Source organism: Salinivibrio sp. SS3 (genome assembly GCF_001722105.1).
Lineage (GTDB): Bacteria > Pseudomonadota > Gammaproteobacteria > Enterobacterales > Vibrionaceae > Salinivibrio > Salinivibrio kushneri.
Genome location: NZ_MEBQ01000007.1, coordinates 57672 through 115342, shown reverse-complemented (window position 1 = coordinate 115342; position 57671 = coordinate 57672). Strand labels below are relative to the sequence as shown.

Sequence of the window (57671 nt, the reverse complement as noted above, 5' to 3'; positions counted from 1 at the left end):
CTGTGAATATACCATGCTATCCAACGTCTGATAATGCGCGTCTGACTCGTGTTTAAATGACAAAACCGGGATCGAATAACATGCTCAAACAACCGGAGTTGAAAGGCTCAACCTTTACCCTTTCCGTCCTCCACCTCGTTGACGATAATTTTGCTGCCGCTGCCAATGTTTTGACAGAGAAAGTCACCCAAGCACCGGCCTTTTTTCAAGGCGCTCCTGTTGTCGCTGACATTAGCCGTCTATCACAATGCCCTGATATCGGTGCCTTAAAGCAGTGCTTACAAGCCACAGGCATGATTCTCGTTGGGCTGACCGGCGTCACCCACAATGATACACGTGAGCTTGCGCTGGATGCGCAATTAGCCGTGCTCAAGTCGAGCAAGCAATCCCGTGTTGCCGATCCGATTCAGCCGCCTGCAAAAGTGGTCACCGCCCCTGTGCGTTCAGGTCAGCAAATCTATGCAAAAAACGCCGACTTGGTGATCCTCAATCATGTTAGTGCCGGCGCGGAAGTGATTGCCGATGGCAGTATTCATATCTATGGCGTTTTGCGTGGCCGAGCCATTGCCGGTGCAAGTGGACAAAAACAAGCGCGTATTTATTGTCAGAACCTTCAGTCAGAATTATTGTCGGTAGCAGGAAGCTATTGGCTCAGTGATAAAATTCCATCAGAACATATAGAGCGGCCTTCTATGGTCTCGCTTAATCAAGAAAGCTTACACATTGACCCCCTCACGCTATAAGAGAATAAGGAAGAGGAATGGCACGAATCATTGTAATTACCTCCGGTAAAGGCGGTGTTGGTAAAACAACATCGAGCGCGGCATTGGCGACCGGGTTGGCCATGACAGGCAAAAAAACCGCCGTGGTTGATTTTGATATTGGCCTACGTAACCTCGATTTGGTGATGGGCTGTGAGCGCCGCGTGGTCTACGATTTTGTTAACGTCATTAACGGCGAAGCCAATCTGCATCAAGCACTCATTAAAGACAAACGCGTAGAAAATTTGTTTATTCTGCCCGCCTCTCAGACACGCGACAAAGATGCGTTAACGAAAGAAGGTGTCGAGCGCGTTTTAAAAGACATGGATGAACTTGGCTTTGAATACATTATTTGTGATTCACCCGCAGGCATTGAAGCCGGCGCATTAATGGCGCTGTATTTTGCTGACGAAGCGATTGTGACCACCAATCCAGAAGTGTCATCCGTGCGCGACTCTGATCGTATTCTTGGTATTCTCGATTCTAAGTCACGCCGCGCAGAAAACGGCGAGGATCCGGTAAAACATCACTTATTACTCACTCGCTATAACCCCGCGCGTGTGACCAACGGTGAAATGCTCAGTGTTGAGGATGTAGAAGATATCCTGCGTATTCCACTGTTAGGGGTCATCCCTGAAAGTCAGTCTGTATTGCACGCTTCTAACAAAGGTGAGCCAGTGGTACTGGATCAAGAGTCTGATGCCGGCCAAGCCTATGAAGATGCTATTGCGCGCCTGCTGGGTGAAGAGCGCCCCTTCCGCTTTATTGAGGAAGAGCGCAAAGGTTTCCTAAAACGCTTATTCGGAGGCTAATGTGGCACTGCTTGAATTCTTCCGCCCATCAAAGAAAAAGTCGGCCAATATTGCCAAAGAGCGTTTACAAATCATTGTTGCCGAGCGTCGCAGTGCGGATAGCCCTGCGCCGACTTATTTGCCCCAGCTCAAGCAAGATATTCTAGATGTGATCCGAAAATACGTGGATATCGCACCGGACCAGGTGTCTGTCAGCCTCGAACAAGGCGATGATGATCTGTCCGTCTTGGAGCTGAACGTCACCTTGCCCGAAGAGGGAAAAGAGAGCTAGCGCTCAACCACAACGGGCGAATACAGAAAGCGGTGGCTCAAGGCCACCGCTTTTGTTTATGCGCGAGATGATGACGATGCCCCTGGGGCGTTAGGGATCATCGTCAGCAATGTTTCTCCCACTAATCGAAAGCGCCACCCCGAGGCTAAGTCAGGGCGTTTATCTTCTTGACACTCCTCTCGCCATACCCAAGTAATCAATTGATTAAGCTGCTTTTTGGAGCCAATAAACTCAGGCGCTAAGCCTGATCTATCGGCCTGGGCTTGCACCTGCTCCTTCATCGCTTTAATCACCGACTTATACCCGGGTTCATCAACTAAACGTGTGATGGCCGGCGGGCATTTGGCTAACGGGGTTTTATCCGCTTGGGTGGCCAACTTTATCAAGGTTTGCGCGTGATAGCGTACTTCAAATTTGTCGAACCCATGCTCGTTCATTTGCTCAACGGTACGAATACCATAACGCGCCATTTTCCAGAGGTTTTGCTCTTTAACGATAAAGTTAAGAGCCATATTCCGGCGACGCGCTTCCTTCGCTCGCCACTTGGCAAGGGTTTGCAATACCGCTAACTGTTGAGGCTTAAGCTGCCACGCATACTTAATATCGAGATAAGCCGCTTCATCCGGCTTAACCCACTGCTTTTTACGGCACAACAGACCACACTCTTCTACCATGGCGTCATGCCACTGCGTATCGGATAGGGCTTGCGTCAGCGCTTGATAAAGCGGCAGCAAGTAATAGACATCAGCCGCCGCATACTGTTGTTGCTTTTCGGTTAAGGGACGCGCACACCAATCAGTGCGCGATTCTCCTTTATCTAAGCTCACGCCGACATAACGCTCCACTAAGCTTGCGAAGCCCTCGGAGACGCCATGACCTAAAAAAGCGGCGACGATTTGGGTGTCTATCATGGGAGTTGGCAATACGCCCGCGTAGTGCTGAAAAACCTCTAAGTCTTCGCTACTCGCATGTAACACCTTGGTGACCTGGGTGTCAGTCAACAGCGCCCATAACGGGGAAAGATCATCAATGGCTAGCGGGTCAACCAGCACCAGTTGCTCGCCATCATAAATCTGAACCAGCCCCAGTTGTGCATAAAAGGTACGCGTACGGACAAACTCGGTATCAAGCATCACAACGGCTTGGTCACGGAAGTGTGTGCAGATATCGACCAGCTGTTGATCGGTGGTGATTTGTTGATAGTTCACAAAAAAGCCCATAAAGAAAATGCCGGCGAGGCCGGCATTTCGTGATTCGTTATCGACAGTTTACCCTTTTCTGGATCGGTTCGCATTAAGCTGACGCTTTTTGCTCGGTGGCTTGTGGTTCATCGCGTAGCTCTCGACGCAGAATTTTACCCACATTGGTTTTAGGCAGTTCATCTCTAAATTCCACCACCCGTGGCACCTTGTATCCAGTGAGGTGTTTGCGACAGTGCGCCACAAGATCATCTCGCGTAAGCGACGGATCTTTTTTGACCACACAAATTTTAACCACTTCCCCAGAATTCTCATCTGGCTGGCCAATGGCGGCAACTTCTAGCACCTTGTCATGCAACGCAACGACATCTTCCACTTCATTAGGATACACATTAAAACCAGAGACAAGGATCATGTCCTTTTTGCGATCGACAATATGTAAGAAACCATCATCATCGAACTGCACCACATCACCAGTGGCTAACCAACCTTGTTCGTCGATACTTTCTCGTGTCGCCTCTGGACGATTCCAATACCCTTGCATCACTTGCGGGCCACGCACTAACAACTCACCCGGCTGGTTGTCCGCCACATCGTCACCCTGATCATCGACGATGCGCACCTCGGTCGATGGCACGGGCAATCCAATGGAGCCGTTGTAGTCACGTAAATCATAAGGATAGGCCGCTACCAGTGGCGAACATTCCGTTAACCCGTATCCTTCAAGCAGATGCTTGCCAGTCAGCTTTTTCCAATTTTCCGCGACCGCCCTTTGCACGGCCATGCCACCACCGACGGTCAAGCGCAAGTTAGAAAAGTCCAACTCATGGAAGTCTTCGTTATGGAGCAGCGCATTAAACAGCGTGTTCACACCTGTAATGGCTGTAAACGGATACTTTTGTAGCTCTTTGACAAAACCTGGAATATCGCGTGGATTGGTGATCAGTAGATTTTGTCCACCCATTTCAATAAACAATAGGCAATTCACCGTGAGCGCGAAGACGTGATAAAGCGGCAATGCGGTGACCACTAACTCCTCACCTGCATTAAGTACCGGCTGATACGTCCCTTTAGCTTGATAAACGTTAGCTAACATATTTCTATGCGTGAGCACGGCGCCTTTCGCTAACCCCGTGGTGCCACCGGTATATTGTAAAAACGCAATGTCTTCGCCTTTCAAAAAAGGCTTCACATATTGCATACGTCGGCCTCGGCGCAGCGCTTGGCGCATGGAGGTGGCATGCGGCAAATGATACTTGGGCACCATTTTTTTGACGTATTTGACCACGAAGTTAACCAGGGTCCCTTTGGCACGTGGCAACTGTTCGCCCAAACTGGTCAGTACCACGTGTTTAACCGGCGTATTGTCGACCACTTTCTCTAGCGTGTGAGCAAAGTTACTCACAATCACAATCGCTTTTGCTCCGGCATCCGTTAATTGGTGCTCAAGCTCACGAGGGGTGTATAACGGGTTCACGTTCACGGCCACACAACCGGCTCGTAAAATACCAAACAAGGCAATCGGATATTGCAGCAAGTTCGGCATCATAATGGCAACGCGATCGCCTTTTTTCAATTTCAGCTCGTTTTGTAGATAGGCAGCAAACGCACGGCTGCGCTCTTCCAGTTTACGAAATGTCATGACCTGCCCCATATTCATGAAGGCAGTTTGATCCGCGTACTGCTGGACAGAATGTTCAAACATCTCGACCAGAGAGCGATGGGCATCTGGATCTATTTCCGCCGGCACGTCCGACGGGTAACGATTAAGCCATACCTTTTCCACTGGCTTTCTCCTATGTGTTAACTTGCAGGCTATTTTGCCTGCTTCGATCGACGCGAGGCATAATTCAAACAGGTGTTTAACCTGCCCACCATAGCGTTAACATTATTTTTACACGAGCATTTTAAGTGCGCGTTTGAATTTTGGTCACAAAATCCGTTATTAACGACACAGTTTGTTGCGGTTGCTGAAGGTGACAATGGTGTGTCCCGGGGATCTCAATGAGTGTCAATTGCTTAAACCACGTGGCTCGTTGCGCGGCATCGGCAGAGCGAAGCGCAGGATACCCATCTGTCGCGCGAATCGCCAGCACAGGGCACTCAATCGCTCGAATAATCGACTCTCCATGGCCGGGCGCCATGCGATACAGGGACTCACCACCAAGTTTGGGATCATGACGCCAACGCACACCATGGCTGCATGTCTCAATCCCGCGAGCAACCAGTGGCATCAATAACTGACCGGCGACTTTATTAATGGATGCGCGCAATTGTAGCGCCTTCATCGCAGAATCAAAGAGACGTGGTGTTTTTTGCACTGAATTTAAGCGCTGATTAAGACTTTTCGCCATGCGTTCGGTGATTTTATGTTCAGGTTCAACAATGGGCCCCAACGCTTCTATCGAGACAACCCCCGCGATCGACTCAGGAAAACTGGCCGCGTAACAGCTAGCCACTAACCCTCCCAATGAGTGCCCCACCAATATGACGGGCCCTGTTTTCTCCGATTGCGAATTCTCCGATTGCGAACAAGGTGTCTGGTGAAGGATTTGATGCAAACTGTCGAGATAATCGAAAAACGGGTAATGATAATCCCCGGCTTTATGCTCAGACAAACCATGCCCAGGCCAATCAAACATCAGTAACCCGTATTCTTGGGGCAGCATGGGGATCAGCGAATGAAAACTCGCCAGGTTGTCTTGCCAACCATGTAAAAAAACCAATGTTGGCGCTAAGCCGGTCGCCGGGCGTATTGCCGCTGCCACTGTCACATCATTAAGTCGCATCGAGGTCGGCGTTAAGCCAGACGATAACCCGAGTGCTGCCGGATCAGACGCCAATAATGCCTCGAATGTCTCCGTCAATGGCGGTGTCATCATCACGATCCCATTTGAGGGCTAATAAGGTAAACTAATCACGCTTTGCACCCGTCCCGTGCCAACGCCAATGCGCACTCGGGAGCAGTACAAGCCGTAGCAATAAGGTCTGTCATCATCAACCACATGCTGTTCAATATCCCAAAGCTGATGCCCTTTTACCCTAAGCACGGGGTAATCATAGGAGTAATCCCCCACTTTTCCCGCCTGACGGCCCTGAAAGTCGCCCAACACCGTTATTGGCCGGCCTTTGGCATAATCAGCCGGTTCAATAAAGCCAGTAAAAATCGCTTTGAAGCGCCCCAGTGAAGAGGCATCGATATCAGGCCGACCCGCTGTCGACGTGGGCAAGGCCACGATTTCAACCACGGAGTCCTGCTCACGATTATTCACCCCGACAATCAAGCCCCCAAGGCGTACCTCTTCTCCTTGATTTGCTTGGGTCATTTTCGCGACCACCGGGTATTCGGTCACGGGCTGGTCCATCCGGCCTTTTAATGACTCAGGCAAACTGGTACAGCCACTCAGTAATAGCACGCCGCATAAGGCAAACAAGTAAGATTTCATATCAGGCTCCTTTCACGCCACATCATACATAGATATCGACGCCCACTAAGTTGATCAGTTCCTCTCGCCTGGCTTGATTTAACACCGCGAAATAGGAAGCCATCGCTTGACGGCCGCGACCGTCCGGCAAATCATATTGCACGTACTCTTGCTTCGCCTGCTCGGCTTGCGCAATCGCGGCGGGATCGACACGTTGGCGCACCGCCTTAGCCACCTGTGTCGTCTTGGGCGTTTGCTTGCGCGTGGTTTGCGGCTTTTTGCCTGTGCGCTGGGGGTGGTTAGGCCGGTTTGTCTGTGGGGAGGATACACCGTTAATCGATACCATATTCACGTCCTATGCTGCCGGCCTCATGGGGGTTATTCGCGCCCGGGTAACTTTTTCCAAGTGACTTTGTCCCGCAGATATGTGGGGCTAGCAAGTTCCGCTGCGACCATGTCCCCCGCATGATACGCATGCTTAGCAATCTCCAGCATATCTTGTGCTTGGGGGTATAACACCTCTGACGACGCCGTCTGCAATGCCAAGCGAGCGGCTAGATCAGGATAGGCTGCCCAACCGGTTCCTGCCAATGTCCACACTCCCTCAGTACAGTCAGGGGTGAGTGCTTCCGGGGCGACGACCCTCTCTTCACCGACACACTGCCATGCGCCAGTGTCAGTCCGCCGATATTGGCCGACATAGAGTTCACTCATACGCGCATCAATCGCCGCCAGTACTTGGGTCGCGTTGTGTAGCCGATAGCTTTGTGCTGCCATCGCCGCCAATGTTGAGACACCAATCATGGGTACATCCGCCCCAAACGCTAAACCTTGTGCAATACCAATGCCAATACGCACACCGGTGAAGCTTCCTGGCCCGCGGCCAAATGCCAGCGCATCTAACTGCCCCAGTTCAACCCCCGCTTCTGCCAATACTTCATCAACCATGGGGAGGATCTTGTTGGTATGCTCACGCGGTGCAATTTCGCTGCGCGTGATAATCTGGTCATCACAGCACAGTGCGACAGAGCAGTTTTCGGTCGCCGTATCTACGGCCAATATTCGTAGCGTCATTTAACCCTCTATCGGTTGATCGAATGAATACGAGTTCATTATGTTGCTGTTGGTGTCACTGCCCGACAAAAAATCGTCGATGTGGTGTAAGTCCCGCGTGCGAGGGATCGCCGGCAAACTGCGCAAAAAGGTTGCGCCGTATGCGCGGGTCACCAATCGGTTGTCACAAATAACCAGTGCACCAAAATCTTGTTGATCCCGAATAAGACGCCCCACCCCTTGTTTTAGGGTGATCACCGCTTCGGGGATCTGTACCTGAGCAAAGGGATCGCCCCCTTGCAATTTACAATCTTCTATTCGTGCTTTTAATAAAGGATCATCGGGGGAGGCAAATGGGAGTTTATCGATGATCACACAACTAAGTGCTTGCCCACGCACATCAATGCCCTCCCAAAAGGCGCCCGTCGCCACCAGCAACGCATTGCCCAACGACAAATATTCTTTCAATAGGCGCTGCTTGGGCATCTCTCCTTGCATGAGGACGGGCAATGACAGCTGCTCACGAAACAAGGCTGATAGCTCTCGTACCATTTGATGCGACGTGCATAGGAAAAAGCAACGCCCTTGGTTACGTTCGATCACCGGTCCCAATAATGCGGCCAGTTTGTTGGCTCGACGAAAACTATTGGTTTCCGGCACGTGTCGGGGCACGCAAAGCCTCGCCTGATTGGGATAATCAAAGGGGCTTTCCAGCGTCATTTGCTGCTTAGCGTCAATCCCTAGGCGGTGGTTAAAGTGCGCGAAGTCCCCTTCAACAGCCAAGGTTGCGGAGGTAAAAATCCAAGCGCCCCCCTGTTCGGCCATTTGCTCACGAAAACGATCCGCCACCGATAAGGGGGTAATATTGAGGCTAAAGTGATGCCGCGTACATTCGTACCAGTAGGAGTACCCGGTGATTGAGGTGTCTTTTAAGCGTGCAAGCCGCGCTTTAAATAAGGTAATCCGGTCAAACGCAGCGTCAAGCAATTGACTTCGGCCGAGTGATAGTTTTACCACGTCATGGGCAAGATCGAGCGCGTCAGCCAATCGTACCAACTCTTTCTCTACGCTGGGCGAAGCCTGAAGTTCACGCCAATTACCTCGATATCCGGGCTCGCCCATCACCAAGCGCATATCCATCGCCGCTTGCGAAAGACGATCAGCGACTTTTTCCAGTTGACGCGTATCCCGTAGCTCAGTGCGATAGGCGATATGAATGTCTTTGGCAACATCTTGCAATTGTCGACTAGATAGCGATTGACCAAAATACTGACTGGCGATATCGGGCAGCTGGTGCGCTTCATCAAACACCATCACGTCTGCTTCTGGGATCAACTCGCCAAACCCCGTTTCTTTGATAGCAACATCAGCCAAAAAGAGGTGATGGTTAACCACCACCACGTCGGCATCCATCGCACGACGCCGCGCTTTGACCACGTAGCAATCTTCGTAGCTCGGGCAATCTTTACCAAGGCAATTGTCATTGGTGGACGTCACCACAGGGATCAGGGGGCTGTCTTCAGCCAGTGCGTCACATTCACTTAGATCCCCCGACTCGGTATGGGACGACCACTCACGAATTTTAACCAGCTGACTCAATTGCCCAGGCTCGCTGTCGGGACGATGGCACTCACTAATTTGTCGCTCGAGTCGCTCTGGACACAGGTAATTAACGCGACCTTTCAATAAGGCGGTCGTCCCTGTGTAGCCCAAGGCTGACTTCATCAGCGGTAAATCACGGTGGTAAAGCTGCTCTTGCAGATTTTTCGAGCCAGTGCTGATGATGGCCTTTTTACCACTTAATAAAACGGGGGCGAGATAGGCATAGGTTTTCCCGGTTCCTGTGCCCGCTTCCACCACTAGCTGGCCTTGGTCACGAATGGCCGTATCAACAGCAATCGCCATATCTGTTTGCGGCTGGCGAGGCACAAAACCATCAATCGCTTTAGCCAGCGCACCGGTGTCTGAGAAAACCTTACGGATCATTGTATAAATACACAGGGGGAAAGCCGCTATTATGCCAAACCCCTCTACGGGATGAAACCACTCCCCTGAGAAACCCGTGACGCATCGTAAAATCACTTTGACCTTGCGGCTGAGACAGGGTACAACCGAGGGTTTAGTCATCAGCAGTACACGACCAACATGGAACGAAAAACACTTCTCACGGACTGTCCTGACGCCCAAGGGCTCATCGCGACCATCACCAACATTTGCTATAAACATCAGCTCAACATTATTCACAACCGAGAGTATGTTGATAATGTCACTGGGCAGTTTTATATGCGCACTGAGCTAGAGGGGATTTTTAACGATCATACCCTGCTTCTCGACCTTGACCATGCGCTACCGCCTGGCAGCCAGCGCCAGCTGATTAGCTCGCGCCGCAAACGCGTCGTCATCATGGTCACCAAAGAATCCCACTGCCTCGGCGACATTCTAATGAAAGCTTATGATGGCTCGCTCGAGATTGATATTGCCGCAGTGGTGGGTAATTACGACAAACTACAACATCTGACTGAGCGCTTTGATATTCCTTTTCATTATGTCAGCCATGAAGGTCTGAGTCGTGAAGAGCACGAGCAAGCGATGCTCAAAGCGATTCAATCCCATCAGCCTGACTACATTATTCTCGCGAAATACATGCGAGTTCTGACACCTGACTTTGTCGCCCAGTATCCGCATCGCATCATCAATATCCATCACAGCTTTTTGCCTGCGTTTATCGGGGCCCGTCCCTACCACCAAGCATTCGAGCGTGGGGTTAAAATCATTGGCGCGACGGCGCATTTTGTCACTAATGATTTAGATGAGGGACCGATTATTGGCCAAGACGTGATTCATGTTGATCACAGCTTTAGCGCACAAGATATGGCCAAAGCAGGTCGAGATGTAGAAAAGAGCGTATTGAGTCAGGCCATCGAGTCTGTCACCGAGGACCGTGTGTTTGTCCATGGCAATAAAACCGTGATCTTGTAAAACGACAACATTGGTTGAGCCAGTGCTTAAGCACTGGCTTCGCTGGTAATGATTGGCGCGAGTGCATAAGGATGAAAGGCCAGCACTTCTAGCAACTGATTGATTTTATCTGTAAAAGCTGCTTGATCTCGCATCAGGGGTGTCCAATTGCTGGCATCATGCACAGTGACCTCTCAAGGTTTTAAGGTGCTCGTTGTCTTCCAGTCGCGAAAGATATCAAGGATGGTGTTGAATAACTATTGCCAATGCCTGCTGTTTTATGGGTATCATTAGGGATAATCCGCGTCGATTGACGTCATGGTTCGCAACAATACAGCATCCCGCCAACACTGTGTTTGCACGCTTGGTTACGTGGCAGTGCAGTGTTGGCGGATTCTTGTATTAATAAGCTGGAAGCCCACAAAACGGGTCATTCATAATCAGCCCGGCTAGTAGTAAAGGTAAGCAAGTGAATATTCAAAGTCTTCTTAACGAAAAAGTGTCTGCCGCGATGGTTGCGGCGGGTGCGCCTGAGGGCACGCCAGCGGCAGTGCGTCAGTCTGCGAAGCCACAATTTGGTGACTATCAAGCCAATGGTGTGATGGGCGCAGCCAAAAAGCTCGGTACAAATCCCCGTGAATTTGCCCAGAAAGTGTTGGACGCCCTCGATTTAGGTGATGTGGCGAGTAAAACAGAAATCGCTGGTCCTGGCTTTATCAATATCTTTTTGAATGATCAGTGGTTGGCAAAGCAAGCGGATGCCGCCCTGTCGGACGCACGCCTCGGTGTCGACAAACAAGACACACAAAACATTGTGGTGGACTATTCAGCCCCCAACGTGGCAAAAGAAATGCACGTTGGCCACCTTCGCTCCACCATTATTGGTGATGCTGTCGTACGCACACTGGAGTTTTTGGGTCACAACGTCACCCGCGCCAACCACCTAGGTGACTGGGGAACCCAGTTCGGCATGCTCATTGCCAACTTAGAATTACACGAGTCACGCGGTGACGATATTTCCATGGAGCTTGGCGATATCGAAAACTTCTATCGTGAATCCAAAGCCCGTTACGATGAAGATGACACCTTTGCTGCAACAGCGCGCGATTACGTGGTTCGCCTGCAGCGCGGCGATGCCTATTGCAAAGAAAAGTGGGAAAAACTGGTGAAAGTGACGTTGGAGCAAAACCAACGTAACTATGATCGCCTGAATGTTTCATTGAGCAATAAAGACGTGATGGGTGAAAGTCTGTATAACGATATGCTGCCCGGTATTGTTGAAGACTTAAAAGCCAAAGGGATTGCCGTAGAAGACGATGGCGCGCAAGTTGTCTTCCTCGACGAGTACAAAAACAAAGACGGCGAGCCAATGGGTGTGATCATCCAAAAACGTGATGGTGGCTATTTGTATACCACCACGGATATTGCTTGCGCTAAATATCGCTACGAGCAGTTCAATGCCGACCGTGTGCTCTACTTTATTGACTCACGCCAGCACCAGCACCTGATGCAAGCGTGGACCATTGTACGCAAAGCAGGCTATGTGCCGGACTCGGTCAGCCTTGAGCACCACGCTTTTGGCATGATGCTCGGCAAAGACGGTAAACCCTTTAAGACACGCTCAGGTGGCACCGTTCGTCTTGCTGACTTACTCGATGAAGCAGAAACGCGTGCTAAAGCGCTGATCGCTGAGAAAAATCCTGAGATGGATGCTGAGACGCAGCGCGATATCTCAACCACGGTGGCGATGGCAGCCGTCAAATATGCCGATCTGTCAAAGCATCGTACCACGGACTATATCTTCGACTGGGATCACATGCTGGCCTTCGAGGGCAACACCGCCCCTTATATGCAGTATGCCTATACACGTGTGGCGTCAGTCTTTGCCAAGTCTGGGGTTGACCGTGATGCGCTCGACGGTGAAATGCTGATTGAGCATGAGAAAGAAAAAGCGCTGGTCGCCAAACTGCTTCAGTTTGAAGAAGCGGTTAAATCGGTAGCGCGCGAGGGTCAACCTCACCTGATGTGTAGCTATCTGTTTGAGCTGGCTGGTTTATTCTCCAGCTTCTACGAAGCGTGCCCTATCTTGCTTTCTGAAGGGGACACTCGCCAAAGCCGCCTCAGAATGGCGGCATTGACGGCCAAGACCATCAAGCAAGGCTTAGATCTGTTGGGGATCGACACGCTAGAGCGCATGTAACCAGGTTGGCTTATCTGTGTTGTTCGGATAAGCACAGAAGCGCTGCGCCCACTTATTGCAAGTGGGCGCTTTTTTATCCCTGACCAAAATGCTGATCCGTTTCGCTAAGCCATAACCGTTCCTCGGGGGTCGATAACCGTCCCATCACCGCATTGCGATGAGGAAATCGACCAAAGGTGGCGATGATGTCGTAATGTTGGCGTGCATAATCAAAGCATTGTTGGTACCAAGCCGTTGCCTCCCCACTCACTTGCTGACGCAGTTGATCAAACCGAAACAATGCTTCTTCTTGGTCTGTTTCTTCTTCAGCATGCTCTAAGGGGAGATAGAAGAACACCCGCTGAAGCGGCGTTAAGGCTTGGTCGTCGCCTTTCGCCAGCCCTGCCTTACATAGCGCCAACGCCAAGGCATCATATCGATAGGCGGCTGCCAACCCGCGATATAAGTTTCGCGGGAATTGATCGAGCAGAATAATCAATGCCAAACGCCCCTCTGGGATCTGGGCCCAGTCATTTAATGTACCCGCGCCAGCGGCACTGACCCAAGATTGGAATCGCTCGCGAATCGCATCATCAACGTCTTGGCGACCGCCAAACCATCGTGCCTGCGCGGCGGACGAAGGAACCGACTCACTACGCTCGTCGCCAAACCAAAAAGCTAGGACGTCTTGATAGTGCATGCCACCTCCTCTCGCATTCGTCGACACATTTAGCTTTCAACATTGTGTTAAGCGTACTTGCTTTTTGTTTCTTATGAGGCGAATCCGCCTATTCGGTGAGGAGTTTGTGACCCAAAGGCAAGTTGTGATGTAAGCTAAGCACTCGCATTGCAATCAGGAGTTTATATGTCCTTTGTTCTCCACTCACGATTAGCCGCCGATAGCGCGTATGTCGGTGATTTCCCACTTTGTCAGTTACGCCTTGCGCATGCCGATATTGGTCCATGGCTTTTGCTGATCCCACGTAAGCGGGACATCGAAGAAATTCACCACCTTGACGATACTGAGCAGCAATCGCTGTGGCAAGAGTCGGCCATAGTCGCGCGCTGTCTTGAGCGTTTATTTCACCCTGACAAGCTCAATATCGCCGCGATTGGCAACCTGGTTCCCCAGCTCCATCTCCACCATGTTGCTCGGTTTAAAACGGATCCGGTATGGCCAAATCCGATTTGGGGCCACCTACAAGTGGGGCATCGTCCTCGTGAACAAGCCCAGCCCCTCATCGACCAGCTGAGAGAGACCCTCGCCGCCAGTGGATTAGTCATCAAGGCGTAAGTGCACTTCGTCATTTTCGTCAAAACCAAAATAAAAACGGCATAAGTAATTTTTTATCAATAGGTTAGCCGAAGATCTGTCAAAATGAGATTGGCGGTTTCGTCATAACAATACCAGCTCACATTAGGGTATATTGACGCCACTGGTTAAGGGAGTACACATCTGACCAGCCCCTTTTTTACCAGGGCGGTTCCCCGCCCTCGGCAGCAAGCGAAGGTGTCGTTGACACCCGTGGCATGGCTCCCCGGTTATGCCACGTTTTCTTTTACACGTATTTCGTTACCTGAGGTCTCACACCGGCGCTAGTCATCGATATCTGCCACGGTCACATCAGTCGTCGTGCGTCGATAATGCGAGGGACTAACACCAAAGTAGCTTTTAAACCGTTGGCTAAAGTAGGCCGGATCGCGATAGCCACACGCTTCAGCCACATCCGCCACGGCATGGCCATGCTGCAAGCGCGTAGCGGCATCACTCAGCCGTTTCTGCGTCACATAGGCGGTCACTGTCACACCAAAATACTGTCGACACTTACGTTGCAAATTACGCTCTGACATCGCTAACGCGCCAGCTATCTGAGCCATTGAAAAGTCAGGATCTTGGTACCTAGCCGCGATAACATTCTCAAACTCGGCGGTCCATTGCTGATTGGCTTGGCCTGAATCCAGTGCCAGTGATGAGGGCGATTCACATCCAAGAGGATATGTGGCAGCTGAGATGTCATCCCGCGACCCAGATGTGGGCACGCTCGATGTGTCTATGTGCACCGCCGACAAGTGACGTTGTCTCAAGGCTAAGATGACAGCCGCAAGCACCAGGCTCACAAAGCAGGCCAGTACCATGCCATTGATAATGTGAGGCAATAGAGGCAGGGAGACAGAGATGTCTAACACAGTATGGGAGGCGCCATCACGCGGGATAGCAATACGTAATTGATAGTGCCCGCCCACCATATTGGCCAAGGAAATCGTATCACTACCGGTTTGCTGCCAAGCAGCCAATTTATCAGCCATTGGCTGCCCAGCGTGCTGATAAGGCACGAGCTGATAATGTACGCGTGTCACTTGTCGTTCGGGTGGCCAACTCCCCCACGCGAGATAGGCGGGGCTTTGCTCGAGTAATGTCACCGCCGTTTGCTGTCGAGGGCCAATACGCCAACGCTTACGTTGCTGCCAAACAGCGCCAATCACGACGTTTGGCGGTTTACGCAAAGAAAAAGCCAATTGGTCAGTATCTATCTGGTAGGTATAATCCCCTGCCAGCAGCGTGAGCTGATGGGCTTGGGTCGCGTAACAGGCTACTTTTTCCGCCTCAGAGGGGAGACGAAATGTGCGCACAAACCCTCGCGGAGCAATGTGTACCAATGCTTGGTTACTGTAGGCCCATATGCCATCGCGGTTACCCGTGACACAGTGGAATCGCTCACCGGGTAGTGACAAGTAAACCAATGACGCGGCGTCTGGCGCGCTAGGATCGTATTGGTATAAGCCATGGGCACTGGTGAGCCATAAACGACCTCGTTCGTCGGTATACATATCCTGCACAGGTAGCCGGTCTTTTGCCAAGGGGACCGACTTAAACTGCCCCTCTCGATACCGTGTTAACCCATACTGATCACGGATCCAAACATTGCCGCGGCCATCATCATAAAAGCCTAACACCTTACCCGCGTGATGAGGCTGCCATCGTGTGCCATAACTGACTAACGTCTTTGTGTCCGGCCAGTAGCGCATCACCTGATCGCCAACCGATAACCAGATTGTGCCCTCGGCATCAGTATACAAATGCTCAGCAGGCAGGGTTGCCAACCGATCGGGGATGACGATGCTTGCCCCTGTTAGCGTATTAATCCCTTGCGTACCTGACGGTGTTGACCACCAAAGGCGCTGAGCGTCTCGGGTAGCACTGAGGTATTTGTCGCTTGGTACGACCGAGGGCGACGGTAGGGTGCGATACCCACTTAAATCGCGCCAACTGTCCCCCTCTAGCGCCCAAGGGTTACTTTGCGCCATAAAACCATGAGTAAACACGCTGGGGAAGACGCGGTGTTGATGAGTGATCCAACGTTGCCCTGGTGCACGGTAACGTGTCGCCTGATCGGTTGAAAACCAGATCCCCCCCTCAAAATCTGCCCATAAAAAAGTAATGCTTTGGCCAGCAATCCGCTGATCGCCTGGCTGCCAAGCCGGCGTCGCGACGCCATCGAGGGAAAGTCGAAATAACCCATTGTGATTAGCGGCCCACAACCCGCCCGACCCGACCGTCATTCTATGGTAGTTCCCACGAGTATTCAGCACGTGCTGGGCTTGTACTTGATTGCCCGACAATGCCAGCAGATAAACACGCTTTTCGGTACTGACCCATGCTCTGTCTTGTTTCGCCGTGATCGCTGTAATCGGCGTAGATAAACGTGTCAGTTGGCGTATCCCCCCGTCGCTGAATTGATATAAGCTTGTCCCGACCGCAAACAGTCGATGGCCCGCCGTGAACCACACATTATTGGCACGCCACGGACCCGTTCGCCACACGTGAAATTCCTTATCTTCCCGTTGATAGACGCTTATCTGGCCGCTTTGAATGTGCCATAGCGTATTATTGATCGTCGCCAGTCGTGGCGATTGGCGGGGGTGAGGCGCAGAATCAGTGCGCGTCTGTGCAACGGCATCGGGCAATGGGAAAGCGGTAAGCGTATTGGTACTTGGCTGGAAACGATAAACATGTTCTCTCCCTGCCATCCAAAGCGCCTGGTGAGCATACGCAATGGTCAGTATCTTTTCATCAGGCAAGGTAAGGGCATCGTTGAGTGGATGACGCTGATGGCCATCAAAAAAATAAATGCGTCCTTGGCTATCCAGCAGCCACATACCGCCAGATGACTGCACCGCCACATCACGGACATCACCGAGGCCATTAAGACCGCCGTATGACTGAAACGATGAGAGCAACGCATCATGCGCCTGCAAAGGTAGGCAAGGAAAGATGAGAGCCAGCCATAACAAACAGAGACATTGGCGTTTCATGTACGAGAAGAGAGACAGGTTGCAGGATTCAGTGACGTAGTGTCGTGCGACCTGCCTCTAAATAAAACCCTGCAACCCTAAATGTGAGCTAGGCCTCACATAATTGACACTCATTACCCATTTAATCGCTGCGCCAACGCCTGATGGGTACGTTTAGCTTGACGCTGAAACGCCCTACGCTCGTCATTAGGAACCGGATGCGCTTCAGGCAGCGGCACCTTCATCGCATTGACTGGGTGGCCATATTTGAGCAATTCGAAATGAAGATGGGGCCCCGTTGAGCGACCGGTATTACCACTCAAACCAATTCTCTGCCCCATCGACACATGATCGCCCGGCTTCACTAAAATCCGGTTTAAATGTAAGTATCGGGTAGAATACTCACGCCCGTGTTTGATCACCACGTAATTACCCGCTAACCGATGTTTGCGTGCTTTAACGACAACACCATCACCGGCGGCCAATACTGAGGTACCGACTGGCGTCGCGAAGTCAGTGCCATTATGCGGTGAAATACGCCCGGTGATCGGGTGTTTACGATGTGGGTTGAACGATGAGCTAATACGATAGCGCTTTGCGGTGGGATAACGACGGAGCGCGCGATCCAGACTCTGCCCTTGCTGATCATAAAAGCGTCCATCATGATGACGATAGACAAAAATGTCTCGACCGCCCGACTTGTAGAGCATGGCCGTGACCTTACCCGATGACACGGGTTTATTGTCAATAAACTCTCTGTTTACTTGTACCGCAAACTGGTCGCCGCGACGCGATTGACGTCCGAAGTCAAACCGCCACTGTAGCGCCGAGACCAGATTTTGAATCTGATTAGGCGTGAGTCCCGATTGGCGCGCCTGCTGATAAAAGCTACTGTTCACCCGTCCAATCAAGGTCACACTTTCAAACTCGCCTTTGGTTTCCAAACGCTGATAGTCAACGGTACCTTGTCCGAACTGGTAGTCGTCACGATATTTAATCGATTGATAAACGGTGAACGTCAACAGTTGACCTTCCTCGTCAACTTGCCATTCCATTTTTTGGCCACGGCGAATATCGCCAGCTTTATCGTTCACATCCAGCATTTGGTAGAGCTGACCGATAGACAGACCATACTGTGAGAAGATCTCGCCGAGTGTATCCCCTGCCGCGACGGTGTGGTGATGAACACGGGGCGCCTCAGATGTGATGTCTTGCTCGAGTGCGTCTTCAGGCACACTCAAAGCAGGATCGTTCGCATCCATGCTTTGCTCAATCGGTTCACTGTGATCCACTGTCGCCGGCTCTTGGCGTTGATTGACCGCCGGCAGTGATTGCCGTTCTTTGGGAGAAAACGGGTGGGGCTGCCACACCAGGGCAGCACCAACCAAAAGAGATAATGAAGCAAGAGCCAGCTTGTGCTGGCGAGGCAGTCTGGCTGTCACAGCGAGCCAGTTAGTCAGTAGTTTCATGCTTTAAACAACGTGTGAAACGATTTCCTAAATCTTTTAAAAACACCTGATAGCTATCAGGCGCTACCGGAATGGATGTCGCCAATGGATCCAAGGCAAGCACATTGACGTCATTGTGTCGTGTCACAGCATCAATCAGTGCGGGATTAAACTGCGGCTCAGTGAAGATACAGGTCGCGTCATGATTAAGCAAACCTCGGCGAATCGTCACCAGGGTTTTCGCCCCAGGCTTTTGACTGGGATCAACCGTAAAATGGCCTGTTTTTTCGAGGCCAAAAGCATCCTCAAAGTAACCATAGGCATCATGGAAGACAAAATACCCTGATTGAATACGGCTGGCGAGATCTTGCTGAATATCGGCAACGGTTTGATCAAGCTGTTCATTAAAGCGAGTCAGGTTGGCCTGATATTGCTCTGCTTTATCAGGCGCGGCCTCAATCAGTGCGTCTGTAATGGCTTGCGCCGCGACTCGGGTCGTTTTTGGTCCCAACCAAAGGTGCGGGTCAATATTGTGCTCGCCATGATCGTGACCATGATGATGATGGTGCCCGCCATCAAAATGGCGCAAAGGCATATTCTCGACCTGCGTCAAGGTCAATACCGACGGTTTATCTTCCAACAATTTAGACAGAAAAAGCTCTAGCTCGGGTCCCACCCAAACCGTCACATCCGCTTGGTTTAAACCGCGTATGTCCGATGGCTTTAGGGCATAGCTATGCGGTGATGCCCCCGGCGGCAACAACACATCGACGGTATCGTCTTGTGTCACAAGCCCTGCCGCGATCAGCTGTAAAGGCTTAATCGATGTCATTACCGACGTGGCTTGCGCAGGCAATGCCAGTAGTAGTGCAATAAATACCCCAATAATACGCGCAGTCATCTTTCCTCTCATTCTTATGTTTTCTCACTGGCGATAAATGTTATAATATAACAATTCTAATTCACAATGCTTTTTTTCACTATGACTGACTCGCTAGTCTCGCTCGATGCGGTGACGGTGACCTTCAATGGCCGCCATGTGCTGGACAAGGTTTCAATGCAACTAAAGCGTGGGCAAATTACCACGCTAATTGGCCCCAATGGCGCAGGAAAATCAACGCTTGTTAAAGCACTGATCGGTTTAGTTAAGCCGAGCGCTGGCAAAGTACAGATAGCCCGAGACGTAAAAATCGGTTATGTGCCTCAGAAGTTGCAGTTGAATCAAACCCTGCCACTCACGGTTGATCGCTTTATTCGTCTAGGCACACGCTATACCAATGCGCAGATTAGCCACGCGCTACAAACGGTCAATGCCGAATCCTTGCAATATGCGAATATGCATACTCTCTCTGGCGGTGAAACCCAACGCGTGCTGCTCGCCCGCGCGATTTTAAAGCACCCTGATGTGCTCGTATTAGATGAACCAGTACAAGGGGTTGATGTCAGTGGTCAGTTGGAGATGTATAGCCTGATTAGCCAGTTGCGCGATAGCCTTGGGTGCGCAGTACTCATGGTCTCACATGACTTGCATTTAGTCATGGCCAAAACCGATGAAGTGATTTGTTTGCAGCATCATGTCTGCTGCTCCGGTGAGCCCGATGCTATCTCGCAGCACCCTTCTTATGTGGCAATGTTTGGTCGCCAAACCAGTGAGCAACTTGCGCTCTACCACCACCATCATCATCATAAACATGATCTTGCAGGGCAACCTGTAAGCTGCGAACACCAAGAGCATCATCATGATTGAGTTCTTACTTGCCCCTATCATGGGCGGCTTATTGATCGCCGCCATAGCCGGCCCTTTGGGCTCATTTGTGGTCTGGCGGCGGATGGCCTACTTTGGCGATACCCTCGCTCACGCCTCACTGCTCGGGTTAGCGTTAGGCTTTTTGCTACAAATCGACTTAAACCTCGCACTCGTGATCACCTGTTTACTCCTAGCGGTTTTATTGGTGGGACTACAGCGCCAACATCTGGTCTCTACTGATACCTTGCTCGGTATATTGGCTCACAGTGCCCTGTCACTGGGGCTGGTCTCGGTAAGTTTTTTAGACAATATGCGCGTCGATCTCATGGCTTATTTGTTTGGCGACCTGTTGGCGGTCTCGTTTGCTGATCTTACATGGTTAGCGATCGGTGCCTGCCTAACACTGGGGGTGTTGGCCTATTACTGGGAGCAATTGCTATCGATGACCGTCAGCGAAGAGCTTGCCAAAGTAGAAGGTATTGCGGTAGAAAAGCTGCGGCTGCTGTTAATGTTACTGATAGGCTTGGTCATCGCGCTGGCAATGAAATTTGTTGGGGCGTTGATTATTACCTCCATGTTGATCATTCCCGCGGCAACGGCACGGCGTATCGCCTCAACCCCAGAGCAAATGGCCTCGTTTGCTAGCCTCATTGGGATGGCTGCGGTGATGCTAGGCATGGCAGGCTCTTGGTTTTATGACACGCCTGCAGGCCCGTCTGTGGTGGTGGCAGCAGCCAGTGTCTTTATGTTGGCTCAACTACTACCCAGTCGTTCAAACTCATAACAACAAAGTTGATTGCATAACAAAGCCGCTCATCAGAGCGGCTTTAATTGATGCGATTATATTGTCTGGCTTACCAGCTTGTTTTCTCGCGCAATGCTTTACCAATATCAGCCAGGCTTTTAACCGTCGTAACGCCCGCTGCTTCAAGGGCAGCAAATTTATCGTCTGCGGTTCCTTTACCACCAGAAATAATTGCTCCCGCATGACCCATGCGCTTACCTGGAGGTGCCGTTACCCCAGCAATATAAGCCACAACGGGCTTGGTCACATTGGCCTTAATGTAAGCCGCCGCTTCCTCTTCTGCTGTCCCGCCAATCTCACCGATCATCACGATCGCCTCGGTCGCCGGATCCTTTTCAAACATTTCTAAAATGTCGATAAAGTTTGAGCCTGGGATAGGGTCCCCACCAATGCCGACACAGGTAGACTGGCCAAAGCCTTCGTCAGTGGTTTGTTTGACGGCTTCATAGGTCAATGTGCCTGAGCGTGACACAATACCCACTTTGCCAGACTGATGAATGTGGCCTGGCATAATGCCGATCTTAGACTCATCCGGGGTGATCACACCTGGACAGTTAGGGCCAATCATCCGCACGCCTGCTTGATCTAGCTTCACTTTTACTTCCAGCATATCCAGCGTTGGGATACCTTCGGTAATACATACAATCAGCTCGATACCGGCATCGATCGCTTCTAGGATCGCGTCTTTACAAAAAGGGGCAGGGACATAAATCACTGATGCGGTCGCACCTGTCGCCTCGACCGCATCGGCCACCGTGTTAAACACAGGCAAACCTAGGTGTGTCGTACCGCCTTTACCCGGTGAGACACCGCCGACCATTTGTGTTCCATACTCAATCGCTTGCTCTGAATGAAACGTACCTTGTCCACCTGTAAAACCTTGGCAGATTACCTTGGTATCTTTATTAATCAGCACTGACATTGTTATTTACCCTCCGCGGCAGCAACGACTTTTTGAGCGGCTTCGGTTAGCGATGTTGCCGCAATGATATTCAAACCACTATCGGCCAGTTTCTTGGCACCGACATCAGCATTATTTCCCTCGAGGCGAACCACCACAGGAACTTTAACGCCAACTTCTTCGACCGCACCAATGATGCCATCTGCGATAAGATCGCAGCGCACAATACCGCCGAAGATATTCACCAAGACAGCCTTGACGTTGCTGTCAGACAGAATGATTTTAAACGCTTCTGTTACACGCTCTTTGGTCGCGCCACCACCCACATCGAGGAAGTTAGCTGGGCTGCCACCGTGTAAATTAACAATGTCCATGGTGCCCATGGCCAAGCCCGCGCCGTTAACCATGCAGCCAATGTTGCCGTCGAGCGCAACATAGTTAAGCTCCCACTGTGCGGCGTGGGCCTCTCGCTCATCATCTTGGCTCGGGTCGTGCATTGCACGTACCTTTGGCTGGCGATAAACAGCGTTGCTATCAATGGCCAATTTCGCATCCAAGCAGTGCAAGTTACCTTGGTCAGTAATAACCAGAGGGTTAACCTCAACCAATGCGATATCTTTATCCAAAAATAGCTGACCGATACCCACAAAGATTTTGGTAAACTGCTTAATTTGTTCACCTTCTAGGCCCAATTTAAACGCCAGTTGACGGCCCTGGTATGGTTGGGGACCCACGAGCGGATCGATCGATGCTTTATGGATTAGCTCAGGAGTTTCTTCCGCCACCTTCTCGATTTCAACACCGCCTTCAGTCGATGCCATAAAGACAACACGACGAGAGCCGCGATCGACAACCGCACCCAGATAAAGCTCTTTGGCAATATCGGTGCATGACTCAACCAAAATTTTGCTTACGGGTTGACCGTTTTCGTCGGTTTGAAAGGTCACCAGGTTTTTACCTAGCCATTGTTGCGCAAATTCGCGGATTTCTTCTTTGGAGTTGGCCAGTTTTACGCCACCCGCTTTACCACGGCCACCGGCGTGGACTTGGCATTTTACTACCCATTTGTTTCCGCCAATTTTATCGGCTGCTTCGGCAGCTTCTTGTGGAGTATCGCAAGCATAGCCCTCTGAAACTGGTAGACCATATTCAGCGAACAGCTGCTTTGACTGATATTCGTGCAGATTCATGATGTTCTATCCGTGTTAGTGTCCATTATTGTGTCTTTTTGCTTTCCAAGTGAGGGGACCTCCGTCCCCTCAAAATGACGCCCCCGCCAACACGGGGAAACGCCATTAAACGTCCAGAAGCAGACGTGTTGGGTCTTCTAGAAGTTCTTTGATGGTCACCAAGAAGCCTACCGATTCACGACCGTCAATCAAACGGTGATCATAAGAAAGCGCGAGGTACATCATCGGCAAGATTTCGACCTTGCCATCCACCGCCATCGGGCGGTCTTGGATCTTGTGCATGCCAAGAATGGCTGCTTGAGGAGGGTTAATGATCGGCGTTGACATTAATGAGCCAAACACACCGCCATTAGTGAGGGTGAAGTTACCGCCTGTCAGTTCATCAACGGTGAGCTTGCCATCACGGCCTTTAATCGCCAAATCGCGAATGCCCTTTTCAATATCCGCAAAGCCCAGCTTGTCGCAATCGCGCAGCACTGGTGTGACCAAGCCACGTGGTGTGGATACCGCCATGCTGACATCAAAATAGTTATGATAAACGATATCATCACCATCGATGGACGCGTTGACTTCTGGGTAACGCTTCAAGGCCTCTACCACCGCTTTGACATAGAAAGACATAAAGCCGAGGCGAATATCGTGACGCTCTTCGAAGCTGTCACGGTATTGCTTACGCAGGTCCATGATTGGCTTCATGTTCACTTCGTTGAACGTGGTGAGCATCGCGGTACTGTTTTTCGCTTCTAACAAGCGCTCAGCGACACGCTTACGCAGACGCGTCATTGGCACACGCTTCTCGCCGCGTTCCGCCACAGGTGGCACGTCTTGGCTTTGTGCTTTTTGCTCACCCTGCTCTGGCTGGCTCTTAAGGTGTGCTTCAACATCTTCTCGCGTAATGCGTCCACCCACGCCTGTGCCTTTCACTGCGTCTGCTGAGAGATCATGCTCCGCGAGCAAACGACGTACCGCGGGACTTAACGCGTCGTTCGTCTCCTCCTCAAGAGAAGCCGTATGGCGCTTGTCAGGTGAAGACTCTGATTGTGCAGGAACGTCTTTGGTTGGCTCACCTGCGACGGCACCTTCTTTGATCTTAGCGATGGCCTGTTTCGCTAATACGGTTGACCCTTCATCTTCAATGATGGACTCCAACACCCCATCAGCAGGGGCAGGCACTTCCAGCACGACCTTATCTGTTTCAATATCAACCAGTACTTCGTCACGGGTTACCGAGTCACCTGGCTGTTTGTGCCATGTGGCAATGGTTGCGTCAGCCACAGATTCGGGTAAATCGGGAACCAGAATGTCGATTGTCATATCGTATTTATCCTTAATGTTCTAGTTCTTACTTTAGGGTCAGAGCGTCTTGAACTAACGCTTTTTGTTGTTTCTGGTGTACAGACATATAACCTACCGCAGGTGATGCCGATGCCGAGCGTCCGGCATAGGTTAACGTGGCATCTTTGGGTAAGGCTGCACGGAAGTTGTGCTGGCTGCTGTACCACGCCCCTTGGTTTTGTGGCTCTTCTTGACACCATACAAAGTCTTTCGCATTGCTATAAGGCGCAATCGCATTTTTTACCGCTTCTAGAGGGAATGGATAAAGCTGCTCAATACGGATAATGGCAACATCATCAATCTCTTGCTCTCGGCGTGCTTGTAGCAAATCATAATAGACTTTGCCCGAGCACATCACCACGCGTTTCACTTTGCTTGGCTCAAGGTCATCCATCTCGCCAATGGCAGGCATGAAGTCACCCTCGGTCAGATCTTCCAAGTTAGACACACACAGTGGGTGACGTAACAGCGATTTGGGTGACATCACGATCAAAGGACGACGCATGGGGCGCACCACTTGCCGACGCAACATATGGTAGACCTGCGCGGGGCTCGATGGCACAACGACTTGCATGTTTTGCTCAGCACACAGTTGCAAGTAACGCTCCAAACGTGCTGACGAGTGCTCAGGTCCCTGCCCTTCATAGCCATGAGGAAGCAGCATGGTCAGGCCACACATACGGCGCCATTTTTGTTCACCGGAACTGATGAACTGGTCAATCACTACTTGCGCACCATTGCCGAAATCACCAAACTGCGCTTCCCACACGGTTAAACCGCCTGGCTCTGCCGTTGCGTAACCGTACTCAAATGCCAGTACCGCTTCTTCCGATAACACGGAGTCGAAGATCTCGAATGGCCCTTGTTTGTCATGGATATTCGCAAGTGGCAAATACGTGCTGCCATCTTCTTGATTATGAAGCACCGCATGACGGTGGAAGAAGGTACCGCGGCCTGAGTCTTGACCCGTAATCCGGATACGTTTGCCATCATCGACCAAGGTGGCATAAGCAAGGGTCTCAGCCATCCCCCAATCAACCATCTTTTCGCCTTCTACCATCGCTTTGCGATCTTTGTAGAGCTTGGCAACACGGCTGTGGAGCTTATGACTGTCTGGCAGTTGGCAAATACGATGGCCCAGCTCTTTCAGGCGCTTAGCATCGAACTTATTGGCCCACTCTACCGTCCAATCGTGGCCTAGATAAGGCGTCCAGTCGACAGAATGCAACACCATGGGTCGCCACTCTTTCACCACGCACTCACCACTGTCGAGAAGATCACGATACTCATTGATCATCTCCGTGGCTTTTTCGAGGTTAGCGATACCTTGTTGATCCAATACATCAGCATACAGCTTACGCGGAGTGGGATGCTTTTTGATCTTTTGGTACATCATCGGCTGAGTCGCATTGGGCTCATCCGCTTCGTTGTGGCCGTGGCGACGGTAACAAACCAAATCAATGACCACATCACGCTTAAACTCATTGCGAAAATCGAGTGCCAAGCGCGAGACAAAAGCCACCGCTTCGGGATCGTCGGCATTGACGTGGAAAATAGGCGCCTGCACCATCTTAGCGATATCTGTACAGTATTGCGTCGAGCGTGAATCAGCCGGATTCGACGTGGTAAACCCAATTTGGTTATTGACCACGATGCGCACGGTGCCGCCAACTTGGAAGCCTCGCGCTTGCGACATGTTGAAGGTCTCTTGTACCACCCCTTGCCCAGCAATAGACGCATCACCGTGGATGGTGATCGGGAGGACACTCGACCCAGTATCGTCTTCTAATCGGTCTTGACGAGCACGCACAGACCCCATCACCACTGGATTGACAATTTCAAGGTGTGAAGGGTTAAACGCCAAGGCAAGGTGCACATCACCGCCCGGTGTCGCGAAGTCAGATGAAAAGCCCTGGTGATACTTCACATCGCCCGTGCCCCAGGTATCGTCTTGCTTACCCGCGAACTCGTCGAACAACTCAGAGGGCTTTTTGCCTAGCACATTCACCAGCACGTTGAGACGGCCACGGTGAGCCATACCGACCACGACTTCTCGTGCGCCCTCGCTACCTGCGTGGCGAATCAGCTCTTTCAGCATCGGGATCAGCGAATCACCGCCCTCAAGAGAGAACCGCTTAGCGCCGGGGAATTTGGCCCCCAGATAACGTTCGAGGCCTTCAGCTGCGGTGAGCTCTTCCAAAAAGGTCAGTTTCTCTTGCTCGGTAAACTGCGGCTGTCCAACCACAGACTCCAGGCGACCTTGGATCCAGCGCTTTTCTTCGGTATCGGTAATGTGCATGTATTCTGCACCGATCGACCCACAATAGGTCTTTTCAAGTGCATCATACAGCTCACCCAATTGCATATTGTCTTTACCAATCGCAAATGAGCCGACGTTGAAGGTTTCGTTGAAGTCCTGCTCATTAAGAGAGTGAAAAGCAGGCGACAGATCTGGTACAGGTTTACGTTTCCATAGTCCGAGAGGATCTAGGCTGGCCTGTTGGTGGCCGCGGAAACGGAAAGCATTAATCAGTTGGAGAACTTTAACTTGTTTCGCGTCTACGTCTGGATCATTGACTGAAGCACTTGCACGCGATGTATCGGTAGCTAAGCGTCGAAAGTAATCACGAACACGAGAGTGGGGTTGTTCTACCGCGGTGTCACTCACCACTGGTAGCTGGTCGAAGACCGCTCTCCATTCTTGATCAACTAACTCCGGGTCACTGAGGTACATTTCGTAGAGATCTTCTACGTACGTTGCATTGGCGCCAGCCAAATGAGAAGACTCTATCCAAGCCTTCATCACGCCATTTTGCATTGTTATCCCTTAACCACTAGTTATTTATCCAAACACCGGTCTGAGGCCGGGTTACCTGTTATTAAGCCCCGTCCAAGGACGGGGCATTTTTTATCTACGTTATTGGTTGTGCGTTTTAAACGCCGCGCTGAATCAGCATAGACTTGATATGCCCAATTGCCTTCGTTGGGTTCAGCCCCTTCGGACATACACTGACACAGTTCATGATCCCGTGGCAACGGAAGACACTAAAAGCGTCGTCTAGATCAGATAACCGCTCTTCGGTTGCTGTATCACGGCTATCCGCCAACCAGCGGTACGCAGCAAGCAAGCCCGCTGGCCCGACAAACTTGTCAGGGTTCCACCAAAATGAAGGGCAGGCGGTACTACAACAGGCACACATGATGCACTCATACAAACCGTCTAATTCAGCGCGATCTTCCGGCGCTTGCAAGTTCTCTCGCGACGGTGGCGTTTCATCGTTCATCAGATAAGGTTTGACGCGCTCATAGTTCTCATAGAACTGTCCCATATCAATGATGAGATCACGCACGACCGGTAGACCAGGTAGCGGGCGAATCACGATTTCCGACTTGTCCATCAGTGACGACAGCGGCGTGATACACGCGAGGCCATTTTTACCGTTCATATTGACGCCGTCAGAGCCACAGACACCTTCTCGGCACGAGCGGCGGAAAGCCAACGTAGGATCTTGCTCTTTCAGCTGGATGAGCGCATCCAGCAGCATCATGTCAGACCCTTCAGGCACATCCAGCGTGTAGTCTTTCATGTATGGCGCATTGTCCACATCTGGGTTGTAGCGATAGATAGAAAACTTAACATTCATCGTTCTCGACCCCCTTAGTAACTGCGGACTTTCGGTGGGAAAGCCTCACGGTGCACTGGCGCCATATTGACGTCGCGCTTCGACATAGCTTCGGTTTCTGGGTTATAGATGGAGTGGCATAGCCAGTTCTCATCATCGCGATCTTGATAATCGAAACGCGCATGTGCGCCACGGCTTTCAGTACGATAATGGGCTGACACCGCTGTTGAGTACGCGGTTTCCATCAAATTCTCCAGCTCCAAACATTCGACGCGCTGGGTGTTGAACTCGGTTGACGTGTCATCAAGACGCGCCGACTTGAGTCGCTCACGAATTTCCTTCAGCTCTTTCAGCCCTTTTTCCATGGCCTCGCCTTCTCGGAACACGGAGAAGTTTTCTTGCATACAAGCTTGCAAGTCTTTGCGGATCTCAACCGGATCTTCACCCTGTTGAGTGCTATTCCAACGATTAACACGCGCCAGGGACGCCTCGATGTCTGACTCACTCGCATCGCGCGCTTCTACTTGTGCGGCGAGTGTCTCCCCGAGATGAAGGCCGGTCGCGCGGCCAAAGACAACCAAGTCCAGCAGTGAGTTGCCGCCCAAGCGGTTCGCACCATGCACAGACACGCTGGCAATCTCACCACAGGCAAACAAACCTTGTACTTCAATGTCATTGCCGAGCGGGTCTTGTTTGATCGCTTGACCAGACACCTGCGTTGGAATACCTCCCATCATGTAATGACAGGTTGGGATTACCGGAATCGGCTCTTTGATAGGATCAACATGCGCAAAGGTGCGAGACAAGTCGAGAATGCCAGGAAGACGAGACTCAAGCACGTCTTTACCCAAGTGATCCAGCTTGAGCTTCAGGTGCGGTCCCCATGGCCCATCACAACCACGCCCTTCTCGAATTTCGATCATCATCGAGCGCGCCACAACGTCACGACCTGCGAGATCTTTAACATTAGGCGCATAACGTTCCATAAAACGCTCGCCATCTTTATTGAGCAAGTAACCGCCTTCACCGCGGCAACCTTCTGTCACCAATACACCCGCGCCTGCAATGCCGGTTGGGTGGAATTGCCACATTTCCATGTCTTGCATGGGCACGCCTGCGCGCAGCGCCATCCCTACGCCATCACCAGTATTAATGTGGGCATTGGTGGTTGACTGATAGATACGACCTGCTCCCCCTGTCGCCAGCACCGTTGCCTTGGACTTAAAGTAGCAAATCTCGCCCGTTTCCATACACATGGCGGTCGCACCAACAATCACACCGTCTTGGTTTTTCACCAAATCAAGCGCATACCATTCAGAGAAGATGGTGGTCTTGTTTTTAATGTTTTGCTGATACAAGGTGTGCAGCAGTGCGTGCCCGGTTCGGTCAGCTGCCGCCGCGGTGCGTGCAGCTTGCTCGCCACCAAACTCTTTAGACTGGCCACCAAACGGACGCTGATAAATGGACCCATTCTCAAACCGAGAAAAAGGTAACCCCATCTTCTCTAGCTCAATCACTGATTGCGGGCCCGTCTTACACATGTACTCAATGGCGTCTTGGTCACCAATGTAGTCTGACCCTTTTACCGTGTCGTACATGTGCCACTGCCAGTTATCTTTGTGGGAGTTACCCAGTGCTACCGTAATACCACCCTGCGCCGACACGGTGTGAGAGCGGGTTGGAAACACTTTAGATAACAGTGCACAGGTTAGGCCCTGCTCTGATATTTGCAGTGCGGCGCGCATACCTGCGCCGCCTGCGCCAATGACAATTGCGTCAAATTCGCGAACTGGAATACTCACTTACACACCCCACAATACAAAGAAACCGGCAAAAACGTAGATCAGTAGCACGGCCACAACGCCAAGTTGCAACATGCCACGCAGCAAGGCTGGCTTAATATAGTCAGTCAATACTTGCCACATTCCGATCCAGCCGTGAATCAGCACGGAGACCAGGGCTAACATGGTAAAGACTTTGGTACTGGTCTGGCCGAAAAACGCTGTCCATGAGGCATACGTAATCTCAGGGCCAAAAACGGCAAAACCGACCATATAAAGTGTGTAAAGTGTGATGAGAATCGCAGTGGCGCGAATCAGCACATAGTCGTGCACGCCATTGCGCCCGACCGATGAGATGTTTTTCGTTACCATACTAAAACCCCCGCCAACACAGACAACACGCCAGTGATAACAAATGCAACCTGCGCACTTTGCACGCCAGACTCCAGTTCTTCAAAATAACCCATGTCTTGGATCAAATGACGGATCCCACCGACAATGTGATAAGCCAGCGCCGTCAAAATGCCCCAGAGGATCAATTTGACGAAAAAGCTATCGACAATGGCAGCAGCGGATTGAAATCCATCAGGAGAAGAGAGAGACAGGCTAAGCAGCCATAGGAGGATGGCGATCGAGACAAAGGTGATGACACCTGCCACTCGATGCAATATAGACGCAATCGCTGTTATCGGAAAACGAATCGTCTGGAGGTCGAGGTTTACGGGTCTTGACTTTCTTTCTTTCACGATATTGCCCACTCAGCTCCATTGAGCATTTATAGTTATTACACTCTCTGAACCTCAGTACTCAAAGCGTAAGACCTGCAACATCTGCGTAACGCGCTTCATGTACCTTATTGCTTATAACTGCAATTCTTGGCGAATGGATCACGTCATTTAGGAAAGGTGTTTGAGTCCCTAAACGCTCTAGGATACTGATTTGCCCAGAGACCTCGGAAAAGTATACGTGGCGTAACAGACAATTACAAACGTACAAAATTGACCGTAATCTCACAACAGATATTTAACGCGCATTGCAAATAAGTTATTAACTGACGCACACATCGATAGGTTAAAAATTGACATCATTGGGGCCGATCGGTACAACGGTCGAGTCCGTATCCTGGATGGGATTATAAAATAACAAAGGAGATTGTTATGGCAGAGAAGAAAGCTACCCTACACATTGAAGGGAAAGCACCAATCGAACTGCCGATTATCGAGGGCACCGTCGGTCCAGAAGTCATTGATGTGCGCAAGCTGGTAAACGAAGGCTATTTCACCTTTGATCCTGGTTTTGTCGCAACGGGGTCATGCGACTCGCAGATCACCTACATCGATGGCGCCGCTGGCGTATTGCTGCACCGCGGTTACCCGATAGATCAACTTGCCAATAACGCTGATTATTTAGAAGTCTGTTATATCCTGCTCTACGGTGAAGTCCCTACAACGAAGCAATATAATGAGTTTCGCTCAATGATCGTGCGCCACACCATGGTGCATGAGCAAATTGCGAGCTTCTTCCACGGCTTCCGCCGTGACGCTCACCCAATGGCCGTTATGGTCGGGGTTGTAGGTGCACTGGCCGCGTTCTATCACGATTCTCTCGACATCAATAACGACCAGCACCGTGAGATCACGGCGTTCCGTCTGTTGTCAAAAATGCCGACACTGGCTGCGATGTGTTACAAATACTCAATCGGACAGCCATTTATCTACCCACGTAATGACCTCGATTACGCGGAAAACTTCCTTCATATGATGTTCGCCACCCCGTGCGAGGAATATGAAGTCAACCCAGTGGTCGCGCGCGCAATGGATAAGATCTTTACCCTGCATGCCGATCACGAACAAAACGCATCAACGTCAACGGTACGTCTGGCAGGCTCTTCAGGGGCTAACCCATTTGCTTGTATTGCGGCTGGGATCGCCTCGCTATGGGGTCCGGCCCACGGTGGTGCCAACGAAGCGTGCTTGCGCATGTTTGAGCAAATTGGGCATGTGGATAACATTCCTGAGTATATTGCTCGCGCGAAAGACAAAGACGATCCGTTCCGTCTGATGGGCTTTGGTCATCGCGTTTACAAGAACTATGACCCACGCGCAACTGTGATGCGTGAAGCCTGCCATGAGGTGCTTAACGAGTTGCAAATTCAGGATCCACTACTAGATGTAGCGATGGAGCTGGAACGCATCGCATTGTCAGATGATTACTTTATCGATAAGAAACTCTACCCGAACGTTGATTTCTATTCAGGCATTATCCTGAAAGCAATCGGGATCCCTACATCGATGTTTACCGTGATCTTCGCGATGTCTCGTACCATAGGCTGGATTGCCCACTGGAATGAGATGCATACCGACCCGCACAAGCGAATTGGGCGTCCGCGTCAGCTTTACACCGGGTATACGCAGCGCGAATTTACCCCAATGGATAAGCGCAGTTAAGGCGCGAATGTCATACAACAAAGCCGCCAACAGGCGGCTTTTTGTTTATCATCGGCAGTTTATCACATGGCTGCGTCTACCTTTTATCGCACTTAGCCTCAATGCCTAGGCGTCATGCTGGATTGTCGATATCAATAAAGTGCACATTCAAACCATGCTGCTGAGCAATCCACTCCCCTAGCGCTTTCACGCCATAACGCTCGGTCGCATGATGCCCTGCCGCGATGTAATGCACACCCTGCTCGCGCGCCGAAAAGGTCGTGCGCTCAGAAATCTCACCCGACAGATACGCATCCATCCCTTGTGAAGCCGCCAAGTCGATAAAATCTTGCGCGCCACCGGTACACAGACCGACGGTTTCAATCCGCGTTTGTTGGCCACCGTCAATCACAAGGGGCGCTCGGTTAAGCACCGTGGCCACTTGTTGCTCAAACTGTGCCAACGTCATGGGGGTTGAAAGCTTTCCATAAACAGGAATCGAGACAGGATTGTCAGGCTCCAGTCCCCCAAGCAGTTCAATGCCTAAACGCTTGGCAAGTTGCGCGTTGTTACCCAGCGTCGGGTGAATATCCAACGGTAAGTGATAACCGTAAAGATTGATACCGTATTCAATCAACTTCTTGATCCGTTGGTACTTCATGCCGCGAATTTGCTGTGGTTCGCCGCGCCAGAAGTAACCATGGTGCACCAAGATGGCATCCGCGTTCTGCTCAATCGCTGCGTCAATCAAATCTTGGCAGGCCGTCACCCCGGTGACGATTGTTTTTATCTCATCACGCCCTTGCACTTGTAGACCATTCGGGCTGTAGTCTTTAATGCTATCCGGTTTTAGTTCGGCGTTGATCAATGCTTCCAGTTCAAAATTATTCATAGCATTCACATTCACTTGCGAGACAATGGCAACAGTGTAACCTGACAAGCAAACATAAAAAAAGCGGTGAGACCGTGTCTCACCGCTGACTGAATATCACGAATTTGTTCCGCGGTTATATGGCCACTCATCAGTGACGGACTAGAAAAACCCGCCGGCTTTTTCCGATTCAGCCAACCAAACAGGCTTGGTACTGTCTTTAAGCCAGACTTGGTGTAAATGGCTATATATACGCGATGCCATTGGCGGCGCAATCAGTGTTGGCAGGCAAGTGATGCCCGCGATCACGACCGCACAGCGGCGTAACACAACACGGGTTTTATCGAACGGTGTATACATAATCAACCTCACTCATCTGACCAGTTTGCAAATATGAGCATAGTGTACCACCCGTTTTGTTTTTTTACTACATTAATGGTGATTTTTTACCCAGAAACCACCGTTTTAGCTTTAACAGTCTCTTAACAAGGTAATAAACTTACATCATGAGTGACACCTATCCCTTATTTAGTAACCAAGCCCAAATTAACGCCGATTTTAGCTGGGTACAAAATCAGCTCTCACTGCTCAACGATAAGCGCTTCCCAGTTGTGCCTCATCACCTTTGGCAACCCCCATTACTGCCATCTCCCACGCCCTATACGGGACCAAAGCGTATCGGCTTTTATTATCAATGGTTGCTCAGTCAGCTCATTGATTGTCACCCTCATTTGGTACTAGAAGCTGAGGAAATACAGATTAATGAAGGCGGCAAGACGCAAGGTGCCATCGACTTTTTAGTCAACTATCAGGGTCAATTAGAGCACTGGGAGGTAGCGGTAAAATTCTACCTCGCGTATGAAAACCGTTGGTTAGGCCCCAATGCCAAGGATGCGCTCGATATCAAAGTGGCGCGAATGCTTGACCATCAATTGGCGCTTTCGAGTCACCCAAGCTTTTGCCAGCAATACCCATACTGGCAGCCGAGTAAAAAGCGTCTTATGGTGCAAGGAAGGTTGTATCGCCAGTATCATCATGGCGAGCAGCCCCTACCAGACTGGCCACCCATCAATCATGACAGCATTGGTGGGTGGTGGTGTTGGCCACATGCATTACCAACAGACAGGGAATTTGCCGTACTAGCCCGCGATCAATGGCTATCACTGCCCGCCTTTGCGGATCTACCCAAGCTAGAGCGAGCTTCACTTAAGGGGCTCACTCGAACCTGTCACTTATTAGACGACTCACTCACCCCTTGGTTCGTGGTGCCAAATGACTGGCCCGCCAATATGCCGCCACAGCCCTCTCGCTAATAAAAAACGCGCACTTTGCCAGTGCGCGTCGTTTTGCTCGCCGCGAAACACAGAAGCGGCTCGCTAAACACCTTGCTCATTGAACACACGATCAACAATTTGTTGCGCTTCATGCTCGATGAGACGTAAGTGATCATTGCCTTTAAAGCTTTCACAGTAGATTTTGTAAATATCTTCTGTCCCGGAGGGGCGCGCTGCGAACCAACCAAATTCTGTGACCACTTTCAAACCGCCAATAGCAGCGCCATTGCCCGGCGCATGCGTCAGTTTGGCGGTAATGGGATCACCGGCTAAGGCCTCTGCCGTCACCATATCGGGATTGAGCTGAGTGAGCACCTGCTTTTGCGCTGCATTGGCAACCGCTTGTAATCGGTTATAGGCTGGATCGCCATGCTTGCCGGCGAGTTTCTGATAGTACGCCTGCGGTGTAAGTCCTGTTACCGCCAGAATTTCTGCCGCCAGTAAGCAAAGAATGATACCATCTTTATCCGTTGACCATGGCTGCCCATCAAAGGTTAAGAATGAGGCGCCAGCACTTTCTTCTCCGCCAAAGCCAAGCGTTCCTTCACTCAAGCCAGGCACAAACCATTTAAAGCCGACGGGCACTTCAACCAGCGGACGGGCGAGATCGCCAACCACCTTATCAATGATCGCACTGGACACCAGGGTCTTACCCACGCCTAAATCGGCTGACCACTGCGGACGGTGACGGAATAAATAATCGATGCACACCGCTAAATAGTGGTTAGGGTTCATCAAGCCAGCCGGAGTCACAATGCCATGGCGATCGAAATCTGGATCATTACCAAATGCCAAATCATAATCGTCCTTGTACGCTAGGAGTCCAGCCATGGCGTATGCTGAAGAGCAATCCATACGAATCACGCCATCACCATCGCGAGGCATAAAGCCAAAGGTTGGGTCGACATGATCATTAATCAGGGTAATATCGAGTTGATAATGCGCGGCAATTTGCTGCCAATAGCGGATCCCGGCTCCCCCCAAAGGGTCGACGGCAAGTTTTAATCCTGCCGCCTGAATGGCCTTGATATCAACGACATGCTCCAGCCCTGCGACATAAGGCGTCACTAAGTCTTGCTCCTGGTAGTAAGCGCTTGCCCGTGCTTCGTCGATAGCCAATCGTTGAACGCCTTCTAAGCCAGCATCAATATAGTCGTTGGCGCGTGCTTCAATCGATTTTGTGATAGCGCCTTCTGCTGGGCCACCATGAGGTGGATTATACTTGATGCCACCATCTTGCGGCGGATTGTGTGAAGGGGTGATCACAATCCCATCCGCTTGCTCAGCATGATCACGGTTATAAGCCAGAATTTGTTGAGAAATGCCCGGCGTTGGCGTATAGCCCTGCTCGGCTTGCGCAATAACCTGTACCTGATTGGCCGTTAATACTTCAACCACGGCACCGAAGGCGGGCTCGGAAAGCGCATGAGTGTCTTTTCCCACAAAGACAGGGCCAGAAATACCGCGCGCGCTGCGCTCATCACAAATTGCTTGTGCAATCGCGAGAATATGGTCGCGATTAAATGTGGTGTTCAACGCGCTTCCACGGTGGCCTGACGTCCCAAACGCAACACGTTGCGACGGATGACCTGGACGTGGTTGAGTCTGGAAAAAACGCGTCACAAGCGCCGGAATATCACACAAATCTTGCGGGTTCGCGCGCTGTCCGGCTTGAGGATGCACTGCCATAATTCTCTTCTCCCATGAGTGGCATAGATTAAATCGCGTTCACAACTTTCTCAGTCAAATCACTCGGGAACTGCATTTTTTCCATAAGCTGCTCCACCATCTGACGCTTACGGCCAGTATTCGTGTTGGTGATGACCCAAAAAGGTGTGTCTGGAATCTGCTTGGGTTTGGTGGTTTTGCCGCTTTCTAATAAAGTTTGTGGATTATCGGCAAAATACAGACGGGTACGCCCTTTTAGCGCCATACCATCTGCGAATCCTTGTTGGTCAACACGGTATAAGGTGGTGAGGATCAGCATGAAACGACCAATCGCTCGTTCTTGGGCCGCAAACTCATCTGAAATCAATAACGTTCGCATCGCTTTGACACGATCGACGGACGCACTGCGCCCAGCATCTTTACTGACAACAATACCGCTAGAACGAGAGGGCGTCGTCGGCGCAGCCTGAGTGGGCTGCGGTGCCGAGTCCGACAGCAGTAAGCGACGCAGGATGTCTGATGCGCTTTCGCCAATATGCTGAGTTTGGCTGGCAATATACCGGTATAGATCGTCGTCAACCTCTATCGTCTTCATTGTTTTTCATCGCGTCCTGTTTATCGTTTAACGGGGCGATTATACAGAGATAGATAGGTATACTCTACGTTAAAGCCAGTAATCTGAGAGAAAAGCAACGTGTTATTAAACGGAAAGTCTCGCGGTGAGGGCTCACCGCTTGTATTGATCCACGGTTTATTTGGTGATCTCGACAATTTAGGCGGGCTCGCCAAGACACTATCCGAGCATTTTTGTGTCTATCAAATTGATCTACCTAACCATGGTCGCTCCTATCATACACAGGACACGAATTATCGAAGCCAGTCCGATGCCGTGGTCGCGTGGATGGATGCACAACAGCTTGAGTCAGCCATTATCGTTGGCCATTCAATGGGTGGCAAAGTGGCGATGGCCGTCGCTCAGCGCTTCCCAGAGCGCGTCGAACAACTGGTGGTGATGGATATTGCCCCAGTCGATTATCAAGTTAACCGCCATGACAACGTGTTCAAGGCATTGCATCAGACGCAAAGGGTGACACTAGAAAGCCGCCAACAAGCGCAAACCATGATGAATGAAACGATTGAAAATCCAGGTGTAATCCAATTTTTATTGAAATCACTCTATAAAACCGATCACGGTCACTACGCCTGGCGCTTCAATATTGATAATCTTTATCACGGCTATCGTGACATCATGGGGTGGACAGATTTTGGCCAATATGCAGGCCCCACTCTGTTTGTCAAAGGGCAGAACTCTGAATACATTCTGCCAGACCACCGCGAGGCCATTATCGCTCAGTTTCCGCATTCAAAAGCACATATGGTGGCAGGCACGGGTCACTGGCTACATGCTGAAAAGCCAGCGGTGGTTGCCAACGTCATCGAACGTTTTTTAATGCCGAGCGAGCGTTAACAGTTAAGTGACCCTTGTGATATATTGCGCCGCATAAGTCGGTGCTCAATGGAGGCACGCATGCTTTACGAGCACTTTCAATTGCTCGAGAAAATAGGTCTAGATCTCGTCTTCGCCGCGATTTTCTTTTTTATCGGCATGGCAATTAAAGACGTGCTACGTGAGGGCAATGTGCCAGTATTCGGCCGACGGATCGTCTGGTTTGTGCTCACACTAGGCTGTGTCGGCTTTATCGTAAAAGGTGTGATTCAGTTGGTTTGGGAGGGGGTCGGCATCGGCTAACCCTAGCACTGAAATCACTGGTTAATCATATAGGTTTGAAAAAGCGACGCTTTTTCTTTAATTCGAGTTAGTTGCAAACAGCAACCCACTGACAAAACGGGTGTTTTTTATATGGCGAGTGTAGGTCTCTTCTTTGGTAGTGACACGGGAAACACGGAAGCAATTGCAAAAACCATTCAAAAGCAGTTAGGCAAACAAATGGTTCACGTGCAGGATATCGCAAAAAGCAGCAAAGAAGATATTGATAACTTCGATTTGCTGCTGATCGGTATTCCGACATGGTATTACGGTGAAGCGCAGTGCGACTGGGATGACTTTTTCCCAGAGTTAGAGCAAATTGACTTCTCAACAAAACTCGTGGCTATTTTCGGCTGTGGCGACCAGGAAGATTACGCAGAATACTTCTGTGATGCCATGGGCACCGTCCGCGATATCATTGAAGCGAAAGGCGCTACCATCATTGGTCACTGGCCAACTGAAGGGTATGAATTTGAAGCGTCGCAAGCGTTGGTTGATGACAACCACTTTGTCGGCTTGTGTGTGGATGAAGATCGCCAACCTGAACTGACCGACGAGCGTGTAAGCAAGTGGGTAAAACAAGTTTATGAAGAAATGTGTTTAGCAGAGCTTGAAGACTAAGTTTTGCTTATCAAACGCCAAGGATGCTCAACCTTGGCGTTTTTTGTCTAATTCAACGCAAACGGGTCGGTCACGCAGCTTGTTTGCTGGCTGCATCTCGATACTGACGTTTCTTCCTCACGTATAGGGTGCGCTTTACTTCCGCGACCACGTCACCATTTGCATCTTTCACATGTACCACGAACTCTGGCAACACCTTATCGCCCCGTCCTGCTTGTTGTTGGATATCGGTTAACACCGCATCGCTGATCACAAAATCTGCGTACAAGTCCGTGGTTCCCGGCTTAATAAAATTGATATCAGCTTGCTTGTCCCACACATGGTACTGAGGACCGAGAATGCCCATTAACATCAGCGCATAGACAGGATCAGTCAAGGAGAAGATGCTACCGCCATACTGGGTACGGTTAGCATTTTTATTCCACCAGCGGAGTTTCAAGCGCATATTGACACGTTTAAAATCCTTGCTAATGGCATCAATATGGATCCCTGCGCCCCAAAATGGTGGCCAGCTGTTAAGTGCCCACTTAACAATACGTGGTTTGTAGAAGCGATACATGTAAGTTGACATCCTTATCTGGTCTAACCAGATAATATTCACATCTCGTAAACATTGATGCAACCACAAATGAACAATTTTCCCCCTAAGAACGCATGTCGAGAGTAGCGAGAGCAGTGCAATTTTGATAGGCTTACAAGATATTTTCCTTGCTAATCCAACTGTCTTAACTCAGGCAGAAAACAGGTAGATACACATGTCAGACAATAACCAGGCGTTGAAGCAAGCTGGGCTCAAAGTCACCCTTCCACGGCTCAAGATCCTAGAAGTGCTGCAACAGCCAGATTGCCAGCACATCAGTGCCGAAGACCTGTATAAGAAATTAATCGATCTAGGTGAAGAAATTGGCCTAGCGACCGTGTACCGCGTACTGAACCAATTTGATGATGCAGGCATTGTCACGCGTCACCACTTTGAAGGCGGCAAGTCCGTATTTGAACTGGCGACCCAGCATCATCATGACCATCTGGTCTGCCTTGACTGCGGTAAAGTGATTGAATTTTCTGATGATTTGATTGAAGAGCGTCAGAAAGAAATCGCCGCGCGCTTTAATGTGCAACTAACAAATCATAGTTTGTATTTGTATGGCCACTGTCAGGAAGGTGACTGCAAAGCCGATCCATCCATTCACAACGCTGACTAAATCAGTAATATGGGTCTTAAAAAAGCCGGCGTGATAATCACGCCGGCTTTTTATTATTTACCTTCTATCTTCGCCCAGGTATCACGTAGGCTCACCGTCCGGTTGAAGACAAGCGCATCCTTACGGCTATCTTTATTATCTACACAAAAATAGCCTGTACGCTCAAACTGATAGCCCTTTTCGACAGGCGCATTTTGCATGCTTGGCTCGACAAAGCCATGCTGTACCTGTAACGACTCAGGATTAATGGTTTCCGCGAAGTTGTCTGCGCTGGCCGGATTTGGCACCGTAAATAAGCGGTCATACAAACGGAATTCAGCGGGTAACGCCTCAGCCGCAGAAACCCAATGGATCACGCCTTTCACTTTTCGCCCATCGGCAGGATCTTTACCGAGGGTGTCTGGATCATAGCTGCAATATACAGTGGTAATATTGCCCTCATCGTCTTTTTCACAACGCTCCGCTTTTACCACGTAGGCATTGCGCAAACGTACTTCCTTCTCCAGTACCAGTCGCTTGTACTTCTTGTTGGCTGATTCACGGAAGTCTTCTCGCTCAATCCAGATCTCGCGCGAAAATGGCACCTGGCGCGTCCCCATCTCTGGCTGATTGGGATGGTTGGGTGCATCAAGCCACTCCACGTCATCGGCTTTGTTTTCAATCACCAGCTTAATGGGATCGAGCACCGCCATGGCGCGTGGTGCATTTTCGTTTAAGTCATCACGCACGCAAGATTCAAGCGCACTCATTTCAATGGTGTTATCTTGCTTAGTCACACCAATACGCTGACAAAACTCACGAATGGAGGCAGGCGTGTAACCCCGACGACGCAAGCCTGAAATAGTCAGCATACGCGGGTCATCCCAACCGTTCACTAACTGCTCCTCCACCAGTTGGTTCAGCTTACGTTTAGACATCACGGTATACTCGAGATTCAAGCGGCTGAACTCATATTGGTGCGGCGTACAGTCGATAGTGATGTTTTCCAATACCCAATCGTATAGGCGTCGGTTATCTTGAAATTCGAGGGTACATAGAGAATGCGTGATCCCTTCCAGTGCATCTGAAATGCAATGGGTAAAGTCGTACATTGGATAAATGCACCACTTGTCGCCAGTCTGATGATGATGCGCAAAACGAACACGGTATAAAACCGGATCCCGCATCACCATAAAGGGGGACGCCATATCGATTTTAGCACGCAAACAGGCCTTACCTTCGGCAAACTCACCCGCTCGCATTTTTTCAAACAGTGCCAAATTCTCTTCAACCGAGCGTTCACGATAAGGGCTGTGCTTGCCCGGCTCGGTCAATGTGCCACGATACTCTCTGATCTCGTCGGGCGTCAGCTCTTCAACGTATGCCAACCCTTTTTCAATCAGCTCAACCGCGTAGCCATAAAGCTTGTCAAAATAGTTTGAGGAGTAACGCACCTCTCCTGCCCAGTCAAAGCCCAACCATTGGACGTCACGCTTGATAGATTCAACGTATTCCACGTTTTCTTTTTCTGGATTGGTATCATCAAAACGCAGGTTACATTCACCCTGATAGTCTTGTGCGATCCCGAAGTTCAAACAAATTGATTTGGCATGGCCGATGTGCAAATAGCCATTCGGCTCAGGCGGGAAACGTGTCACGACCGCTGTGTGTTTCCCTTCCGCCAAGTCTTTATCAATGATTTGGCGAATAAAGTTGGTGGGACGAGCTTCAGCATCACTCATCAAGGTTACCTCGTATCAAAAATGCGAATTTTAAAGCTACATAGGCACTATGATCTCCTATTCCGCGCTGCGACTCAACCCGTTGTTGTCATTGTCATCGCGGTGCAGGCCTATTTGTTACTTTTTTGCTCGAAAATGGTGACAGCGCACCTAAAAAAGCGCCCAGCTGTTAGCTGGGCGCGTTGTTCAGATTATTGTGGTGCTGTACCCCATTTAAGGCAGCGCGACTTTTGACAAATCTTCATCTTCTGGGATTTGTTTCAGTTCACCGGCAATGATTTCTGCTAGGGGGCCAAGAATGACCTGCAAGTTATTCTCGCCAAGCTTGACGACCCCCATCGCCCCAATCGCTTTCAATTTCGCTTCATCAACCACCTCGCGGTCGGCAACCGACAGACGCAGACGGGTAATACAAGCATCAATTGATGTGAGGTTTTGATGACCACCAAGGGCTTTAAGGTACTTACGTGCCAGTTCGCGATTATCGCTCGCTTCACCCGTATTGGCGCTCGCCGGTGCACTTTCTACTGCGTCATCTTCTCGGCCTGGCGTTTTCAGGTTCAAGGCTGAAATCGCGGCACGGAATGACACGTAGTAGAGCGCAAAGAACACAAGGCCCAAAATAGGTAGCATGTACCACTGGTTAGCCACCGGGTTTTTCGATGACAACACCAAGTCAACTAACCCTGCCGAGAAGCCGAAGCCTGCCGTCCAGTCGAAAGTGGCGGCGATGAACAGTGAAATACCCGTTAACAGCGCATGCAACACAAACAACAAAGGTGCGACAAACAAGAATGAGAATTCGAGCGGCTCAGTCACCCCAGTAAAGAAAGACGCAAAGCCAGCGGCAATCATGATAGACGCAACACGCGCTTTATTCTCAGGACGCGCAGTATGATAAATTGCAAGTGCAGCACCTGGAAGACCAAACATCATGACGGGGAAGAAACCTGCCATGTACATGCCTGTAGTCCCTTTAATCGCTTCGCCTGTTTCAAGGCCTTGTGCTCCCATCCAGAAGCGGCCCAAGTCGTTAATACCGACGGTATCGAACCAGAACACGGCGTTAAGCGCGTGGTGCAGACCAACAGGGATAAGTAGGCGGTTAAAGAAGCCATACACACCGGCACCCGCCGCACCCAGATTGGTGATGCTTTCGCCAAAGTGAACCAAGCCACCAAAAAGAACAGGCCAGACAAACATCAATACAAATGAGATGATGATCGCCACCACTGAGACCAAGATCGGCACCAAACGCTTGCCGCTAAAGAACGCCAACGCTTTTGGCAATTCAACCCCGCTGTAGCGGTTATACAGCTCAGCGGACACCACGCCGATCAAGATACCGATAAACTGGTTGTTGATTTTGCTAAAAGCAAGCTCATTGTTGCCGACTGAAATATCGACCAAGCCAATTTGACTCACCGCACCAGGCGCACACAGTGTAGTGATAACCATAAAGCCAACAAACCCTGCCAGAGCGGCGGCGCCATCTTTATCTTTTGACATGCCATACGCCACACCAATGGCAAATAACACTGACATATTGTCGATAATCGCTGCCCCTGATTTAATCAAGAAAGCAGCTAAGGCGTTGTTTCCACCCCATCCAGTTGGGTCAAGCCAGTAGCCGACCCCCATTAAGATCGCAGCTGCTGGCAATACCGCAACCGGTACCATCAGCGCACGACCTATACGTTGTGCATAACCAAGAATATTCACCGTCGTTCCCCCTTTATATTTTTCTGTGTCCACCACGCTAGCGCTCGCTACGCGGTTAGACATCTAACTTGGACGCTTGCCCAAGGACTTTTGTTAAATCACTTCTTTTGTAAAGCAATGTTAGTCAATTGCAGTTTATGTCAATAAATTCGCCTCGCAAATTAAACCCGCGTTATTTGTGAGAATCATCACCAAACCACCCCATATACAGAGAAAATTGTTAGCCTGATCATAAAACTTATTTTATGATGAAAATAAATAAGCATATCCGTTATGCTATGGCCACGAACTGCGCATTGATAGAACGAGGTGACCCATGCGACTCATTCCTTTACAAACCAGCCAACAAGTCGGCCTATGGTCGGCTCGCTATATCGTTGATACCATCAACACGTTTTCGCCGACTGCCGATAACCCCTTTGTTCTGGGCTTACCCACGGGGGGGACGCCACTCAACACCTATAAGCAACTCATAAAACTCCACCAGCAAGGTGAAGTCAGCTTCAAGCACGTGGTGACCTTTAATATGGACGAATACTGTGGGATCCCTGCTGATCACCCACAAGCCTATCGTACCTTTATGTACCAAAACTTTTTTAACCATATTGATATTCAGGAAAAAAACATCAACTTGCTTGATGGCAATGCGACCGATGTCGATGTCGAGTGCCAACGCTATGAAGAAAAAATCAAGGCATACGGCAAAATCCATCTCTTTATGGGTGGTGTAGGTAACGATGGTCATATTGCGTTTAATGAACCTGCGTCATCATTAGCCTCAAGAACACGGATCAAAACCTTGACCGAGGATACCCGTGTGGCAAACTCTCGCTTTTTTGATAATGATATCAATCAAGTACCTAAGCATGCGCTCACTATTGGTGTCGGCACCTTATTAGATGCAGAAGAAGTCATGATCTTGGTGACAGGACACAATAAAGCCCAGGCACTTGAGGCCGCGGTGGAAGGCTCAGTGAACCACTTATGGACAGTATCAGCGCTACAACTGCACCCAAAAGCGATGATTGTGTGTGATGCGCCTTCAACAGCAGAACTAAAAGTAAAAACTGTGAAGTATTTTCAAGAGCTTGAAGCCCAAAATATACACCATTTATAAGGAATTGAAGCATGTATGCGTTAACTCACTGCCGGATTTTTACCGGCCATGAGGTGTTGGATGATCATGCCATCGTGATTCGAGAAGGCCTGATTGACGCCGTCTGTCGACAAGACGCCCTACCCAATAATATTGCCACGCGTGCGCTCAACGGTGCATTAGTCAGCCCAGGCTTCATTGACCTTCAGCTTAATGGCTGTGGCGGGGTGATGTTTAATGATGCCATTACGCCTGACACCATCGCGACCATGCATCAGGCTAACCTTAAGTCAGGTTGCACCAATTTTCTCCCCACTCTGATCACTAGCTCTGATGCCGATATGCAAGCCGCCATCAGCGCCATGCGGACGTACCAACAACAGCACCCCCATCAGGCGCTGGGGTTACACCTTGAAGGCCCTTATTTGAATATCGAAAAAAAGGGGATACACAGTGCTGACTATATTCGTCCAAGCAACGATCAGATGATCAACTACTTGTGCGACAATGCGGATGTGATTGCTAAAGTCACCCTCGCGCCTGAATTGGCACCTGCGTCACATATTCAAGCCCTTAAGCAAGCTGGTATCGTGGTTTCTGCTGGCCATACCAATGCCACTTACGCACAAGCTAAGCAAGGCTTTACCCATGGCATTTCCTTTGCCACGCACCTGTTTAACGCGATGACCTCTATATCAGGCCGTGAGCCAGGCGTCGTCGGTGCTATCTACGATACACCGGATGTTTACACTGGCGTGATTGCTGACGGCTTTCACGTTTCATACCCTAACATTCGTCTCGCACATAAAGTAAAAGGTGAGAAATTAGTGTTGGTTACGGATGCGGTTGCACCAGCAGGAGCCGACATGGATCACTTTATTTTTGTAGGTAAGAAAGTATATTACCGTGACGGTAAGTGTGTTGATGAAAATGGCACGCTTGGCGGCTCGGCTCTGACGATGGATCAAGCGATTTATAACAGTGTTGAGCATGTAGGGATCGCCTTGGATGAAGCTTTGCGGATGGCTACGCTCTATCCCGCTCGCGCAATCGGTATCGAACAACACTATGGCAGCATTCGTCCGGGGAAAGTTGCGAATCTTGCCATTTTCGACCGAACAATCAACGTTCAAGCGACGATCGTAAACGGACAATATCTACAAAGCTAGGACACCTATGACTGGCGGAAAAATCGGGAATGTCGATCTTGTAAAGCAACTTAACGGAGCTGCCGTTTATCGATTAATTGATCAACAAGGGCCTATTTCACGCATACAAATTGCCGATGTAAGCCGATTGGCGCCGGCAAGTGTGACCAAAATTACCCGCCAACTGTTAGAAAGAGGTCTGATTAAAGAAGTGGCACAACAAGCGTCGACAGGCGGACGTCGTGCCATTTCTCTCACCACCGAGTGTGCGCCCTTTCATACCCTTGCGGTACGACTGGGTCGTCACTTTATTGAGTTGTCTTTGTATGACTTAAGTGGTGCCTCGTTGGCTGAACACGGCGAAACCTTCCAGTACCATGATCAAGACGAGCTTGTTCAAGGCTTGATTCATATCGTTAGTCAGTTTTTGGAAACGCACCAACACGCACTCCGAGAACTGATTGCGATATCCGTAGTGATGCCTGGCCTGGTTGACCCTGATTCAGGGGTGGTCGAATACATGCCCAACATCAATATTAAACAACTTGCGCTTGCTGATACCTTGCGCGAAGAATTTGGTGTGCAGGCTTTCGTTGGCAACGATATCCGCGGACAAGCATTAGCGGAGCACTACTTTGGGGCGAGCCAAGACTATTACGACTCTATGCTAGTCAGTGTGCATCATGGTACTGGCGCGGGGATCATCGTCAATGGGCAAATTTTTCTTGGCCAGAACCGGAATGTGGGTGAACTTGGTCATGTACAGATCGATCCACTGGGTAAAAAGTGTCAGTGTGGCAACTTTGGCTGCTTAGAAACCGTGGCGTCGAACGAAGCGATCATTGAACACGCGCAACAGCTGCTTGCACAAGGGCATCCCAGTAGCCTCAGTTATGATCAAAGTCTGACTATCGAAGCGATTTGCCAAGCCGCAGAACAAGGTGATGAGTTGGCGCGCCAAGTATTGGTGAAAGTCGGTAATCATCTGGGTAAAGCGATCGCGATGACCGTCAATCTATTTAACCCACAGCTGGTGGTCATTGCGGGCAAGATTACTGCAGCAAAAAGTGTGGTCTTCCCTGCCATTGAGCGCTGTGTCGAGAATCAATCATTGCCAAGTTTCCACGAAAAGCTGGCGATTGTTAGCGCCGACCTAGAGGCTCAGCCGACAATGGCCGCGTTTTCCTTGGTTAAACGCGCAATGCTTAACGGTGAGCTCCTACAAGAGTTGCTAGAAGAGTAAGGCGTTAGTCAGAAAGCCGAAATTGCCTGGCTGACACCAGTCAGGCTTTATCTACCTGCGATGAGCGTACGCATAAAGCCTCGCTGATACACCGGCATACTCACTGGGAGTCGAGCACTCCCCTCTTTTTCCATCCCGCCTATTGCATCACGCCTCTAATCACTCAGTCAGCACCCTGTCTTGAGTCACCTTTTTTAAGTCAATCTGTTTATGTCACCCATGCAGCAAAAGGCTGGAAGCTTTCGTCGATCGGCGCTTCACCGCCACTGTCACTATGCTGTCGGTTCTCACGCTTCCTGATTTTACATTCACATACTGACCACAAAACGTGTACATTATAGCCACGTTAGCGACAACGCCTTGTCTCACTCAACTTTAGAATAAGTACAAGATATGGAACTGGTTTTTATTTCCGCCGCATTTATCAGTGGCTATGCATTAATGCGCTGTCATCTCCCGCCATTGGTTGGCTTTCTTATCGCGGGCTTTGTCCTGCATGCCATGGGCTACCAGTCGACACCGGTGATCACGCAGTTGGCCGATCTGGGTGTCACCTTGCTGCTGTTTACTATCGGCTTAAAGCTTGATGTCAAAACCTTGCTTGCCAAAGAAATCTGGTTTGGGGCCACGGCCCATAATGTCCTGACAACCGCCTTTTTTACCCTCGCGCTAATGGGCCTTAAAGCACTGAGCATTCCTATGCTGTCAGGCATGAGTCTATCTGAGATGCTGCTGCTTGGCTTCGCGCTTTCATTTTCTAGCACCGTCTTTGCCATCAAAGCGCTGCAAGAAAAAGGGGAGCTGAATGCCACCTATGGCACCTTGGCCATCGGTATGCTGATCATGCAAGATATCTTTGCCGTGATTTTCCTCACCACTACATCGGGCAAAACCCCCGAACTGTCCGCCCTCCTCCTCTTTGGTTTACCTCTGCTAAAACCGCTATTGGGTAAGCTTTTGGACAAGGCAGGTCACGGTGAAATCTTGGTTCTTTATGCCGTGTTCCTGGCCCTTGTAGCTGGTGCGGGGCTGTTTGAGGCCGTCGGCATAAAGCCCGACTTGGGCGCGCTTATTCTCGGTATGCTGCTTGCCAGTCACCCACGTGCATCCGAAATGGCCAAATCACTGTTTAATATGAAAGAGCTGTTTCTGGTTTGCTTTTTCCTCAACATTGGCTTATCCGAGCAGCCTACCTGGCAGAGCTTTAGTTTTGCACTGATCTTGATGTTATTACTGCCCATCAAGGGCGTACTCTACTACTGGATCGTCAGCGGCTTTCGATATCGCGTTCGTACGGCCTTATTCACCACGCTCACCTTATTCAACTTCAGCGAGTTTGGACTTATAGTGGGTGGCTTGGCGTATAAAACAGGACTGATGCCCGGCCCGATCCTGGTTTCCATCGCCATTGCGGTATCACTCAGTTTTGCCTTTTCCGCTCCCCTCAATACCTTTAGTAACCAGCTGTATGGGTGGGCGTCACGTTGGCTGCCTGAACGTGCCCCCGACAAGCTTCACCCCAGTGATCAACAAATCAATCTCGGTGATGCCAACATATTGGTACTCGGGATGGGACGCATTGGCTCAGGTGCCTACGACGAACTTGCCACAACACACCACCAACCGATTGTGGGGATTGACACACGAGAAGACTCGGTGACGCGTCATCAGCAAGAAGGACGACGTGTCATTTTAGGCGATGCAACCGACCCCGACTTTTGGTCGCGGGCGGTGTCTGATGGCAATATCTCGCTCATTCTGCTCGCCATGCCTCATAGCCATGCCAATACACTGGCGCTCGAGCAAATTCGGCAAACGGGATTTAATGGCAAGGTTGCCGCCATTGCTAAGTACCAAGACGAGCTTGATCAACTTAAAGCACTTGGCGTGGATGAAGCCTTTAATATCTACCAAGAGGCGGGCAGCGGCTTCGCGCGCCACGTAAGAGACCGCTTCTCTCACCCGGATAGCTAGCGCCCCATGGCGACACGACTCACGCACAAGCCTCGATGCTTGTGCGTTTTTGTATAAAAACTGCACCATTTTTAAATTTAATTCGATATAATTATATTTTATTAAATTTAATTCACTATAAAGCAAGTTTCGATAACGAATTTGTTTTATCTACTTGTGTCTTTCTCTGCCACAGGGCAAAGTGTGGTTAACAAGTCGCCGCCAGTCGCCCTTTATCGCCGGCATAACACGGCGACAAACACCGCATAACATAAACAGAGAGGAAGATTATGTGTTCAATTTTTGGAGCGCTTGACATTAAAACCGACTCGCAACAATTGCGGGAAGTCGCGTTAAAAATGTCGAAGACCATGCGTCACCGTGGCCCAGACTGGTCAGGGATTTATTCGTCTGAAAAAGCGATTCTCGTTCATGAGCGCCTTGCGATTGTCGATCTTAACAGTGGGGCACAGCCACTTTATAACCAAAACCAAACTCAAGCCCTCGCAGTCAACGGTGAGATCTACAATCACAAAGAGCTCCGCGCTGAGTTTGCCCCCGACTACCCGTTTCAAACCGAGTCTGACTGCGAAATTATTCTCGCCCTATATCAAGAGAAAGGCCCAGAGTTACTCGATTACCTCAACGGTATCTTTGCCTTTATTTTGTATGATGAGGAGCAAGATGCATATTTAATTGGTCGTGATCATATTGGCATTATCCCGCTTTATCATGGCCACGATGAGCACGGCAACTATTACGTCGCGTCTGAGATGAAGGCGCTAGCCCCTATTTGTAAAACCATTAGTGAGTTCCCTCCGGGTCACTTTTTATGGAGTAAACAAGGTGAGCCGGTCCGCTATTACAAACGCGCATGGATGGAATACGATGGCGTAAAAAACAGCACCACGGATAAGGCGGCACTCAAAGAAGCCCTAGAGAAAGCAGTTCATCGCCAATTGATGACGGATGTGCCTTATGGTGTATTGCTGTCCGGCGGGTTGGACTCATCGGTGATTTCCGCAGTGACCAAGCAGTATGCCGCCAACCGTATTGAGGATGACGACCAAAGCCAAGCATGGTGGCCACGTTTGCACTCGTTTGCTATCGGCCTGGAAGGGGCGCCGGATTTGAAGGCCGCCAAAGAGGTCGCTGACCACCTTGGCACCGTTCACCACGAGTTTACCTACAGCATTCAAGAAGGCTTGGATGCCATCCGCGACGTGGTGTATCACATCGAGACCTATGATGTGACCACTATCCGAGCATCAACGCCTATGTATCTGATGTCACGTAAAATCCGTGCGATGGGGATCAAAATGGTGCTCTCAGGAGAAGGCGCCGATGAGGTGTTTGGCGGCTACTTATATTTCCACAAAGCGCCCAACGCTCAAGAATTCCACGAGGAAACCGTTCGCAAGCTGCTTGCGCTCAACATGTTTGATTGTGCCCGCGCAAACAAATCGATGGCCGCCTGGGGCGTTGAAGCGCGTGTGCCCTTCTTGGATAAAGAGTTTTTGGAAGTGGCGATGCAAATCAAGCCAGACGATAAAATGTGCGGTGACGGCAAAATGGAAAAACACATTATTCGAGAGTGCTTCGGGGATCTGTTACCAGAGTCGGTGGCATGGCGTCAAAAAGAGCAGTTTAGCGATGGCGTCGGTTACGGCTGGATTGACACCTTAAAAGCCATTGCCGATGAAAAAGTCAGCGATCAACAGTTAGCAACCGCCGCGTTCCGTTTCCCATACAATACGCCGACCACCAAAGAAGCGTATATGTATCGTGAGATTTTCGCCGAACTCTTCCCTCTGGAAGATGCCGCGAAGTGTGTTCCTGGTGGCCCGTCGATCGCCTGCTCCAGTGCCAAAGCGATTGAATGGGATGAATCGTTCAAAAACCAAGCTGATCCATCAGGTCGTGCGGTCCGCAACGTACACGAAAAAGCGTATCAATAGGCCCGCCCCTCACGACCAGTAATAAAAAACCGCCAACATCAATTGGCGGTTTTTTATCGTTTAGGGCAATGAGATTAACGTTCCCAGTAAGCCTCTTCCAAGCTATCTTCGCGCTCCGGCAAGCCACGAGACAAACGCGGAGAGTGCTGCGCCAGCACCTCATAGCTAACACGGTTAGCGTATTTACACACCTGAGAAAACGATGAGTAAGTCAAAAATGGGTACTGATGTTTGCTTGAGTTTGGCACGTTATCACGGTGATAGCGGTTAGCTGACATATCGTGCAGCAACGCAGACAGGGCACCGTCACCCGCACCATTGGTGTTTTTGATCCGTTCTGGTCCACCCATGTATGGCGCAATGTGCGAATAAATCTTAATCGGATTTTCGCAATCGGCTTTGATCATTGGGCGGCTAAACTCATACATATTGAACTCGGGAATGGCGCCGGGTAATAAAGGCAGTGAGGTTTCGCGTTTGGCTTTATCTTCACTATAACCCGCCATGTACAAGCCAATCGGGCCGGCGGTGCAAAGCACCATATCCACCCATTGTAAGGCGGCGTCGGCCGCGAGCAGAGGATCACTTTCACCCGTGAGCGCTTCGCCCTCATCTTCGTTCATCGCCACCACACTGACGTGTTCAGCCAGAAAATCACGCCACCATTGTGGATTTTGTTCAATCACATACTTGGTACCCAGCGTCATCACCACGGGTACGTTATGCTTTTTGGCATATTCGATGGCACGCATGGTCGCGTCCGGCATCGGATCACCGTCTTTGCAGCGAACCAAATACGCTGTCAAAACCAAGGCTGACGCGTGCTCAAAGATATGTTCCGGAATCGACTCAGGACGCAGCTGGTTCATCAAGCCTTCGTTAATAGCAAAGGTACGCTCACCGCAATCGCCAATCAGCGCGTAACAACGGCCAATCGGGCCTTGGACAGGTTGCAGATAGTTGAGATCCATGCGGCTGGATGTATTGCATAAATAGCGATAAGAGTAGCTACCAATGCGAATATCCTGACTCATCACGCCAAGCAGAATGGATTGGTCGTCCGCTAAAGCGGAGTAGTTGTGCAAGGTATTGCCAATGGTGCCGCCCGCAAATTCATGCGTCACCAAGTTATTGTCTTTGAGCTCTTGATACAAGGCTTCAGCCCGTTCATCGTCAATCACTAACGAGTGGCCTTTGCTCAAACCATAGCGCTCCAGGAAGTCATCACTCACTTTTGCTTCTATATCCACCAAGGTTTGGTCAATGCCAATCACATGAGGACGTTTAAAGCCACGCTCACTGGCAGGGTTAAGCAAAGGATCCCGGGCATGAACCGGAAAGTAGTGTTTAGACTTACGTTGTCCTGGAAATTTCATGGTTCGTGTAACTAGCTAATGGAAGGGAGGCGCGAATTCTACCACAGAATTTGCGCCTGCATAGCGTTGGAGAAACGAATTTTATCTGTCTACCACCCTTGGGTATGCTCTGCCACCAGCGTCGCCATTAACTCAATATGCGCCTCATCATCGTTTAAGCATGGGATAAAACGGAAGGCTTCGCCACCCGCTTCTAAAAAGATATCCCGACACTCACCGGCAATTTCTTCCAAGGTTTCCAAGCAGTCAGAGGAAAAGGCTGGCGTCATGATATCCAGGGTTTTAATCCCTTTCGCGGGCAGCGCTTCCAAGGTTTTATCCGTGTAAGGCTTAAGCCATTCTTCACGCCCAAAACGCGATTGGTAGCTCATCATGATCGCCTGATCGGGGAGCCCGAGTTCCGCCTGCAACAATGCTGTGGTTTGTTCACAGTGTTGCGGGTACGGATCGCCGTTATCGGCAAAGCGTTGCGGGATCCCATGGTATGAACACAGTAAGAGATCGCCCTTGCCATGCTTATCCCAGTGTCGCTGCACGGAGTCTGCCAATGCGGATTGATACGCTGGATGATCGTGATAGTGATGCACAAAGCGAAGCTCAGGCAGCAAGGGGCCTCCTTTGAGGGATTTGGCAACTTTATCAAATACCGCGGCGGTGGTGGTCGCAGAGTATTGCGGATACAAGGGCAAAACCATGACCTTTTCACAGCCTTGTTGCTGCAGTTTCTCTATACCATCCGTAATCGACGGGGAACCATAGGTCATGCCTAGGGCAACGGGTAATCCCGACTTGTTGGCTAAGGCATCACGCTGGCGTGTGGCGTATACCATCAGCGGTGAGCCCTCGTCCATCCAAACACTTTGATAGAGCTTCGCCACCTTGGGAGAACGTACTGGCAGAATCACACCATGCAGCAGTGGGCACCACAACCAACGCGTTAAATCGACCACCCGATGATCATGCAGAAATTCAGATAAAAAGCGCTTTACAGAAGAAGAAGTAGGCGCATCTGGGGTTCCCAGGTTGACCAGAAGTACGCCAACTTGGTTATGCTTTTCGGTCATGTTTGTTGTCCTTGGCTTTGGCTCGGCCACGAGCCCAGTATTTTTGTTGTACCTTTCCAATTTAACGTATCTGATTAAATTGTTTGGAGAATGACGCGTAGCTTGCCACAAAAAAACCGGAGCGACTAATCGTCAGCTCCGGTTTCTACTATTAGCAATACCGATGACAACCTGTGTCAGCACGTAAACGCGCGACACCTTGAGCCGGTTTAGCCGAGTACCTTTTGGATCTCTACGCTCACCTGCTCCACGGCTTGTGTACCATCGAAGGTCACAAACTGGGTGTTGCCAGCATCCGCTTCTTTTTTGTAGTAAGCAATCAGAGGTGCGGTTTGGTTATGATACACATTCAACCGTGCGCGCACTGTCTCTTCTTTATCGTCATCACGTACCACTAGCTCCTCGCCAGTCACGTCGTCTTTTCCTTCCACTTTCGGTGGGTTGTAAACAACGTGATAAGTACGGCCTGAAGCAAGGTGAGCACGGCGACCACTCATACGCTCAACAATTACGTCATCCGGAACGTCGAATTCGAGTACGTAATCGATCGCAACACCGATCTCTTTCAGTCCATCAGCTTGAGGAATGGTGCGTGGGAACCCATCTAGCAAGAAGCCGTTGGCACAATCATCTTGCGAGATACGCTCTTTAACCAAGCCAAGAATGATGTCATCAGACACCAATTCGCCAGCATCAATAACCGCTTTGGCTTTTAAACCAAGCTCAGTGCCCGCTTTAATCGCGGCGCGCAGCATGTCACCCGTAGAAATCTGCGGAATCCCGTATTTTTCCATGATGAACTGCGCTTGCGTCCCTTTACCCGCGCCCGGTGCACCCAACAGAATGATGCGCATAGTGATCCCCTTTATGATTATTTAGGTTTCGTTAAACTGCGTCTATATTCGCAAAGACACGAAACATACACGCTTAACTAAACGCTATCAAGCCCGGCAATCCGGCCGGGCTTGTTCGATAGTCATTCAGTATGTGGTCTCGACAATCGCCTGTCGATTATACCTTAGTCAGAAGCTGGTTGACCGAGGCCAAGAAGTCTGACGGATCGTCCATGCTGCCTTTCTCTGCCAGCATCGCTTGACCCAGCAGCATTTCTACCCAGGTACCGAATTTTTGCTCATCGCTCTCATCCGCCATGCGCTTAACCAGATCGTGCTCTGGGTTCAGTTCAAAGATGTACTTCACATCAGGCGCTTGCTGACCAGCCGCCTCAAGAAGCTTCGCCATTTGCGTGCCCATCTCAAACTGATCGGTCACTACCACCGCCGGTGTGCCAGAGAGCTTAAAGGTGGTACGCACATCTTTAACACGCTCACCTAGGTGCGATTTTACTCGCTCAATCACAGACGCAAAGGCTTTTTCGGTTTCTTCACGCTCTGCTTTTGCTTCTTCATCATCGAATTGGCTCAGATCGAGGTCTGCCTTGGTGATTGCCTGGAACGACTTACCATCAAACTCGGTCAGGTAGCTCATCAACCACTCATCGATGCGGTCATACATCAAGATAACTTCGATGCCTTTGGCTTTAAACTGCTCCAAGTGCGGGCTGTGCTTGGCCGCATTGTAGCTATCCGCGGTGATATAGTAGATCTTGTCTTGCTCTTCTTTCATGCGCGACACGTAGTCGGCCAAGGAGACGGTCTGCTCAGCGCTGTCTTCATGCGTTGAGGCAAAGCGCAGCAAGCCAGCAATTTTTTCTTTATTGCTGAAATCTTCCGCTGGCCCTTCTTTCATCACCAAGCCAAATTCACGCCAAAACGTCTGATACTTCTCCGCATCGTTTTTAGCCAGTTTTTCTAGCATCGACAACACACGCTTGGTACATGCACCACGCAGTGACTGCGTGATCTTGTTGTCTTGCAGAATTTCACGCGAGACGTTAAGTGGTAAATCGTTAGAGTCAATCAAACCACGGACAAAGCGCAAGTAGCTTGGCATGAACTGTGACGCATCATCCATGATAAAGACGCGTTGTACATAGAGTTTCAGTCCATGTTTGTGCTCGCGGTTGTAAAGATCCCATGGGGCTTTGGACGGGATATACAACAAGCTGGTGTAGTCGTTTTTACCTTCGACGCGGTTATGGCTCCAGGTCAGCGGTTCGGCGAAGTCATGGGACACATGTTTATAGAACTCTTTGTATTCGTCTGCCGAGATATCTGACTTAGCACGGGTCCAAAGCGCTTGCGCTTTGTTGACTTGTTCCCACTTACCTTCGCCCGTCTCGTTACCTTCCTCGTCTTTCTCTTGCGTCCACATTTCTACCGGTATACCGATATGGTCGGAGTATTTACCGATCACCTCACGGAGACGCCAATCATTGAGGAATTCTTTCTCGTCGTCTTTAAGATGCAGCGTAATTTCAGTGCCACGCTCTGCTTTGCTGATAGGCTCTAGGGTATACTCACCTTCACCGGTTGACTCCCACTGCACTGCCTCGTCGGCCGCAAGACCCGCCGCGCGAGTGCACACGGTTACCTTGTCAGCGACAATAAAGGCAGAGTAAAAACCGACCCCGAATTGGCCAATCAGGTTCGAGTCTTTGCTTTGATCTTCGTTAAGCTGTTTAAGAAACTCTTCTGTGCCAGATTTGGCAATGGTACCGAGGTTAGCGATGACGTCATCACGGCTCATACCAATACCATTGTCTGAGACAGTTAACGTACCGGCATCACTATCAAAGGAAAGACGAACGCGCAGGTCACCGTCGCTTTCATAAAGCTCTGGCGCGGACAATGCTTTAAAGCGCAGCTTGTCAGCAGCATCTGACGCGTTTGACACCAGCTCTCGCAGGAAAATCTCTTTGTTTGAGTAGAGAGAGTGGATCATCAACTGCAGCAATTTGGAAGTATCAGAACCAAACTGATGTTTTTCTGGGGTTTTCACGCTCATGTCAATCTACCTAACACTATGAGGATTAATGGCGACGTGGACTCGATGCCCACGTTTCAATGAATTCGTTACTCAGTCTCCTTGGATATAGGGATCCGGTACCACGCTTTCAAGGCCTAAGTGGTCAAATATAAGCCAGTTAGTGTTAAGTTGCCGACACTCGAGGTATATCACACAGGCTGAGGCTATAAACCATAGAAAAAGAAAAGCCTAACCAGAGGCTAGGCTTTGCAAGTCAGTAGCGTGATTGACATCGCTGCTTTGACGGTTGGTGTTGCCACATTCTCTTGCCGACCCTCGCGGGGGAAGACAATGTCACAACCGGTAGGTGCAGTCTCTTGAGCACGGCAGGCGCTTCTAGCGATATTTCAACTGCTGGCGACCGATAATCGAATGAGACAGTGTCGTACCGTCGACTAGTTCAAGCTCGCCGCCCATGGGCACGCCATGTGCGATTCGGCTGGCACCCACTTGATGTTCTTGGCAAAGCTCAGCGATGTATTGCGCGGTGGCCTCGCCTTCCACCGTTGGATTGGTCGCCAAAATAAGCTCTTGAATCGGTTCGTGCTGCAAACGCTTTTCTAGCACATCAAGGCCAATGTCTGCCGGACCAATGCCATCAAGCGGTGACAGATGCCCCATCAAGACAAAATAGCGCCCAGCGTACTGCCCAGTCGCCTCGACGGCCGAAATGTCTGCCGGGCTTTCAACCACACAGATCAACCCGGTTTCTTGGCGTTTCGGGTTATCGCAAATCGCACACACGTCTTGCTCGGTAAAGGTTCGACATTGGCTGCAGTGGCCAATGTCTGTCATTGCCGTGCTCAGTGCTTGCGCGAGAGCCAGTCCACCTTGGCGATTTCGTTGCAATAGGTGGTAGGCCATCCGCTGCGCTGATTTAGGGCCCACCCCGGGCAAACAACGCAGCGAGTCCATCAGTTGTTCAAGTAACTGGCTGGTGCGCATAGATTAAAATGGCATTTTCATGCCTGGTGGTAACTGCATACCGCCTGTCACGTCCGCCATTTTCTCTTTTTGCTGCTCCTCAACACGACGGGCAGCATCGTTGAATGCGGCCGCGATCAAGTCTTCCAGCATGTCTTTATCATCTTCCATCAAGCTATCGTCGATGTCGACACGACGGATGCTGTGGCTGCCTGTCATGGTGACTTTCACCATGCCTGCGCCCGCTTCGCCTGTCACTTCCATGCTGGCAATTTCTTCTTGTACTTTCTGCATGCGCTCTTGCATTTGCTGCGCCTGCTTCATCATGTTACCCATGCCGCCTTTACCAAACATAATTCTCTCTCTTGGTTAGGTGTCTTAAATTGGTCGAATGCTGTCTTCCTCTAACTCCGCCGCAAAGCGTTGAAGCATAAAAGTGACATTCGGATCATTATGCAGGCTGTGTGTCGCCTGCGCTAATTTTTGTTGATAGAGCTGCTCTCGCCGCTCTAACGGTGTGATTCCCGATTCCCCGAGCTGTACCTCTAAGGTTATGGGGGCACCCAATGCCGTCGTCAAGGCCTGAGTTAATTGCTGCTGGGCTTTTTCGGTATTCAAGTGCGATTGATCCGGGCGTAAGATAAGCTGTACCTGCTCACCTTGCTGGGACATGGCCGCGTTGAGTGCCATTTGCTTGACCAATCGCTCTACGTCCAAGCTGTCTGCCAGTGCACACCAAGGATCTTGCGCATTGGTTTCCTCCACCAGTTTGTCACGCATGGCAGGCGTTTTTTCATGCTCTAGCGCCTGCTTTATCGACTTAGGGGTCAGGGTTGGTACGACCTCAGGCGATTGTGACACAGGCTG

At 50.4% G+C, this 57671-nt stretch carries 52 protein-coding genes (1 of these 52 only partly in view); 19 read left to right on the top strand and 33 right to left on the bottom strand.

From position 1 onward, the window contains the following. The first annotated feature begins 80 nt into the window (after positions 1 to 80). From minC to minE, 3 genes are read left to right on the top strand one after another with little or no spacing between them, the layout of a single operon-like run. A complete protein-coding gene (gene minC, locus BGL48_RS03910; RefSeq protein ID WP_069361430.1) occupies positions 81 to 743 on the top strand; it encodes a septum site-determining protein MinC in 663 nt (220 codons plus the stop codon). A 17-nt stretch (positions 744 to 760) separates the two neighbouring features. Continuing rightward, positions 761 to 1573 carry a septum site-determining protein MinD gene (minD, locus tag BGL48_RS03905; RefSeq protein ID WP_069361429.1) on the top strand — a complete coding sequence of 271 codons (813 nt, stop codon included), beginning with the start codon at positions 761 to 763 and terminating at the stop codon, positions 1571 to 1573. Between the two features lies 1 nt (position 1574). Next, on the top strand, positions 1575 to 1844 hold the full coding sequence (gene minE / locus BGL48_RS03900; RefSeq protein WP_046073536.1) for a cell division topological specificity factor MinE: 270 nt from the start codon (positions 1575 to 1577) through the stop codon (positions 1842 to 1844). Positions 1845 to 1900: 56 nt separating this feature from the next. Here the strand turns inward: minE and rnd are convergent, their stop codons facing one another. The 7 genes from rnd to BGL48_RS03865 all read right to left on the bottom strand — a co-directional run bounded on the left by rnd (position 1901) and on the right by BGL48_RS03865 (position 9507). After that, the gene (gene rnd, locus BGL48_RS03895; RefSeq protein WP_069361500.1) at positions 1901 to 3052 is read right to left on the bottom strand and encodes a ribonuclease D; all 1152 of its coding nucleotides are present in this window, start codon (positions 3050 to 3052) and stop codon (positions 1901 to 1903) included. 85 nt (positions 3053 to 3137) lie between these two features. Further along, complete coding sequence (gene fadD / locus BGL48_RS03890; protein WP_069361428.1) at positions 3138 to 4829, bottom strand: long-chain-fatty-acid--CoA ligase FadD; 1692 nt, start codon at positions 4827 to 4829, stop codon at positions 3138 to 3140. A gap of 121 nt (positions 4830 to 4950) precedes the next feature. Next, the gene (locus BGL48_RS03885) at positions 4951 to 5925 is read right to left on the bottom strand and encodes an alpha/beta fold hydrolase (RefSeq protein ID WP_255377315.1); all 975 of its coding nucleotides are present in this window, start codon (positions 5923 to 5925) and stop codon (positions 4951 to 4953) included. Between the two features lie 18 nt (positions 5926 to 5943). Further along, the gene (locus tag BGL48_RS03880) at positions 5944 to 6489 is read right to left on the bottom strand and encodes a Slp family lipoprotein (RefSeq protein WP_069361427.1); all 546 of its coding nucleotides are present in this window, start codon (positions 6487 to 6489) and stop codon (positions 5944 to 5946) included. Positions 6490 to 6511: 22 nt separating this feature from the next. Further along, positions 6512 to 6814, bottom strand: a complete 303-nt coding sequence (locus BGL48_RS03875; RefSeq protein WP_069361426.1) for a hypothetical protein — start codon at positions 6812 to 6814, stop codon at positions 6512 to 6514. A gap of 32 nt (positions 6815 to 6846) precedes the next feature. Continuing rightward, positions 6847 to 7542 carry a tRNA (adenosine(37)-N6)-threonylcarbamoyltransferase complex dimerization subunit type 1 TsaB gene (gene tsaB / locus BGL48_RS03870; protein ID WP_069361425.1) on the bottom strand — a complete coding sequence of 232 codons (696 nt, stop codon included), beginning with the start codon at positions 7540 to 7542 and terminating at the stop codon, positions 6847 to 6849. After that, positions 7543 to 9507 (bottom strand): ATP-dependent DNA helicase, encoded by a 1965-nt coding sequence (locus BGL48_RS03865; protein ID WP_069361424.1) that lies wholly within the window; start codon positions 9505 to 9507, stop codon positions 7543 to 7545. A gap of 159 nt (positions 9508 to 9666) precedes the next feature. On the opposite strand from BGL48_RS03865, the gene purU reads away from it, so the two are divergent. Both purU and argS read left to right on the top strand, forming a co-directional pair. Continuing rightward, on the top strand, positions 9667 to 10500 hold the full coding sequence (gene purU, locus BGL48_RS03860; RefSeq protein WP_069361423.1) for a formyltetrahydrofolate deformylase: 834 nt from the start codon (positions 9667 to 9669) through the stop codon (positions 10498 to 10500). A 448-nt stretch (positions 10501 to 10948) separates the two neighbouring features. Continuing rightward, positions 10949 to 12679, top strand: a complete 1731-nt coding sequence (gene argS / locus BGL48_RS03855) for an arginine--tRNA ligase (protein WP_069361422.1) — start codon at positions 10949 to 10951, stop codon at positions 12677 to 12679. A gap of 73 nt (positions 12680 to 12752) precedes the next feature. Here the strand turns inward: argS and BGL48_RS03850 are convergent, their stop codons facing one another. Continuing rightward, positions 12753 to 13358, bottom strand: a complete 606-nt coding sequence (locus tag BGL48_RS03850; RefSeq protein WP_069361421.1) for a DUF924 family protein — start codon at positions 13356 to 13358, stop codon at positions 12753 to 12755. 165 nt (positions 13359 to 13523) lie between these two features. On the opposite strand from BGL48_RS03850, the gene BGL48_RS03845 reads away from it, so the two are divergent. Then, on the top strand, positions 13524 to 13952 hold the full coding sequence (locus BGL48_RS03845) for an HIT domain-containing protein (RefSeq protein ID WP_069361420.1): 429 nt from the start codon (positions 13524 to 13526) through the stop codon (positions 13950 to 13952). Positions 13953 to 14254: 302 nt separating this feature from the next. On the opposite strand, the gene BGL48_RS03840 is transcribed toward BGL48_RS03845, so the two are convergent. The 3 genes from BGL48_RS03840 to znuA form a co-directional block, all read right to left on the bottom strand. After that, complete coding sequence (locus tag BGL48_RS03840; protein WP_176719633.1) at positions 14255 to 16951, bottom strand: AraC family transcriptional regulator; 2697 nt, start codon at positions 16949 to 16951, stop codon at positions 14255 to 14257. 134 nt (positions 16952 to 17085) lie between these two features. Then, positions 17086 to 18420 carry a murein DD-endopeptidase MepM gene (gene mepM / locus BGL48_RS03835; RefSeq protein ID WP_069361418.1) on the bottom strand — a complete coding sequence of 445 codons (1335 nt, stop codon included), beginning with the start codon at positions 18418 to 18420 and terminating at the stop codon, positions 17086 to 17088. Then, positions 18404 to 19300 (bottom strand): zinc ABC transporter substrate-binding protein ZnuA, encoded by an 897-nt coding sequence (gene znuA, locus BGL48_RS03830; RefSeq protein WP_069361417.1) that lies wholly within the window; start codon positions 19298 to 19300, stop codon positions 18404 to 18406. Before znuA ends, mepM begins: the two co-directional genes overlap by 17 nt. 81 nt (positions 19301 to 19381) lie before the next feature. Here znuA and znuC point away from each other — a divergent pair, with 81 nt between their 5' ends. Beyond that, complete coding sequence (gene znuC, locus BGL48_RS03825; protein ID WP_069361416.1) at positions 19382 to 20146, top strand: zinc ABC transporter ATP-binding protein ZnuC; 765 nt, start codon at positions 19382 to 19384, stop codon at positions 20144 to 20146. Further along, positions 20139 to 20930 carry a zinc ABC transporter permease subunit ZnuB gene (gene znuB, locus BGL48_RS03820; protein WP_069361415.1) on the top strand — a complete coding sequence of 264 codons (792 nt, stop codon included), beginning with the start codon at positions 20139 to 20141 and terminating at the stop codon, positions 20928 to 20930. The genes znuC and znuB overlap by 8 nt, the downstream gene beginning before the upstream one ends. A 70-nt stretch (positions 20931 to 21000) precedes the next feature. On the opposite strand, the gene sucD is transcribed toward znuB, so the two are convergent. From sucD to sdhC, 8 genes are all read right to left on the bottom strand, one after another. Next, positions 21001 to 21873 (bottom strand): succinate--CoA ligase subunit alpha, encoded by an 873-nt coding sequence (gene sucD, locus BGL48_RS03815; protein WP_046073551.1) that lies wholly within the window; start codon positions 21871 to 21873, stop codon positions 21001 to 21003. Positions 21874 to 21875: 2 nt separating this feature from the next. Further along, positions 21876 to 23042 carry an ADP-forming succinate--CoA ligase subunit beta gene (gene sucC, locus BGL48_RS03810; RefSeq protein WP_069361414.1) on the bottom strand — a complete coding sequence of 389 codons (1167 nt, stop codon included), beginning with the start codon at positions 23040 to 23042 and terminating at the stop codon, positions 21876 to 21878. Positions 23043 to 23147: 105 nt separating this feature from the next. Continuing rightward, positions 23148 to 24356, bottom strand: coding sequence for a 2-oxoglutarate dehydrogenase complex dihydrolipoyllysine-residue succinyltransferase (odhB, locus tag BGL48_RS03805; RefSeq protein WP_069361413.1), 1209 nt, complete (start codon positions 24354 to 24356; stop codon positions 23148 to 23150). A 28-nt stretch (positions 24357 to 24384) separates the two neighbouring features. Then, complete coding sequence (gene sucA / locus BGL48_RS03800) at positions 24385 to 27195, bottom strand: 2-oxoglutarate dehydrogenase E1 component (protein ID WP_069361412.1); 2811 nt, start codon at positions 27193 to 27195, stop codon at positions 24385 to 24387. Positions 27196 to 27310: 115 nt separating this feature from the next. After that, positions 27311 to 28021, bottom strand: a complete 711-nt coding sequence (locus BGL48_RS03795; RefSeq protein WP_046073555.1) for a succinate dehydrogenase iron-sulfur subunit — start codon at positions 28019 to 28021, stop codon at positions 27311 to 27313. Positions 28022 to 28035: 14 nt separating this feature from the next. Then, positions 28036 to 29802, bottom strand: a complete 1767-nt coding sequence (sdhA, locus tag BGL48_RS03790) for a succinate dehydrogenase flavoprotein subunit (protein ID WP_069361411.1) — start codon at positions 29800 to 29802, stop codon at positions 28036 to 28038. Beyond that, positions 29803 to 30153, bottom strand: a complete 351-nt coding sequence (sdhD, locus tag BGL48_RS03785) for a succinate dehydrogenase, hydrophobic membrane anchor protein (protein WP_069361410.1) — start codon at positions 30151 to 30153, stop codon at positions 29803 to 29805. Beyond that, the gene (sdhC, locus tag BGL48_RS03780) at positions 30147 to 30539 is read right to left on the bottom strand and encodes a succinate dehydrogenase cytochrome b556 subunit (RefSeq protein WP_069361409.1); all 393 of its coding nucleotides are present in this window, start codon (positions 30537 to 30539) and stop codon (positions 30147 to 30149) included. Before sdhC ends, sdhD begins: the two co-directional genes overlap by 7 nt. 399 nt (positions 30540 to 30938) lie before the next feature. Between sdhC and BGL48_RS03775 the strand changes: the two genes are divergently transcribed. After that, complete coding sequence (locus BGL48_RS03775) at positions 30939 to 32228, top strand: citrate synthase (RefSeq protein ID WP_069361408.1); 1290 nt, start codon at positions 30939 to 30941, stop codon at positions 32226 to 32228. A 112-nt stretch (positions 32229 to 32340) separates the two neighbouring features. On the opposite strand, the gene BGL48_RS03770 is transcribed toward BGL48_RS03775, so the two are convergent. Continuing rightward, positions 32341 to 33099 carry a Nif3-like dinuclear metal center hexameric protein gene (locus tag BGL48_RS03770; RefSeq protein WP_069361407.1) on the bottom strand — a complete coding sequence of 253 codons (759 nt, stop codon included), beginning with the start codon at positions 33097 to 33099 and terminating at the stop codon, positions 32341 to 32343. 141 nt (positions 33100 to 33240) lie between these two features. After that, positions 33241 to 33438: a DUF2517 family protein gene (locus BGL48_RS03765; RefSeq protein WP_069361406.1), complete on the bottom strand. Its 198-nt coding sequence runs from the start codon at positions 33436 to 33438 to the stop codon at positions 33241 to 33243. 146 nt (positions 33439 to 33584) lie between these two features. Between BGL48_RS03765 and BGL48_RS03760 the strand changes: the two genes are divergently transcribed. Continuing rightward, on the top strand, positions 33585 to 34391 hold the full coding sequence (locus BGL48_RS03760) for a DUF1853 family protein (protein WP_069361405.1): 807 nt from the start codon (positions 33585 to 33587) through the stop codon (positions 34389 to 34391). Between the two features lie 63 nt (positions 34392 to 34454). Here BGL48_RS03760 and pgm read toward each other — a convergent pair whose 3' ends face one another. Both pgm and seqA read right to left on the bottom strand, forming a co-directional pair. Next, positions 34455 to 36101 (bottom strand): phosphoglucomutase (alpha-D-glucose-1,6-bisphosphate-dependent), encoded by a 1647-nt coding sequence (gene pgm / locus BGL48_RS03755; RefSeq protein ID WP_069361404.1) that lies wholly within the window; start codon positions 36099 to 36101, stop codon positions 34455 to 34457. A gap of 28 nt (positions 36102 to 36129) precedes the next feature. Further along, positions 36130 to 36675, bottom strand: a complete 546-nt coding sequence (gene seqA / locus BGL48_RS03750) for a replication initiation negative regulator SeqA (RefSeq protein ID WP_046073564.1) — start codon at positions 36673 to 36675, stop codon at positions 36130 to 36132. 99 nt (positions 36676 to 36774) lie between these two features. On the opposite strand from seqA, the gene BGL48_RS03745 reads away from it, so the two are divergent. The 3 genes from BGL48_RS03745 (at position 36775) to fldA (ending at position 38469) form a co-directional block, all read left to right on the top strand. Continuing rightward, complete coding sequence (locus BGL48_RS03745) at positions 36775 to 37548, top strand: alpha/beta fold hydrolase (RefSeq protein WP_069361403.1); 774 nt, start codon at positions 36775 to 36777, stop codon at positions 37546 to 37548. A gap of 60 nt (positions 37549 to 37608) precedes the next feature. Further along, positions 37609 to 37830: a DUF2788 domain-containing protein gene (locus BGL48_RS03740; RefSeq protein WP_021022467.1), complete on the top strand. Its 222-nt coding sequence runs from the start codon at positions 37609 to 37611 to the stop codon at positions 37828 to 37830. A gap of 111 nt (positions 37831 to 37941) precedes the next feature. Further along, entirely contained in the window at positions 37942 to 38469 is a 528-nt protein-coding gene (gene fldA, locus BGL48_RS03735; protein WP_046073566.1) for a flavodoxin FldA, read from the top strand. Between the two features lie 70 nt (positions 38470 to 38539). Here fldA and BGL48_RS03730 read toward each other — a convergent pair whose 3' ends face one another. Then, the gene (locus BGL48_RS03730; RefSeq protein WP_069361402.1) at positions 38540 to 39040 is read right to left on the bottom strand and encodes a DUF4442 domain-containing protein; all 501 of its coding nucleotides are present in this window, start codon (positions 39038 to 39040) and stop codon (positions 38540 to 38542) included. A gap of 184 nt (positions 39041 to 39224) precedes the next feature. Between BGL48_RS03730 and fcrX the strand changes: the two genes are divergently transcribed. After that, the gene (gene fcrX, locus BGL48_RS03725) at positions 39225 to 39671 is read left to right on the top strand and encodes a ferric iron uptake transcriptional regulator FcrX (RefSeq protein WP_069361401.1); all 447 of its coding nucleotides are present in this window, start codon (positions 39225 to 39227) and stop codon (positions 39669 to 39671) included. 53 nt (positions 39672 to 39724) lie between these two features. Here the strand turns inward: fcrX and glnS are convergent, their stop codons facing one another. Both glnS and nagE read right to left on the bottom strand, forming a co-directional pair. After that, positions 39725 to 41392 (bottom strand): glutamine--tRNA ligase, encoded by a 1668-nt coding sequence (glnS, locus tag BGL48_RS03720; RefSeq protein ID WP_069361400.1) that lies wholly within the window; start codon positions 41390 to 41392, stop codon positions 39725 to 39727. 213 nt (positions 41393 to 41605) lie between these two features. Beyond that, positions 41606 to 43114, bottom strand: a complete 1509-nt coding sequence (gene nagE, locus BGL48_RS03715) for an N-acetylglucosamine-specific PTS transporter subunit IIBC (RefSeq protein WP_069361498.1) — start codon at positions 43112 to 43114, stop codon at positions 41606 to 41608. 316 nt (positions 43115 to 43430) lie between these two features. Here nagE and nagB point away from each other — a divergent pair, with 316 nt between their 5' ends. The 5 genes from nagB (at position 43431) to asnB (ending at position 50512) form a co-directional block, all read left to right on the top strand. Beyond that, entirely contained in the window at positions 43431 to 44231 is an 801-nt protein-coding gene (nagB, locus tag BGL48_RS03710; protein ID WP_069361399.1) for a glucosamine-6-phosphate deaminase, read from the top strand. An 11-nt stretch (positions 44232 to 44242) separates the two neighbouring features. Beyond that, positions 44243 to 45379 carry an N-acetylglucosamine-6-phosphate deacetylase gene (gene nagA, locus BGL48_RS03705; RefSeq protein WP_069361398.1) on the top strand — a complete coding sequence of 379 codons (1137 nt, stop codon included), beginning with the start codon at positions 44243 to 44245 and terminating at the stop codon, positions 45377 to 45379. Positions 45380 to 45386: 7 nt separating this feature from the next. Then, positions 45387 to 46601, top strand: coding sequence for a DNA-binding transcriptional regulator NagC (gene nagC / locus BGL48_RS03700; RefSeq protein ID WP_069361397.1), 1215 nt, complete (start codon positions 45387 to 45389; stop codon positions 46599 to 46601). A 393-nt stretch (positions 46602 to 46994) separates the two neighbouring features. Further along, positions 46995 to 48575 (top strand): cation:proton antiporter family protein, encoded by a 1581-nt coding sequence (locus BGL48_RS03695; RefSeq protein WP_069361396.1) that lies wholly within the window; start codon positions 46995 to 46997, stop codon positions 48573 to 48575. Positions 48576 to 48844: 269 nt separating this feature from the next. After that, entirely contained in the window at positions 48845 to 50512 is a 1668-nt protein-coding gene (gene asnB / locus BGL48_RS03690; RefSeq protein ID WP_069361395.1) for an asparagine synthase B, read from the top strand. A gap of 74 nt (positions 50513 to 50586) precedes the next feature. Here the strand turns inward: asnB and BGL48_RS03685 are convergent, their stop codons facing one another. From BGL48_RS03685 to dnaX, 7 genes are all read right to left on the bottom strand, one after another. After that, positions 50587 to 51888: an inosine/guanosine kinase gene (locus BGL48_RS03685; protein WP_069361394.1), complete on the bottom strand. Its 1302-nt coding sequence runs from the start codon at positions 51886 to 51888 to the stop codon at positions 50587 to 50589. An 89-nt stretch (positions 51889 to 51977) separates the two neighbouring features. Beyond that, a complete protein-coding gene (hemH, locus tag BGL48_RS03680) occupies positions 51978 to 52952 on the bottom strand; it encodes a ferrochelatase (RefSeq protein WP_069361393.1) in 975 nt (324 codons plus the stop codon). 209 nt (positions 52953 to 53161) lie between these two features. Then, positions 53162 to 53806, bottom strand: a complete 645-nt coding sequence (gene adk / locus BGL48_RS03675; RefSeq protein WP_069361392.1) for an adenylate kinase — start codon at positions 53804 to 53806, stop codon at positions 53162 to 53164. Between the two features lie 157 nt (positions 53807 to 53963). Further along, positions 53964 to 55859 carry a molecular chaperone HtpG gene (gene htpG, locus BGL48_RS03670; protein WP_069361391.1) on the bottom strand — a complete coding sequence of 632 codons (1896 nt, stop codon included), beginning with the start codon at positions 55857 to 55859 and terminating at the stop codon, positions 53964 to 53966. Positions 55860 to 56216: 357 nt separating this feature from the next. Continuing rightward, positions 56217 to 56825, bottom strand: a complete 609-nt coding sequence (gene recR, locus BGL48_RS03665) for a recombination mediator RecR (protein WP_069361390.1) — start codon at positions 56823 to 56825, stop codon at positions 56217 to 56219. Between the two features lie 3 nt (positions 56826 to 56828). After that, positions 56829 to 57158, bottom strand: a complete 330-nt coding sequence (locus BGL48_RS03660; protein WP_021022483.1) for a YbaB/EbfC family nucleoid-associated protein — start codon at positions 57156 to 57158, stop codon at positions 56829 to 56831. 24 nt (positions 57159 to 57182) lie between these two features. Beyond that, positions 57183 to 57671, bottom strand: the 3' end of a protein-coding gene (dnaX, locus tag BGL48_RS03655) for a DNA polymerase III subunit gamma/tau (RefSeq protein WP_069361389.1). It continues 1674 nt past the right edge of the window; 489 of the gene's 2163 nt are visible here — the last part of the coding sequence; the start codon falls outside the window, past its right edge; it ends in the stop codon at positions 57183 to 57185.

What these genes read in the sequence shown, in the direction of transcription:
- minC (WP_069361430.1), top strand. Translation starts at nt 81, where the DNA reads ATGCTCAAACAACCGGAGTTGAAAGGCTCAACCTTTACCCTTTCCGTC.
- minD (WP_069361429.1), top strand. Translation starts at nt 761, where the DNA reads ATGGCACGAATCATTGTAATTACCTCCGGTAAAGGCGGTGTTGGTAAA.
- BGL48_RS03885 (WP_255377315.1), bottom strand. Translation starts at nt 5,925, where the DNA reads ATGATGACACCGCCATTGACGGAGACATTCGAGGCATTATTGGCGTCT.
- BGL48_RS03880 (WP_069361427.1), bottom strand. Translation starts at nt 6,489, where the DNA reads ATGAAATCTTACTTGTTTGCCTTATGCGGCGTGCTATTACTGAGTGGC.
- BGL48_RS03875 (WP_069361426.1), bottom strand. Translation starts at nt 6,814, where the DNA reads ATGGTATCGATTAACGGTGTATCCTCCCCACAGACAAACCGGCCTAAC.
- tsaB (WP_069361425.1), bottom strand. Translation starts at nt 7,542, where the DNA reads ATGACGCTACGAATATTGGCCGTAGATACGGCGACCGAAAACTGCTCT.
- BGL48_RS03865 (WP_069361424.1), bottom strand. Translation starts at nt 9,507, where the DNA reads ATGATCCGTAAGGTTTTCTCAGACACCGGTGCGCTGGCTAAAGCGATT.
- purU (WP_069361423.1), top strand. Translation starts at nt 9,667, where the DNA reads ATGGAACGAAAAACACTTCTCACGGACTGTCCTGACGCCCAAGGGCTC.
- BGL48_RS03850 (WP_069361421.1), bottom strand. Translation starts at nt 13,358, where the DNA reads ATGCACTATCAAGACGTCCTAGCTTTTTGGTTTGGCGACGAGCGTAGT.
- BGL48_RS03845 (WP_069361420.1), top strand. Translation starts at nt 13,524, where the DNA reads ATGTCCTTTGTTCTCCACTCACGATTAGCCGCCGATAGCGCGTATGTC.
- mepM (WP_069361418.1), bottom strand. Translation starts at nt 18,420, where the DNA reads ATGAAACTACTGACTAACTGGCTCGCTGTGACAGCCAGACTGCCTCGC.
- znuA (WP_069361417.1), bottom strand. Translation starts at nt 19,300, where the DNA reads ATGACTGCGCGTATTATTGGGGTATTTATTGCACTACTACTGGCATTG.
- znuC (WP_069361416.1), top strand. Translation starts at nt 19,382, where the DNA reads ATGACTGACTCGCTAGTCTCGCTCGATGCGGTGACGGTGACCTTCAAT.
- znuB (WP_069361415.1), top strand. Translation starts at nt 20,139, where the DNA reads ATGATTGAGTTCTTACTTGCCCCTATCATGGGCGGCTTATTGATCGCC.
- sucD (WP_046073551.1), bottom strand. Translation starts at nt 21,873, where the DNA reads ATGTCAGTGCTGATTAATAAAGATACCAAGGTAATCTGCCAAGGTTTT.
- sucC (WP_069361414.1), bottom strand. Translation starts at nt 23,042, where the DNA reads ATGAATCTGCACGAATATCAGTCAAAGCAGCTGTTCGCTGAATATGGT.
- odhB (WP_069361413.1), bottom strand. Translation starts at nt 24,356, where the DNA reads ATGACAATCGACATTCTGGTTCCCGATTTACCCGAATCTGTGGCTGAC.
- sucA (WP_069361412.1), bottom strand. Translation starts at nt 27,195, where the DNA reads ATGCAAAATGGCGTGATGAAGGCTTGGATAGAGTCTTCTCATTTGGCT.
- BGL48_RS03795 (WP_046073555.1), bottom strand. Translation starts at nt 28,021, where the DNA reads ATGAATGTTAAGTTTTCTATCTATCGCTACAACCCAGATGTGGACAAT.
- sdhD (WP_069361410.1), bottom strand. Translation starts at nt 30,153, where the DNA reads ATGGTAACGAAAAACATCTCATCGGTCGGGCGCAATGGCGTGCACGAC.
- BGL48_RS03775 (WP_069361408.1), top strand. Translation starts at nt 30,939, where the DNA reads ATGGCAGAGAAGAAAGCTACCCTACACATTGAAGGGAAAGCACCAATC.
- BGL48_RS03770 (WP_069361407.1), bottom strand. Translation starts at nt 33,099, where the DNA reads ATGAATAATTTTGAACTGGAAGCATTGATCAACGCCGAACTAAAACCG.
- BGL48_RS03765 (WP_069361406.1), bottom strand. Translation starts at nt 33,438, where the DNA reads ATGTATACACCGTTCGATAAAACCCGTGTTGTGTTACGCCGCTGTGCG.
- BGL48_RS03760 (WP_069361405.1), top strand. Translation starts at nt 33,585, where the DNA reads ATGAGTGACACCTATCCCTTATTTAGTAACCAAGCCCAAATTAACGCC.
- pgm (WP_069361404.1), bottom strand. Translation starts at nt 36,101, where the DNA reads ATGGCAGTGCATCCTCAAGCCGGACAGCGCGCGAACCCGCAAGATTTG.
- seqA (WP_046073564.1), bottom strand. Translation starts at nt 36,675, where the DNA reads ATGAAGACGATAGAGGTTGACGACGATCTATACCGGTATATTGCCAGC.
- BGL48_RS03740 (WP_021022467.1), top strand. Translation starts at nt 37,609, where the DNA reads ATGCTTTACGAGCACTTTCAATTGCTCGAGAAAATAGGTCTAGATCTC.
- fldA (WP_046073566.1), top strand. Translation starts at nt 37,942, where the DNA reads ATGGCGAGTGTAGGTCTCTTCTTTGGTAGTGACACGGGAAACACGGAA.
- BGL48_RS03730 (WP_069361402.1), bottom strand. Translation starts at nt 39,040, where the DNA reads ATGTCAACTTACATGTATCGCTTCTACAAACCACGTATTGTTAAGTGG.
- fcrX (WP_069361401.1), top strand. Translation starts at nt 39,225, where the DNA reads ATGTCAGACAATAACCAGGCGTTGAAGCAAGCTGGGCTCAAAGTCACC.
- glnS (WP_069361400.1), bottom strand. Translation starts at nt 41,392, where the DNA reads ATGAGTGATGCTGAAGCTCGTCCCACCAACTTTATTCGCCAAATCATT.
- nagB (WP_069361399.1), top strand. Translation starts at nt 43,431, where the DNA reads ATGCGACTCATTCCTTTACAAACCAGCCAACAAGTCGGCCTATGGTCG.
- nagA (WP_069361398.1), top strand. Translation starts at nt 44,243, where the DNA reads ATGTATGCGTTAACTCACTGCCGGATTTTTACCGGCCATGAGGTGTTG.
- nagC (WP_069361397.1), top strand. Translation starts at nt 45,387, where the DNA reads ATGACTGGCGGAAAAATCGGGAATGTCGATCTTGTAAAGCAACTTAAC.
- BGL48_RS03695 (WP_069361396.1), top strand. Translation starts at nt 46,995, where the DNA reads ATGGAACTGGTTTTTATTTCCGCCGCATTTATCAGTGGCTATGCATTA.
- asnB (WP_069361395.1), top strand. Translation starts at nt 48,845, where the DNA reads ATGTGTTCAATTTTTGGAGCGCTTGACATTAAAACCGACTCGCAACAA.
- BGL48_RS03685 (WP_069361394.1), bottom strand. Translation starts at nt 51,888, where the DNA reads ATGAAATTTCCAGGACAACGTAAGTCTAAACACTACTTTCCGGTTCAT.
- hemH (WP_069361393.1), bottom strand. Translation starts at nt 52,952, where the DNA reads ATGACCGAAAAGCATAACCAAGTTGGCGTACTTCTGGTCAACCTGGGA.
- adk (WP_069361392.1), bottom strand. Translation starts at nt 53,806, where the DNA reads ATGCGCATCATTCTGTTGGGTGCACCGGGCGCGGGTAAAGGGACGCAA.
- htpG (WP_069361391.1), bottom strand. Translation starts at nt 55,859, where the DNA reads ATGAGCGTGAAAACCCCAGAAAAACATCAGTTTGGTTCTGATACTTCC.
- recR (WP_069361390.1), bottom strand. Translation starts at nt 56,825, where the DNA reads ATGCGCACCAGCCAGTTACTTGAACAACTGATGGACTCGCTGCGTTGT.
- BGL48_RS03660 (WP_021022483.1), bottom strand. Translation starts at nt 57,158, where the DNA reads ATGTTTGGTAAAGGCGGCATGGGTAACATGATGAAGCAGGCGCAGCAA.